The organism is Alkaliphilus flagellatus, assembly GCF_018919215.1.
Lineage (GTDB): Bacteria > Bacillota > Clostridia > Peptostreptococcales > Natronincolaceae > Alkaliphilus_B > Alkaliphilus_B flagellatus.
Genome location: NZ_JAHLQK010000004.1, coordinates 230686 through 288356 on the forward strand (window position 1 = coordinate 230686; position 57671 = coordinate 288356).

The following is a 57671-nucleotide window of genomic DNA, read 5'->3' on the forward strand; positions in this document are numbered from 1 at the left end:
TCTGGCAAAAATCACAATACTATAAGATAAGCTGGCTATTGCAACAGCAACAGAAACAGCATAATTTAAAATAATAAAATAATTATACCTTGAAAAATACCAATTATAAAACCAAGTATACCACCTAATACCTCAATATGCTTTAGTTCAGTTTTTGCTATATTAACAACTATTCTCTCTAGTTCTTCCATCTCAAACTCATTTACTTTATCTTCTATCATTTTACTAAGCTCTATGCTAGTAGTAGCCTTTTCAATCATTTTTTCTATAGCCTCTGTAATTATTTTATCGCCTTCTTCATCTATTACATCATTAATATATTTTGAAATCATTCCTTTAAAGGTAGATGGAATAATAGAAGGAAGATGATTTGCAACAATTACTGTTATCTTGTTTTTAAGCAATATTAAAATTTCATCTTTATTATTGCTTTTAACTAATTTATCGATAATTTCTTCTATTGATAATAACTCAGTTTCCACAGTTTGCCCTATACTTCTTGCTATTTCTGCTTTACGTTTTGGTATAAGTCCTTGTATCTTAAAATTAATCAAAGGAATACTAATAGGCTGAAAGGGTCTAAATAACATTTTAATTGCTAACAGATTTGTAATCCAACCTATAACGCCACCTATTATAGCTAATATTAGTAATTGTACGACCATAGTTTTATCTCTCCTATATATACCTTAAATATAAATATAAGTATATGAAAGCATTCTCTCTTATCCAACAAAATAGGATAAAAAAGGATACATTCCTATACTATAGAAAGAATTATATCACGATATAAATATGATGTCCATAATAGACGCAAAAAACCCCCTTTTTGGGGGGATAGGCGTTTATTCCTTATTAGCATTAATTTGCACAGTACACCATTCGCAACTATTACAACAATGTATCCTATCTGGAAATATTTTTTCTAGAGTTTTAATAATTCCACTAGTTTTAAGCACGGATATATTATGGATAAATATTTCCTTAGGTGCGAGAGTTATCAAAGCACTTATAAGTAAATCATCTTGGTTAATATTGCTTTCTGCAAGTTCTACTGCAATACTGCTTATATGGTCATTATTTAAAAGGCAACTATGTTTATCATAAAGTCTAAACTTAGCTTCCTCATCAAAAACCACATTAACTATATCAGATTTAGCTTCTTGAATATCTACAAAGTATTTTAATAGCTTAATAAACTCATTATATTCTTTGTCTACTATAAAATCTTCTACTGCTTTTTCAACAGTTTCATTTAACTCTAGTAAATAATCTTTTAATCTAAATAAGATAAAACCACTTAAATTAATTTGAGTATTACTATTTAAGTAATCAATTAAATGTTGTAGAATTTTAGATTTAGCATTAATAACTTCATCTTTTTGGAAAAATATATCTATATTTTCTTCATTTAATATATCTAAGGAATTTTTATATATTTCTAATCTTTCCTTTACATCGAAATAATAATAATCTGTACTTATTATATGACGGATTAAACTAGGTTCTTCAATATCTTTTATATACTCACAAAGAGCATTAGCTATACAAAATTTAAATATATTTATAAAATCATTAATTGGATAGTTTTTTATATTTTCAGTATCTACACTATAGTTTAAATAATAAAGAGGTTCTATATAGTATATTCTTTCTTCTACATCGATACCTTCGTTATAAAAGGATTCAAGTATCGGTTGTATTTTTTCTTGCACTTTATTTGCACTTCTTTCTGCCAAAATAGCCAGTAAATTCAATTGTCATCACTCCCTTCTGCTGTAATAGTAGTATATGCCTAATCTTTAATACTATTCTAGTGATACGTATTACATAATATTGAAATTAATCCGATAGCTAACAATTCTTATGCTTTTATATACCAAAAAAACAGAGTAAATTTATTCATTTACTCTAGATTCTCTGTAAGTCTCAAATTTTTTTTCAATATCTGGATTTTCTTTTAAAAAACTCAAATAGTTCACTATGCATTCCAATGTCTCTTTACTTATGGTATGCTCTATTTTTTCTGTTTCTTCTAATATTCCTTTAAATACACCTATTGATCTAAGAAAACTTTCTATTATATTGTGACGCATAAGTAACATATTACCTTTTAGTATGCCACTCTCTGTTAAAGTAATTTTCCCATATCTTTCATAATTAACCAGACTTATATCAGCTAATTTCTGCACCATTCGAGTAACCGAAGGAGGTTGTACATTTAATGACTCAGACAACTCATTTATCCTGGTATATCCATTATGCATTGATAATCTATATATCATTTCAACATAATCTTCCATAGAAGGAGTTAACAGACCTTGATCCTTTTTTATATATTCACTAAAAGTAAAGAAGTCTTCTCTCATTATTCCACCTCTTTAAGTAAAAATATTCTTGTAAAATATATGCTTAAATAAATATTTTATGCTAGACAAGTTGCATATATCTGTTAAAATTCATATTTTATATGGAGACCATTAAGTTAGCTTAAGGTAACTTTTTGTAGCTTAAACTAACTTTTGATTATAATTCAAAAGTTCTATAGAATATTCATTATTTATTTAGAGGAGGTTAACTATGAAAGAACAACATATGTACATACAATCTATTTCTCTTTCTAAAATGCCCGTAGGATCTAAAGTTCAGATTTTGAATCTTTTATCTACAGGGCTACCAAGAAGAAGAATGTTAGACTTAGGTCTTATTCCAGGAACAATTATAGAAATTATACGAAAAAGTCCTTTAGGTGATCCAATTGCTTATAATATCCGAGGTGCAATGATTGCCCTAAGAAAAGAAGAGTCAGATCAAATTTTAGTCAAATTAATTAGTTAATTTATTTATAGTAAAGAGTAAAGGAGGAAACATTATGGGATTAACTCATCAATCCTGTGGAAAAGCAGTGCTAAGCGAAAAATTTAATATTAAATTAGGTAGTGATGACGAATTAGTAATTGCATTGGCCGGCAACCCAAATGTGGGAAAAAGTACTGTATTTAACGCCTTAACTGGACTTAACCAACATACAGGCAACTGGCCTGGAAAAACAGTAGCAAATGCTAGGGGAAATTATACTCATAAGGATAAAAAATTTGTTCTTGTTGATCTGCCCGGTACTTATTCACTATTAGCTAATTCAGTAGAAGAGCAAGTTGCAAGGGATTTTATATGCTTTGGTCAACCCAATGCTACCATAGTTGTTACTGATGCCACTTGCCTTGAAAGAAACTTAAATCTAGTTATGCAAGTAATGGAACTAACAGATAAGGTTGTTTTGTGTGTAAATCTTATGGATGAGGCTAAAAGGAAGGGTATTTCAGTAAATATAAAAGGATTAGAAGAAAAACTCGGGATTCCTGTAATAGCTACTACCGCAAGAAATGGATCAGGCCTAAATGAACTAATGGATAGAACTTACAATATTGCCTTAGGAATTGAAAACATATTTCCTAAAACAATTGAATATCCCCAGGAAGTAGAAGAAGAAATCGACAAACTTTCTGAAAGATTGCAAAACATTTTAAAAGATAAATTAAATAGCAGATGGGTAGCATTAAGATTAATTGAAGGAGATACAACAATACTAGATTCAATTGGCAAATTTTTATTCGACTATAATACACAATCTATAGAAAAAGAGGAGGCTTGTATATATGAGTACTAATCAAGACCATAATCAATATAATGCATTAAAAACTTTGCAAAGTGAAATGTATAACGAAGAACAACATAAATTAAAAGATACTATTGTTAGCAGCATATATATACAAGCAGAAAGTATAGCTAACAATGTAATATCCAAGGAAAACCATAAAAAGATTGATTGGGATAAAAAGCTAGATGATATCCTTACTTCAAAGTATACAGGTTTCCCAATAATGTTCTTATTATTAGGGCTTGTATTTTGGTTAACAATAGTTGGCTCTAATTATCCTTCTAAAATGCTTTCAGATATGTTCTTTGGAATAGAAGTACACCTAACCAACTGGTTTATAGCAGCAAATGCCCCAGAATGGCTCCACGGAATATTAATATTGGGTATATATAGGACTCTGGCCTGGGTTATATCCGTAATGCTACCCCCAATGGCAATCTTTTTCCCTTGTTTTACACTGCTAGAAGATCTAGGCTATCTACCCCGTATAGCATTTAACCTAGACAGATTATTTAAAAAAGCTGGTGCCCATGGAAAGCAATCTCTCACTATGAGCATGGGGTTTGGATGTAACGCTGCAGGCGTAATTGCCTGTAGAATTATTGAGTCTCCTAGGGAAAGGCTCATTGCAATGCTTACGAATAATTTTGTTCCATGTAATGGTCGATTTCCAACGTTAATAGCTCTATCAACTATTATTGTTGGTGGCTTAGTTACCAGTCAATTTAGCACTTTAGCCGCATCCTTTTTTGTATCAGTTCTAGTTTTATTTGGTATTGCAATAACATTATTAGTATCTTGGTTACTTTCTAAAACTCTTTTAAAGGGTGTACCCTCTTCATTTACTTTAGAACTTCCACCCTATAGAAAACCACAATTGGGCAGAATAATATATCAATCTCTTATCGATAGAACAATATTTGTACTAGGTAGAGCAGTAGCGATTGCGGCTCCAGCAGGATTAGTAATTTGGTTACTAGCTAACATAAGTGTGGGAGAGCAAAGCATATTAAACCATAGTGCTACTTTTCTTGAGCCCTTCGCAAATTCAATTGGCTTAGATGGTTTTATAATAATGGCATTTATTTTAGGATTTCCAGCAAATGAAATAGTCCTCCCTATTTTAATCATGAGCTATATGGCAGAAGGAGCAATGCTCGAGCTAGATAGCATTCAAGCTATGAAGGAACTTTTCTTTGCCAATGGATGGACCTGGTTAACAGCATTAAACTTTATGCTATTTTCATTACTTCACTTTCCCTGCGGCACCACAGTTTGGACCATAAAAAAAGAAAGTGGTAGCATGAAATGGGCCTTATTTGGTACAGTAATGCCAACTGCTATTGCAATAATCCTTTTATTCGTAATAACCCAATCTACTAGATTGTTAGGATTAGTATAATACATAAAATGATGAGATTTCTAAATCTCATCATTTTTTATCATTATTAATTTTAAATTTAAATTTACCTTTAGTTAGTATACAAAAGGCTCTAACAATTTTTCCCCTATTATCTCCAACATATCAGTCAGGAGAAAAAAGCGATGATATAATATAAATAATCTACATATTTACATTATAATATCATAAAACAAAAGCCGTTATATTACTTTTGTAATATAACGGCTTTCGAGAAAATATTTGGAGGCGACACCCAGATTTGAACTGGGGAATAAAGGTTTTGCTACACGAGAAGAAGCTAAGAAGGCCATATTTGAATATATAGAACTGTTTTATAACAGAAAGAGAAGACATTCTTCACTTGGATATTTATCCCCTTTAGAATATGAAAAACTGAACCTGAGCAAATAGACTATTTATCGAGTCTACCTAATCGGGTTCAGTCCATCCAAAAGTTAGATTTTTTGTCTAACAATTGGGGTGCACTTTATAAGCCCTACCCCAATTCTGTTAACCTATCTTTTTAGAAGAAGAAACCTTCACGTCCACATCCACAAAATAGTACAACAAGTAATAGGAAGAAGAAAAGTAAACTATCTCCTGATCCTTTAAAAATACCACAGTTACAGAAAATTATCACCAATATCAAGAAGAAGAAAAGTAAACTACTTTGCTTTCCCCCAAATAAACCACTTAGACCTAGGTTACCTTCACTCATATATCACACCTCCCTTTTTTTATTTTAAGTACTGATAAATACACAACTTTTTTTCTGCTCTAAAACTATTAGTAGTTGTAATATATATAGTATGAAATGATCTATAAATTGTGATATATCTGTGTAAAAATAAAAAAATAGGGTAGCCGAAGCAGTCTTGCTGATAAGGATGTTTACAAACGAACTTCGTCTTGCAGGCTTTAAAAGCCTGCAAGACGGAGTTCGTTTGTAGATTATCTCAGTGATCTCGCAATCACGAGTCGTTTAGCAGCTATCAGTAAATTGCGCATAATCTTACATGAGTAATAGATTAAAAGCTATATTACACTCTCAATAGTATTTGAATTCCCATATCGTATTAAAAATTACTGGAAGATATTATAACATTTTCAATTGCATCAGCAGCTTTTGAAGCGCCACCGGCCTTTTTAAAGGTGTTGGCTAACTTTTCTGCATTTTGCTTATATAACTTATTATTGAACACCTCATAAACTGCTTCTTTTATAAGCTTTGATTTATTTCCATTAAGTTTAATACCTGCACCAAGCTCCTCTGCACGGGCAGCAACGAGTCCTTGTTCGGAATGTTGAGGAAAAAGCACCATTGGCACGCCACAGTATATGCTTTCATTAACACTATTCATTCCGCAGTGCGTAATAAAAACATCTGCATTCTTAAGAACTTGAATTTGATGTACTCTTGTTTTTATATCAAAATTATTTGGTATTATTCCCAACGATGATATATCTGTTTTATTACCTATCGACATAATGACATCGAAATTACAATCTTTCAGAGCTTTAATGCAATTTTTATAAAACAAGCTATTTTTATTCAAAACAGTTCCGAGAGAAATATAAATAAGCGGTTTTTGTTTTGGTGCAACCTCTACCTCAACATCTGCAATCGATGGTCCAACAAATGTATATTTGTCCGAAAATGTTTCTGACATAGGTTGGAATTCTTTCGATGTATAAACAATAGTATTCGTATCGTTATCATTTTGTATAATCTTTAAAAAATTATCTACATCATAACCATGTTCTTTTAGCATTCGCATTTTTGCATTGATTCTCGGCATTCCTATAAACATACGAAGCATCTCTTTCAAGCCAGATTTCATCATCTTTGCTGTATATTGATTAAAAGCAAAGGTAGTTGTTGAACAAACAAATGGAATCCGAAGCTTTATAGAGAAAAGTTTGCCCCAAAAACATACCGAATCTGAAACAATGCAGTCCGGACTGAATTCTTTTAGTGCTGAACAAACTGCTTTATCAAGACTAACTGTAGTATCAGCGACCATTTCGATCAGTGCTGCAAAATCTTTCCCAACCTTTTTATCAATATCTATGGGTGTTGGAGGAAGAAAAGGGTCACACGAAATATATTTAGCTCCTACTGATTCTATTTTTTCTCTAAATTCTTCAAATGAGTAGTACCATACCTCATGTCCCCTTAGTATCAATTCTCGAACCACCTCTATTGTGGGATTAGTATGTCCATGTGCAGGAATACAAAAAAACACGATCTTACTCATGGTTATCCTCCATTTCAGATAAATCTTCCTCAAAAACTGTTGCCGCCAGTTTTGCGAACATTGACTTTGGGGGAATGGCAATTCCTTTCTTTTTATCGGCAAGTACAATAATTGTATCACCTGGCTTGATATCAAAAATGTCACGAGCTTTCTTTGGTATAACAAATTGTCCTTTTTCCCCAATCTTGACAGTCCATGCATATTTATCATTGTGCTGTTTCATTTTCAACGTGCTCCTTTCAGTATGAAAAGTATGAATTGTATAACTATATTGTACTTGCGCTAAATATAAAAGTCAATTGAAAATAAAAAAGTTGCAAGTGCATATAATACTTGCAACGAACAAAATATAAAATTTATTCATTCTGTACAGCTCATCAACACACAGAAGATTGTTTTTTGATCTAGTATAACATACAGCTGTGAATTTTATCCTATTTCTACTAATCTTCTTGTCATGTTACCGCCAATTTTAATCTGTTCATGTACAAGTGAATTGTTCTTATCTTCAGTAATATTATTTGTAAAACCCAATTCTTCGGCTATTTCAAGTCTCATTTCATTTAATGCCTTTTTACAGATGATATTTATATCCACGTAAAAGAATATATAAAAAATCTACTGCCGATTTATTCAATCAAGCAGTAGAAAAGATAAAATAATACTTTTAAATGCACACTTTTTAAGATTTTTATATCTTAGGTAAGTCCTGTAACCCTGTATTTTTTTGGAGGCGACACCCAGATTTGAACTGGGGAATAAAGGTTTTGCAGACCTCTGCCTTACCACTTGGCTATGCCGCCTTATTTGGTGCCCAGAGGCGGAATCGAACCACCGACACGGGGATTTTCAGTCCCCTGCTCTACCGACTGAGCTATCTGGGCTGGTGGGCGCAACAGGACTTGAACCTGTGACCCCCTGCTTGTAAGGCAGGTGCTCTCCCAGCTGAGCTATGCGCCCAAACGTGATGACAAAATTAAGTATAACATATTTTGTCACTCACTACAAACCCGATAATAAATAAATTTCATTAATTTTAATAAAATACACTGAGTTTTCATATTCTTTCTTGTTTTTTTGCTGTTTTATAGTATTAATTTTTCTGTATCACTTCATCCAGTAACTTTCTTAGTTGTTCTTCGTTGAATTGATATTTTTTATTGCAAAAATGGCATACTAACTCTGCCTTCTTATCCTCTTCAGTTATTTCCCTTAAATCCTTTTCACCAATACTTATTAAAACCTGCTCTAATCTTTCTTCGTTGCAATCGCAGATAAAATCAACTTCATAGGATTCTAAAATAGTAGGCTCCATTTCTCCCAAAATATAATCTAACATTTCTTCTGGAGTTGACTTCTTTTCAATAATAGAAGTAATTGGTTCTAGAGATGCAAGTTTATCTTCTAGCTTTGTTAATGTTTCCTCATCTATACCAGGTAATACTTGAACTATATATCCACCAGCCGCTTTTATTGTATAGTCTACATCGATTAAAACTCCCAATGCTACACCTGATGGTTGTTGTTCTGAGAATGTAAAATATGCGGCAAAATCTTCAGCTATTTCCCCAGTAACTAGTGGATAGGATCCAACATACGGGTCCCTAAGTCCTAAATCTTTAATAACTGTAATACTTCCATCCCTCCCGACAGCACTTCCTACATCTAACTTTCCAGGATATAAATTAGTACTTTCTGTATTAGGATGTGAAACATAGCCTTTAACATTCCCTTTAGAATTTCCTACAACCACAATTGGCCCTAATGGACCTCCACCGTTAATATTAACGGTTATTTTTTCTTTTTCAGACTTTAACATAAGTCCCATAATTGAAGTAGCTGTTAAAGTTCTACCTAATGCGGCAATAGCTACTGGCGATGTTTCATGAAGTTTATGTACCTTATCTATCATTGCTGTTGTATTAGCTACAAAAACCCTTATTTTATTAGATGCAGCTGTTGCTCTTATTATTGTACTTTTCACAAATGTCACCTCTTTTTCAATTCTTATATCGTTATACTCTTTTTTATAGTATATCTATATACAATACAATTTATTATTTTATAAAAAAAACAAGTTGGTAATCCAACCTGTTTTTAGTATTTCACCATGGTATAAAAAGTACTAATCTAAAACTCTATGTAAACCCCTGGGTTTGCAACAACTGTAGATTACATACTCTATTTTAAGTTTGATGAAACAACTTTAATTATGCTCTTGATACGTTAGTAGCTTGAGGTCCTTTTTCTCCTTGAACAATTTCAAATTGAACTGCTTGACCTTCTTCTAATGTTTTGAATCCATCCATAGTAATAGCTGAGTAATGTACGAATACATCATCTCCGTTTTCTCTTGAAATGAATCCATATCCTTTTTCTGAGTTAAACCATTTAACTGTACCTTTTTCCATTAGAAAATTCCTCCTAAAACATTATTGAACCTAGGTTTATGTACCTTTATTCTTTTCCAGTCTATCATACAGCATATTCCATGTCAATATTTTATTATGTTGACTGAATGATACATATATAATATACTGCAACTGATATTGTTGACACTTTTTTATTCTTTATTCATATTTTACTTCTTTGCTACAAAAAATATACGTTCACTATTATCTTTTGGGGGATTAAATGTAAATCCATCATATTCTTTTATATCTTTAAAGTCTAATTGATTTAATATTTTTATAATTTCTTCGACTTTGTATGCTCTTTGAACATGATACTCTTCTTCTTTTCTATAATACTTTCCGTCTTGAATAAAAAAAGTTAAATCCATCTCTATAGTATTACTTCCTTCATCAAAGTAATTTTCCCATAAATAACATAGATCTTCTAAATTTTCACCAAATGTATTATTGCCTAAAATATTTTTAATTTTATAATGAGAGCTAATATCGAAAATAAAAACTCCCCCATCCTCTAGGGCGTTATATACTCCTTGGAATACTTTCATTAAATCATTTATATCAACAATGTAATTTATTCCATCACACATACTCAAAATACAATCAAACTTTTCTTCTAATTCTAAGTCAATCATATCTTGCTCAATAAAAAGTATATTTATATTATTCTCCAATGCCTTATTTTTTGCAATCATAAGCATATCCTTAGATATATCTAACCCTAATATATTGTAGCCTTTCTTTGCAAGTGGAATAGTAACATTTCCAGTTCCACACGCTATCTCTAATATTTTATGTGGTTTATTCCTATTTTGCGCCATAACTTTCTCAACATAATTAGCCCAATCTTCGTAGTCTACATCTTCCATCAATCTATCATAAAGATGAGCAAATCCACAGTACTGATCAACCATTACTTATTTCCCCTTTTTCTTTTGTTTTTTCCTTACTGTCATTAAACCACCAATTCTACCTGTTTCCTTAGCAGTAAGTCCACCCCATCCCAACCGCTTTACCTTATCTATTAGTCCAAGTTCTTCAGCAATTTCATATTTCATCATCATATCAGGGGTAAACTCATCTATATTTCTTGTTAACTTATTCTTTGTCATAAATATCCCTCCATATCCTTATTATGGAATCATCGAAAGAATATTATACAATTAGTCATAAATTCCAAAATATAATTACTAAAATTAAACAATCTATTTAATTAATCGTAATATTATATTTTTTTGTTGATTTTAATATTAATTAGTGGTAAATTAATTTGTGTTGTGATATCAATACTATTTTCCCACTCCCCCTTTTAATATATAAATATATATTAAATGGAGTAATGCAATCTTCCCCTAGATTGCTTACTCAATCGGAAATAAAAGAAGACATGATTTTTTCACGTCTTCTTTTTTTATGCTAAAAAATACTTAAATCTAGCTCCTTTGAAATATCTTTTAATACTCCTATACCCGCAATACTGTTTCCTTTTTCATCTAGAGAAGGTCCTACAACCCCTATGCCCATCCTTCCTGGTACTACAGCCATAATACCTCCACCAACACCACTCTTAGCTGGTATACCAACATTTATAGCAAATTCACCTGATGCATTGTACATACCGCATGTAACCATAAATGCTTTAGCAATTTTAGTATATTCTGGATTAATTAATTGTTCTCCTGTTTCTTTAAGAATACCATTATTACTTAAAAATAAACCTATCCTAGATATATCCTTACAAGTAACCTCTATAGAACACTGTCTAAAGTATACATCTAGATTTCCTTCCACATCTTCGTTAATGACTCCAACATCCTTCATAAAATATGCCATTGCCCTATTCCTATCTCCGGTTTTCTTCTCAGACATATATATTGATTTGTTTATTTCAAGAGTTGGATTTTGTGTAATGAGTTTAAAAAATTTCATAATACGATCTATCTTTTCTTCTGGCGAGTTCCCCTTTATCATAGAAGTAACTGCAATAGCTCCTGCATTAATCATTGGATTAAAAGGTTTAGAAGGTCTCACTATTTCTAATTTCATCATTGAATTAAAGGCATCCCCTGTAGGCTCCATACCTACCTTTTCAAAAATGTAGGCAGGTCCCCAGTCCTCTAATGCCATTATTAGTGTAATTACTTTAGATATACTCTGGATAGTAAATTTATATCCATAGTCTCCTGCTCCAAATTCTTTACCATCCGGCTGGCTAATATAAATTCCTAGGGCATCCTTATTAGCCTTTGTAAGCTCTGGAATATACGTAGGTAGATTTCCATATTGTATTTTATTTCTGTTTTTATCTAATATTTTTTCAAGTTGCGCCTGCATTACTTCACCTTCTATCAATAAGTTTATACAATAGCTTGCAAATTGAATATATAAGATTAAACAGATTTAGTCAACACTTTTTCTAATGAAAACTACCACCATCTATAAACTCTCTCAATATTGAAGTTTTAGGCACATCTTCTTCCTTTTCTAGATTAACAAAATAATTTAGAAACTTTAATAATCGTTTTGCCTCTGCATGATATGGACTGGTTGTGTCAACTTGCCGTAACAATGGTTCTGCATATTTTTTTAGTATGCTTAATTCATAGAATAGTGCCGAATTAAACATAACATCCGCTTCTTCTTGGAAAGGAAAAATATTTTTTTCTTCACCCCTTCTAACAGATTGCCATAGAAATAATGTTCTGTTAGCATCATTAGACCTAAACTTACTATCTCTAACTAACCTTCTAATAAGTCTCGTATCCGTGGTAGGAATACGATTGTGTTCATCAATATTTAACTGGGTCAAAGCACTTATGTATATTTTAAATTTCTTATTTCTAGGTATAGATTCCGTTAGCTTATCATTTAGACAATGGATTCCTTCTAATATTAAAGGTTGATCTTTATTAATTTTAATCTTATTTCCTTTATATTCTCTCTTGCCCAAATGAAAGTTAAATGTAGGAATTTCAACCTCTTCTCCAGCTAATATTCGCTTCAAATCCCTATTAAATAGTTCTAGATCAATAGCATTTAGAGCTTCAAAATCAAACTCACCCTTATCATCTAAAGGTGTATCTTCTCTATTTACAAAATAATCGTCTAGCGAAATAGAAACGGGTTTCAAGCCATTTACTTTTAGTTGAATCTCTAATCTCTTAGAAAATGTAGTTTTTCCAGAAGAAGATGGTCCTGCAATTAAAATCAACTTTTTTTCATCTATATGTTCTGTAATAGTATCTGCAATTTGTGCAATCTTCTTTTCATGTAATGCCTCTGCAATACGAATAAATTCTCCTTCTTTTCTTGTTACTATTAAATCATTTAACGTAGCAACATGATCAATTTCTAAAATTTCTCCCCACTTTTCTGTTTCTCTAAAAACTTTAAATAACTTTGGTTGCTCTTCAAAGTTAGGAATTTGACCATCTGCCTCTTTTATAGGTAATTGTATTATAATACCAGGGCTATAAAATTTTAATTCAAACTTTTTCATATACCTCGTAGAAGGTACCATATATCCATAAAAATAATTTTTTAACCACCCACATTGATATATATTTATATAAGGTTTTTCTCTATACTTCATTAAATTTACTTTTCCCATTTGTCCGTATTCTCTAAAAATATCTATAGCTTCATCTACAGGAATTCTATTTTTTGTTAAAGGAACATCTTCTTCAACAATTTCCTTCATACGATATTCTATACGCTGTGTGTCAGCTTCATCGATTTGCCTTTTATAATGAACCTCACAATATAGACCTTTACTTAACGAATGTTCTACAGAAACTCTACATCCAGAAAATAATTCCATACAAGCTCTTATAAAAATAAAGGACAAGCTTCTTTGGTAGATTCTAGCTCCTATAGGAGAACATTCATTTATAAATTTAATATCACAATCCTCATTCAAGCTATAACTTAATTCTCTTAATTGGTTATCAACAATAGCAGCTACTATCTGATATGGTTCATTTTTTTGAAAATCATAACTAATTTCTTCTAAGGAAATACCTTTTTCATATTGAAAAGAACCTTCATTTTCCAAAGTAACTTTAATAGTACATTGCTCTTTATCTTGAATCATTTATAATCCCCCCATTTTGCTTTTTATGTATTGTATTATAGTATATTAAATATATTATTATTTATATGTGCTAAAACATCCCATGAATACTGCTACCCACTTAACATTATAAATTAACATATTATTAAAGTATCATAATTTTCAATCTAAATCAAAACTCCTATGATATTATACAGAAAAATAGTCCCTGTTCTTAAACAGGGACTATCTGCTATATCATAGGTCTACTTGGGGTAGAGATATTGCTTAGTGCTTCCCCTGCCTCATTTTCATAAATATTTGTTACTGCTAAATCACCGATAGATACCATTCCTACAATTTTGCCATTTTCGATAACCGGTAGTCTTCTTACTTGATTTTCTCCCATTATTCTAGCAGCCTCATGCACATGAGTATCTGGAGTAACAGATACTATTCCTTTAGACATTATATCACTGACACTTGATGTATTATCTAATCCTTCAACTACTCCTCTTAATACGATATCTCTATCTGTAATAATACCTATAGGTTGATCTTGATTATCACATACTGGAATAGATCCTACATTCAATTCCTTCATTTTTTTTGCTACTTCAGTAATAGAAGCATTTGGTAAAGCAGCATAAATCTTATTAGTCATAACATCTCTTACATTCATATATACACCTCCACTTAATATACTTCATATATATGTTGCTCCAATTTCTATTTTTTTATTAGCACCAAAATTAATAACAAAAAAATTCCTAACTAATGTTAGGAATTTAAAATCATTATTTTAATAATCCGATTTTATTAAATGGGAATAATCGAACAAAAGCTTTACCCATAATTACATCAAAATCCACCAAACCTAAAATCTCATCACGACTATCCATACTATTTCCTCTATTATCTCCCATTACAAAAACCTTATTTTCTGGAACGATTATATCTATATCACCCTCAGTATATGTTTCTGGAATATAATCTTCCTCTAACATAGTACCATTAACATAAACTTGACCTTCTTTAATTATCATTTCGTCTCCTGGAACTGCTATAACACGTTTAATTAATAACTTATCCTTACCATTGTCTGTCTTTAAGTTAGATTGAAAAACAACTATATCTCCTCTTTTAGGTGCACTCCTTTTATATAGAAACCTATTGATAATTAAAAAATCATTCTCTTGTAGTGTTGGACTCATGGAATAATTTTTTACAATGGTTGGTTTTACAAAAGTCGTAATTATTAACGCAATAACTAGGGATAATATAATAGTTTTTATCCATTCGATTATTTCATTCTTCATCTTTTGTCCCCCTGTCTGCACTTTAAGAATAAACTTCTTTACCTATTTTATCACTGTGAACGATGGAAATCAACTTTAAAAGCAATTTCATCCACTGTCCACAGGGCAGACATTATATAGATATAAATTCTTCAACAACTTCTATTAAATTTTTTACATTTATATTATTATCAGTATCATCCCAAACTGCTTCTTCATCTATTACTAAAATTAATTGTGGAGCCTCATGAGTTACTTCAAGAACGTCTTCGACGGAGTCAGATACATCAATATCTTCTCTCACATATATTATGGTAAATATAATATCATCATCACTATCTTTAATAAAATTTAAATATTCATCATATGCATCTTCACTATTTTGACTAGACTCATCATGCTTAAAAATAAATACTGGTTTTTTATTTGATCTTCTTAATATTTTTTCTAATTCATCTACAGTAACAATTTTTTTCAATTTACGTGACATTAATTAATCCTCCCTAAATATATTGACTTTGTTATTAATTGTATATTACAGCTTTAATCATATTATAACTTGTAATATAGATATTATGTAATTTACTATTATTTCATTTTTAAATACTTTAATTTTAGATATATATTTACATTGTTTTATATATTACCAATTTTTTTATTATCATATCAATATTGATGATTTTATTTCTTTATGATATTCTAAGGTATATAGATTTTAATGAGGAGCTGATTCAGTTGGAGAGGATAAAAGATTTATTTCATGATTTTTCAGATGTTTTTTTTGCTATAGCTGTAGCCAGTGTAATGTTTGTTGTGCTTTCATGGAACTTAGGAAGTTGGTTTTCTGATTCTTCAAATACTGTATTAGCAGATGAACCAGTTAGTATTACCAAAGACAAAAATAATAATCCCATATCAGAAAATGATGATAAACAAGCTAATATAGAAGAAAATGAAGAAGTTGAAAAAAAAGATAGTGATAAAGATAAAAGTACAACTGAGGGAACAACCGATAATATAGAATCTAAGGAAAACGATATACAATCTGATAATATTATTACATCAGAACAAAAAACAGTGTCTATCCCTAATGGCACACCTGGATCAGGTATTGCAAAAATATTAAAAGAAAACGGATTGATAGATGATACAAAAGACTTTATACAAACGGCTGAAAACTTAAACCTTGCACATAGACTAAAATCTGGTTCATTTGAAATTCCTACTAATGCTACAATAGAAGATATGGTTAAAATTATAGCAGGACAGAAGAAATAAAATTTAGAAACATCTAGTTATTAATATTTTTATAATTCCATACATAACAAAAGGTAGCAGAATTTAAAATTCTACTACCCTTTTTATTTCTCTTCATCCTCTATTCTATTGTATCTATCTTTGCTATCTCGTGTATATTGGTTTAATTTTCTTAAATTGTTAATCCACAGATAAATAACATATGGAATAAAAAACACCATCAAAATTGGAATTCGTGCCATCAAAATAAAGTTAAATAGGCCATGTAAAATCACAGGCATTAATAATGATCTTTTATAATAATATGTTTTTAACCCTGTTTCTTGTGTATATTTACTTAAAGATAAATAGTAGCCCATAGTAACACCGAATAACATATGGGCAGGTACAGATAAGATTCCTCTCATAATTCCAACATAGTAATTTCCTGTATAACGAAAAACAACATACATAATATTCTCTACTGTAGCAAATCCTAAGGCAGCAAACACACTATAAACAATACCATCAAGCTTTTCATTAAAGTTTTTATTATTGTAGGCACCATACAAGACTGCAGATCTTTTGAAAAATTCTTCTGTTAGCCCAGCTACAATAAATGCAGTATAGACTATAGAAAATATCCCCGGAAAAATATTAATCGAAAGTAAAATTCTCTCTACAAACATTACTGGTATTACAGATAATGCCCCCAAGGCAAAAACACGAAATAACAGTGGCAATGGTTCTCTATCATATCTATCAGCCAAATATATACCTATAGCTAAGGCAATAGTCGGTGTAACTGCAATCATTACTAACCTTATAATCATCTAATTCTCCTTCCTGCTTATACTGCTTTTAAAGTGCATTAATTAAATAATCTATTTCATCTAGCATTATTTTTCTTTCTTCATCAGTTGTAGCGGGAATCTCATATAAATTTTTATATAGCATAGTGCTTATACCACAGAATCCTAATATTCCTTCCATCATCACTTTCTCCATGGCGGCAGATATACCTGACTGGTTCATATTCTCTTCACTAGAACCAGATGTAGTAAAAACCATAACTGTCTTATCTGATAATAATCCTTTTACTGTTCCATCTTCTTGTGGAGCATAAGCAAATCCTCGACTAAACACCCGATCAATCCATCCTTTAACAATAGCAGGTTGACCTGCCCACCATACAGGATATATAAATATAATATTTTTAGCCCACTCAATATCACTATGCTCTATTGCTATATCATCAGTTACAGTAGAATTTCTCATTCTTGCGAAATCATTCATAGTTAAAATAGGATTAAAATTTAATTGATATAAATTTTTAGAAATAAATTTATATTGTTTTTCTTTAAGCTTATTTTCTATAGCTTTTAATATAGCTCCATTAAAACTATCTGGATTTGGATGGCCAAAAATAATTAGCGTATTTGTATTTTTCATAAAAAACCTCCTAATTCTTATTTAGATTTAGTATGTTTCATTTTATTTAAAATTACCCATAAAAAAAGATGATCTTTTTTAGATCACCCTTATTTCTTTCTGTATACTTAACCCAAAGAGATGATTTCTTTTATTTGTACTATTGCTATAATAATAAATAAAATACCTGTAAAAATTAAAGGTGTAAATTCGACTCCTTTTACTTCTACCTTTGTCTCCTCACTACATACTTTTGAATTTAATTCAACACGATCTTTTTTTATAATCTTAACAAGTTGATAAGCAATTAGCACGGTTACTGCAGAAATAACTCCAAACACAATAGTACTGCTTAACATAGCTATAGACGTCGGTAGTTCCACAGCAGCTTCGCTAGCTGTATCCATCTCTGGAAGAAGCTCAGAAACTAAATTTAATATAAACCCTAAAGTAACAGCAAACCCATTATTAACTATATGTCCAATCATGCCAGCAAAAATAGAGTTTGTTTCTACAACTAAATACCCAAAAACTAAACCTAGTACTATTGGACCCATTAAATTATATAAGTTAAAATGAAAAAATCCAAATAAAACTGCTGATAAAATAATTGCTCTTTTCTTTCCCATTCTTTCGTAACCAGATAAAATAAATCCTCTAAAAAATACTTCTTCGCAAATACCTGCTGATATAGATATAACAAACATAAGTATTAAATATTCACTACTACTTGTAGCAGTAGGTAATTGTGGTATGTTTAGATTTCCTATTAGACTCATTATAGTCATTAGTAATGTATTTGCAAAAACTGCCGCTGGATAAGTTAAAATAGTGATACAAGCCACTAAGAATCCATGTTTAAAACTTATTTTATTTAGTTTAAGAGTTTCCTTTATGTTTAGTTTTTTTGCTTTGATGTAGATTATAGGCGGTAAAAGTATAATAACATATTGTGTAATTATTAATCCACTTTGCAGACTTCTTCTTTGAACATAAGCCCCTAAGGTCCAAAACAATATAGCCCCAATAAGATATAATAGATTTGCATCTAATACCTTTAACCTTTTTTTATTTAACATATCATTCATAATATTTTATTCTCTCCTTTATTTATTAATCTACTAATCCACCTATTTATTTTATTATATTACTAAATACTTGTACTCCATACATTAAAACTATTTTTTTACGATTAAAACATTTATGCATAGCATAAAGCACCTCTTTTTTAAGAAGTGCTTTATTTCATATTCTTCTATCTATCTTTATCAGTTACAACGAATACATAAGGAATATTGCGGTAATAATCTCCATAGTTTAATCCATAACCTACAACAAATTTATCTGGAATAGTAAATCCTACATAATCTGGATCAATTTCTACTTTCCTACGTTCTGGTTTGTCTAATAATACACAACATTTTACACTAACAGGATTTTTTGTTTTTAAATGGTCCATTACATATTTCATAGTTAAGCCTGAGTCTGTAATATCATCTACTACTAGTACATGGTAATCCTCTAAATTTTCTTTTATATCATTAACAATTTTTACTGAGCCACTGCTTTCTGTTCCATGACCATAACTAGATGTTGTCATAAAGTCTATTTTAACTGGAATATCAAATTTTCTTACTAAGTCTGCCGTAAAAACAAAACTACCTCTAAGTAATGAAACAACATATAATTTTTTATCCCTATAAGCATCAGAAATTTCTTGTCCTAATTCCTTAAGTCTATTTGAAATGTCTTCTTCTGAACAAAGTACTTCCCATACCTTTTTATCTATGTCCATTAACTTTCCCTCCAATAAAACCATATTATTAACATTTTAATGCAAATAAAAATCCTTGTCAAATATTCCTACAATAAGTATTAGATTTTTATATGTTAATTATTTTATAAAATTTTATTTGTTTTAACTTTAATTGATTATGCTTATTGTTTTTTTAGCTGGATTAATATTTCCTTAATCTCTTTTAATAAAACAATAACCTTATTTATAGAGTATTGTATAGATATTAATATAATAAATAAAATCAGGATTGGTACGATGTATTTAGTCATTTTAATACCTCCTTCCAAATGATTATATTATTTATTCTATTATTTGAAAAGTTTTTAATAAAAAATTCTTATTCTAATATAAAAACGAAGAAGAACACACCATCCTAAGGGATAGTGTGTTCTTCTTCATTTTCATTAACTTTTTCCATTTTAGAAATAGAAACCTCATATGCAATTTTATTTAGAACATTTCCATCTGAGAATTTCTTTTGATATTGCCTACTTTGTATCCGTCCCCAAATTCGAATTTGATCTCCAACATTTAACTTAGAAGAAAACCTTGCATTTCTTCCCCAAGCTATTGTTGGTATGTAGTCGGACTTATTATAAAGTCTATTTACCGCAATTAGCAGGTCTGTAATTTCCCTGCCAAAAGGTGTTTCTCTATAGACCGGAGCCTTGCAAATATATCCTTCTAAGAAAATCTCATTAGGATTCTTTAATTCTTCCTCACCTTCAAAAGGAATAATATCCCTAGCAAATATAGTTAATACTAGACGGTTACTACCATCTATAAATTTGTTATAGGACCTTAACTGTCCCTCTATCCTAATCATATCCCCATCTTCTAAGTCTAGCCCTACCAATAACCTTTCTGATACTGTTAAAGGTAGTTGATCTACTGCATCACTTAGTCGAGGTATTTCTATATTATATGTATAAAATCCCTCTCCATAAATCTCATGACTAAACTCTTTTTCTCCAACAACCTTTCCCACTATTGTTACAACATTCGTATCCATAAGATGATCAAGTGTCATCTTACCCCACTCTCCCTTCTATTCTTATGTTTATAATATTTTTGGACTAATCTATAAACATGTTTATTCAGAGTGGGACTAAATTATGTTTTCTTTAGTGAAAAATAATACTAAATTTTTAATGACTAAAAAATTAATGGTTATCAAAAATATTATCATATATTTTTGATTGTTGCTGAATTATATTAATACTTTCTTTTTCATTAATTAAGTCTAAAAATATACTCTTCCCCTTATCCATAGATTGTGCTCCTAACAATAAAAGTATATCATTAGGCTTTAATTCCTTAAGTATTTCTTTTATAGCATTTCTTAAAGATGCTTCATATTTAAACAAAAATAAACTATCTTTTAGTACTTCAAAATATGCTTGTCTTTCTTCGTTACTTACCCGATTAAGATTATCTACACAATCTACACTATCTGTAATAATAAGTTTTCTTACATTTAGTATTTCATACCATTGTTTTAAAACTTCAGCATTTCTACGATTAATATCTAATCCTCTATTTCCTCTAATACCATTTACAATATAAAGGTTATTATACTGAAGAGTTTGTATGGTATGAAATACAGCTTCATAACTAGCAGGATTATGACAATAATCATCTATAACAGTATATTTATCTTTGTAGATAATTTCCATCCTTCTTGTTACAGGGGGATAACTTTTTATAGCCTTCGCTATTTTTTCAATCGGAACATCTAGTAATAAGCATGTACTAATAGCTGATAGAGCATTGTAAATATTATGATTTCCTAATAGGTTAGAGTTAATTGGATATTCAAATACTTCTATTTCTACTCCAGATAATGTTGTAATACCTCTTTGTAGACAATAGTTAAAAGATGTTAAGAAATCCGTATCGATGCTAGAAGCAGTAACCGTAGATTTGGAGCTCAATCCATAACTAATAATTAATATTTCATTATTTCCTTCCAACATTTTTAGTCCATAATTATCATCATGATTTATTAAAGCAATTTTGCCTGCTGCTAAGCTATCAAATAATTTCTTTTTAGACTTAATATAATCAGTAATAGTTTTATGAAAGTTTAAATGATCCTGATTAATATTTGTATGTATTGCAATATCAAATTTAACTCCATAAACTCTGTCAGTTTTTAAACCATGGGAAGATACTTCTAATACCGCAACCCTTATGTTTTCCTCTACCATTCTATTTAAATAGTAGTAAATATCCTCTGTAATTGGAGTAGTTAATTTTGATGGGTATTGTTTTTTACCAATTTTAATATGTAAGGTCCCTATTATGCCAACAGCGATCCCAGCTTCCTTAAGAATATGATAAATTAAATTAGTAGTTGTTGTTTTACCATTTGTACCTGTAACTCCAATAACTAATAATTTTTCTGATGGATAACCATAAAATTCGTTGCACAGTTCAGCAAGTTTTTTTCTTCCATTATTAACCTTTTTTACGATGCAATCTTTTCTATAAATATCCTTTTCTGTATAAACAATAACCGCACCACTTTCTACCGCTTCATCAATAAATTTATTTCCATCTTTGTTTTCCCCTGTTAAAGCCACAAATACATAATCTTTTCTAACTTGTCTAGAATCCGAAGTTATTCCTTTAATTTTTATGCCATCTATCATCATTAGTGTATATCCTCCCACTATCCTAATCGGTTAGAGTTAATATTGTTTATGTTTTGTATTTCAAAGGCCAATTATACACAGTCAAAAAAATACCCTCGTTATACGAGGGATTTTAATTATTTTGTTGTCTTCCTGTATTATCAATTGTATAATTTTCTTTATAAATTAACTCTGAGACAGGAACTATTTCATATCCCTGTTCCTGCAATTTTTCAAGAACTAGAGGTAAAAATTCACTTACATATTTAGCATTATTATGAAACAATACTATAGAACCTTTTTTTACATTTCTAGTAACTCTATCTACTACCGGTTGTACTCCCATTTCCTTCCAATCTAAAGAATCTACATCCCACTGAATTGTATGATAGTTTAGCTCTTCCGCTGTTTCAATCAATAAATTGTTATAATCACCAAAAGGTGGTCTAAAAACTACAGGATCTTTCCCAGTTATTTTTGCAATTTTATCTCCAGTAGTCTTTAATTCATTAGCTATTTGTTCCTTAGTTAACTTAGACATATGAGGATGAGTAGTTGAATGATTACCTATTTCATGTCCTCTATCATAAATTTTCTTTACCATATCTGGATATTTGTCTACCCAAAATGCTACTAAAAAGAATGTTGTTTTAACATTATACTTGTCTAATGTATCTAGTATATCATCTGTAAATTCATCACCCCATGCTGCGTCAAAGCTTATGGCTATCTTTTTATCGTTGGTTTCTACACTATAAATAGGTAATCTCTTTTGATTTGAAAAAACCCCTATTATACCGTCCTCAGTAGTTCTCGAGTAAACCATCAATCCCCCTAAGACTAGCACAGTACATAGAAAAATTGATAGAATCCTTTTCTGTAAAATATATACCTTCATATTACTCCCCCTGTACTAAAGATTATATTAAAGTTTATTCCTTATAACTTGTTTTATGCATAATTACTGTATCAAAACCAGTGTTAGGTTAATAGAATAATTGGAAGGATTCTATTTCATTAAGATAACATTTATTTATTAATTAAAATAGTAAGGAGGAGACAGAATGAGCTTTTATGCCGACAAGATTTCAGAACGTCTTGGGGGTAAAATGTTTAGTAAAAAAACAGAGGTATATAAATTTGCAAGGATTAAAAAGGCAAAAGAAGATGCCATAAAGATGCACCCTCATCTATCTTTAATAGATCTTGGTATAGGCGAACCAGACAAACCAGCAGATATAGGAGTTGTAAATACACTGTCATTGGAAGCTGGCAAGCCAGAAAATCGCCTATATGCGGATAATGGTATTCCCGAATTTCAAGAAGCAGCTGCCAAATATCTAGAAAAAATCTATGGTCTAAAAAACATCAATCCTTCAACCGATATAATTCATGGAATAGGGTCTAAATCCATTTTATCAATACTACCTATGTGTTTTATTAATCATGGAGACATTACCCTCACAACAACTCCAGGTTATCCTATAATTTCAACCTATACTCGTTATCTTGGAGGTGATGTATATACCCTACCTCTATATAAAGAAAATAACTTCTATCCTAATTTTTCTACAATTCCTAAAGATATTTTAAAACGAGCTAAGCTATTATATATTAACTATCCTAATAATCCAACTGGACAAGTCGCAACTAAAGAATTTTATAAAGAAGTAGTAGAATTTGCATATAAAAACAATATCATTGTTGTGTCTGATGCCGCCTATGCGCCTATTACCTTTGATGGATGTGACCCTTTAAGCTTTTTATCTGTTGAAGGAGCTAAAGATGTTGGAGTGGAACTTCATGGTTTATCTAAGGGATATAATATGACAGGTTGGAGATTAGCTTTTATTGTAGGTGACCCATTAGCTATTAAGGCTTATGGAACAGTAAAAGATAATACAGATTCTGGCCAGTTTAGAGCTATACAGAAAGCAGCTATTTATGCATTAAATAATAATGAAATTAGCTTAAGAAACTGTGAAAGATATTCTAGACGCCTTGATCTATTAGTTAGTGCCTTAAACGAAGTAGGATTCTCTGCTAAAAAACCTAAAGGAACTTTCTATTGTTATGTCCCTATACCAAAAGGAACTAAATCCGGTATTATTTTTAAAACTGCGGAAGAAGTTTCAGATTATCTAATAAGAAGTTCATTAATATCTACAGTACCTTGGGATGATGCTGGAGCCTATTTACGACTATCTGTTACATTCAATGCGAATAGCCAGGCTGAAGAGATTGAAATAATAGAAGAACTTAAGCAAAGATTATTAAAGCTTCAACTAATTTTTTAATTATTGTTTTATATGTAAGCCCTCCTACGTATATTTAACCTGGGGGGTGTTTTTATTGTTTGAGATTATTTCTGCTACATCTATAGGTTTAGGATTGTTTTTATTAGGTATGAGATTTCTTACAGAAGGATTAAATCGATTTACATCTAGTAGATTTAGATATATGCTTATTAATCTAAAAATTAATCCATTATTAGGAGTTTTAATAGGCTGTATCATTACAGGGATTTTACAGTCCAGCAGCGGTATGACAGTTATCTTAGTTGGTCTTGTTCAGTCTAATCTACTCACACTTTACCAAGCTACACCAATTATTATGGGAGCCAATATAGGCACAACTGTAACATCCCAGTTAATAGCGTTTAATATGGGTAAATACTCATTTATTCCATTTATATTGGGTATTTTAATTAATTTGACATCTAAAAATAAAAAAATTTGTTATATAGGAGAAGTATTAATAGGTTTTTCTCTTATATTTATTGGTATTGATCTATTAACTCAAGGTCTCTCACCTCTAAAAGATATATTAGCATTTCAAAAAATTTTAGAAGAGTTTGGAAAAACGCCTATATTAGGTGCTTTAATAGGCTTTTCTGCTATATCCATACTGCAAAGCAGTAGTACAGGTGTAGCAATTCTACAAACATTAGCTAGCAATGGGTCAATATCCATGTATTCCGCTGTATCAATTATGCTTGGTATGAATGTTGGTACTTGTATAACATCTATAATATCAAGTTTATCTTTAAATAGAGCTGCTAAACAAACTGCTTTTGTCCATCTTTTTTTTAATATTATGGGTGTAGCTTTAATTTTCCCTTTTATCAATTTATTATGTGCAATATCAGTTTCTTTATCACCACTTAATCCATCAAGACAAATCGCTAATGCTCATACAATTTTTAATATTTTTAGTACCCTAATTCTTCTTCCCTTCACAGGCATTATTGTAAGCGCAGTACAATGGATTATAAAAAAATAATAATTTTAATATTACCAATAATTAATACACATTTTAAAAAATTTTAAGTTAAAACTAATTATGAATGACTTTATTCATTCTAATTACGAAAGGAGTGTATTTATGTCTATTCGTAAAAGCCAATGGACAAATGTGAATGGTCACCGTGTAGAAGCTAGTTCTCGTACTTTTAGATATGATGGTCGACATTTTAACAGAGAATTTAAGCCTAAACCAGGCCAATTAGAAAATATCTATGACCATGGTAAAGAAACGATTGTAGAATTACACTCCAAATAAAACCTCCACATAGGGTGGAAATTTATCCATCCTATGTTTTTATTGAAATTTGAAGCATTGGTATAATTAATTAATCTATGAAAAAACTTCTAACATATTCACTATCAAAAGTGGTTAAATTATATATACAACATCGAAAGATGTTGATAAAATATAATTCAGATGAGGAGGAGAAAATTATGGCTTCAAGAAATAAAGTTGTTGTTCCAGAAGCTCGTCAAGCTCTTAATCAAATGAAGTTAGAAATCGCTAGTGAGTTAGGTCTTTCTAATTATGATGGAGTAGACAAGGGTAATTTAACAGCTAGACAAAATGGATACGTTGGTGGATATATGACAAAACGTTTAGTTGAAATGGCTCAAAGACAAATGAGTGGAAAATAATAAAATTATAGTTTAATATAAAATATTTATCATAAAAAATGAGATGCTCTAGAGAGCATCTCATTTTTTAGTCTGCAAATTATATATATGCTGTCTAATACTTTTCAGCAGTGTATAAGACAAATGACTTGTTATTCCTAATAACAGTAAAAATATATAGAAATGATATTTTTAATAACAGAATTTCTTGTTTTTATACACACCAATCATTAAGAAAACGAGTGACACTAATAAAACTAACAAATATTTTGTGGTAATAGTTTTTAAAATTATTTTTTCACCATTCTCAAATATACTTATATAATTAGCGATCTCAGAATTTATAAAAATTGCAAACAATTCGTATATAAGTAAAATCATAAAACTAATAGTAGTTGACTTTAAAGTATAGATTAGCATATACAATAACGAAATAAAAAAGAAACATTGAATAATTGTTTTTAAGAACTCTAAAAATACATTATCCCAAAATATACTATACCCTAAAAAAAGTATACTAATATGTATAATATACCAGATGAATATTAAAAGTATTTGAAAAACCTTAACTTTGCCGGACTCGTCAATACAATATAAAATTTCATTTCCATCTCCTTCAATATATTTTTTAAATATAAAAGTAATCCACCACAAAGATAAAATAGGTATATACTTTTCCACTTCTCTAAATATCAGAAAATAAGAATTCTCTATACTACCTGACATATAAACTATTCCAACACTTAAAATAGGTAGAAAAACATATAAAATAAATAAAGGAATAAAATAATATATCTTTAAATTTTTGAAAGAAAAATATATGGGTTTTATGTTCATTATATTATATTCCTTTCAATATGCACATATATCCATCTTCGATAGTAGGTTCTAAACTTTTGTGTCCTTCTTTTTTGTTTGAAAGTACCCTTAAAAACTCTTCTCCATTTCTAAAAAAAGTTTTTTCAACATACCAATTAGAATCAATTCCTATTCCTTGTTTTACTTCAAAAACTTTTCCTCTTGCTATAGATATAATTTCTTCGCTATTTCCCATTTTAAATATTTTGCCATCATTCATGATTATCATTTTATTGCAACATGTTTCAACATCTTCTACAATATGGGTAGAAATTATAATTATCTTGTCCTCTTTTATAGAGGACAAAAGATTTTTAAATCTTATTCTTTCTTCTGGGTCAAGTCCAGCAGTTGGTTCATCAAAAATTATTATTTGAGGATTTCCTAATATTGCTTGTGCAATACCTAGTCTTCTAACCATCCCACCAGATAAAGTCGATACTTTATTATTAACTCTATCTTGTAAATTAACTTTTTTCAAACTCTCTTTAATACAAGTGTCCATAGATTCCTTAGATATTTTTTTTAGAACAGCAAAGTATTGAAGATTATCATATACCGTTAATTCTTTAAATAATCCGAATTTTTGTGGAAGATATCCTATGTTTTTTGAAAATGCATTATTATTAGTAACGTCTATTCCTTGAAATCTTATATTTCCTTTAGTGATATCATACAAGTTAACTATACACCTAATTAACGTTGTTTTGCCTGCTCCATTTGGACCTAAAAGTCCATATACTCCAGTTTTTAAACTTATAGAGATCTCTTTCAATACTTCTTTTTTTTTAAATGATTTATTTAAATCTAAAATCTCTAACACTTTAATGACCTCCTTTTGTTAAGTCCCTAATAAATGTAGTTGAATCTCTTGTATCATTTTTATTTCTTAAAAAGTCATAAGTATTTTTAAGAACATAATTTTCCCCTAATTCATTTATCTTTTTCAAAAATAAATTATGTAGTTCATAAGATTTATTATTTTCTAATTCTTCTTTTGGGATATTAAGAATTCTATTCTTATATAAAAGATAGTCAAAGAATATACTTTTAATCTCAATTTTTTTAATATCTTGCGGTATAGTAGATTGCAAGAAACCTTGTACTAAATTTTCTTTATCTAAACCATATATAAAAATATGGTCTTTAAAACTTACTAAACCATTATCCATTACACGACTAGTAAATGTAGCTGGAGATTGAAAAATTTTTTTACCAGTAATATTAAATTCCTCATTTTCTAGAAACATGTTTTTGTATGGTTCCAATATATTGTTAATATCTAATAAAGCATTGGTATTTAATTTTTCTAAAGTTAAACCATAAAAAATATTATTTCCAATATTCTTTTCTTCTACAAAACCTCCAATTAAGGTAACCGCTTGTGCTTCACCAAAGAAATTATTATTGTCTTTTTGCAAGTTTGAGTAAATATCTAAGTTAGATTTTGTGGATACATTAAATTTAATATTATCATCTCTTATTATTGGAATATATGAAGATTGTTCCTTCAAATATATTTTTTTATATCCTTCTATTGGATAGTAGGGAAAACAGCCTGGAAGTAAAACTCCCTGAGAATTGCTATAAAATACTGGACTATATCCACTATATAAAATTCTTATTTCTTCTAGTTTTTCATTAGTAGGGTTAAATACTTCTAGGTAATCGCCTTCTCTTCTGAATTCTAATATTTCATTTTTTTTACTAAGTATTTTTTCAACCTTATAATTTCTATATAGGGTAAATTTATAGCTATTTAAATATTCTTTTTCATCTAAGGAAATTTTTATATCACTATGTAATTGCCTGCCTATAGTAAGGTCCATACCATATGCTAAAATATTAAATTCTACATTTTCTTCTTTTTGAACATCCTTTATATAATACAATTCATCAAAGGCCACAAAACTGTTAGGGTTATAATCTTTCTTTACTATGCTACCTGGTTTAGTATATGAATACAAATTGATAAGTGAAAAAGATAGTAATATTATGGCTACAAAATTTAATAATTTAGATTTTTTAGTGCTTAATTTTAACAATACAAAGGAACTCAAAAAACATATCCAAAATATTAATAGGTTCCATCTATAAGACTCTATAGACAATCCATATAGTTCTTCTTCAACCCAATCTAAATTTGGAGGTAAAATATTAAATATTTCTCTAAGTGGATATATATTTACTTCAAAACCCATAAAGAGTATATAAGGTACGGATTCAAAAATAGGACTTATTAAAACTGTTGAGAATATCATTATAAGATATGCAGGAAACCTTTTTAAATATAAGGAAGTTACAGTCCCTATACAAACACCTAAAAATGATACTAAAAAAACATTTAAAAAATTATTTAAGAATATATGATACGCATAAGATAATGAGTTTACATTCATAACAAAATATGCAACATAATTATATATCATTATATTTAAAGTCATTATTACTATTATAATTACCAATACTGCTAATTTGGAAAAATACAATTTAAATTTTCCATTGTTTATCACTGAAAAACATTCTAATATGCTTTCATTTTTACTTTTTACTAAGTATTCATAGGATATAAATACAAAGAAAACAAAATAAATTATGCTAATTTTTTGACTATGAATTAGATAATATAGTGCATCTTTATGTATTGACAATTTATAAATACCTTCAATTAAATACACATTTACTACAATAGAAAATATAAAGAATCCTAATGCTAAATATATACTTTTAAAAAATAACTTAAAATTTTTTCTTATTAAGGTAATCATTTAAATTCCCCTTTAAATTGCAAATTTTATAAAATTATTAGATGGAGAATTTCTTCTCCATCTAATGATTATATGCTAGAAATAGTGAATAAGCATCTGTTTAATACCAAATTGAACCTACAGCTTCAGACCCTATAAGACCATATCCTTGTTTTATGTCCAAAAATACATTACCATATATTTGTATATTATTCAATGATAACCATATGATTTTGTAGAACATATTATGACACATGAAATAATTTCATTAAAATTATTAGTTTTATATAGAACCTTTTCTAATTCAGATCATCTAACTGTTCTATTAATATCCTAACGCTTAGCTTAAATATATATTGTAGAAGCCTAGTTTGTCTTCTTTTATAATGCCATTTACACCTTTATTACTTATAATAGATCCAATATATTAAAAAATAGTCTATTTAAAGAAGACACTGAAAGATTATGCTTTTCAGTGCCTTCTTTAAAATATCATCTCATTTTTCAGATTAAAAATTATATATTATAATTCATTTCAACAATTATACTTTAAAAATCACTATAAATAGATTAATATATTATATAAAGGTTAAACGTTTTTAGAAAGAGGTGTATTTATGTTTACCAATAACTCTCAACAGTTAGCAGAAAACAAACTGCTTCTTCTTCATATATTTGATCGTATTGAGTTTCCAATGTCAAACCCACAGATTACTCAGTTTGTTTTAGAAAATGATATTATGAATTATTTTATGCTTCAACAATTTTTAGGTGAGCTAAAGGATTCAAAGTTTATTATTGAAAAGCAAGAGGATAATGAACATATTTTCATAATTACAGAAAAGGGAAAAAGCACATTAAGCTATTTTGTCAATCGTATCCCAAAATCTCAAATTGATCGAATAGATCAATTGTTAAATGTTCAAAAAGAAAAGTTTATAAAGAACACACAAGTTAAGGCTGATTACATAAAGATAAAAGATGATGAATATTTAGTTAAGCTTGGAGTAATTGAGAAAGACATGCCTATTATTAATTTAAAATTAAGTGTAGCTAATAATAAACATGCAAAACAAATTTGTGAAAAATGGCGCGAAAGTGCTCCAAGCCTGTATGGTCAAATTATTAATCTATTAATTGAATAGTTTTTTGTTTAAAGTATTAGCTGGCATAATATCTACTATGTAGAAATATGCCAGCTATATGAATTGTATAGGTAATAACACTTTAAATAAAGGATTTTTTAATTATGCTAGTGGGCTCTTTACCTACTGATATACTTTGTATCACTTTTCTTGTATGTGTATCAACTATATCAACTGTATTTTTCTGTATACTAGTAACAAACAGTCTTCCTTTTTCACTATCTAATTCTATACCATGGGGCATAGAATTAACTTTAATCTCTCCAGAATATTTATTATTTTGTATATCATATATATGAACGCAGCTCATATCAGAATCTGTAATATATAAGTATTCATTTGTTTTATCACTAGTTGCTTCAACTGGCATTTTGCCAATAGTTATTGTTTTTATTTCTTTTAATGTTTTTGTTTCGTAAATAACTACCTTTCCTTTTCTGCTAAATTGATCACTATAATTAACTGCAAATAAAAACTCACCACTGGCATCGATTCTTAAATGCCATGGGTTACATTCCACCTTATGGTTTTTAAGTCTTTCGTTTGTTCTAGTTTCAATCTCAGTTATCTCGCCAGAACCATAATTACCTATAAAAATACGCTCCTGATCATTTGTCATAGCCATACCGTGAGGCATTTCTCCTGTAGGAAGCTGTATAATTAATTTCAGATTATCCATACTTAAAATTGAAAGACTATTAGAATCCGTATTTGCCACGTATATATGATTGTATTTGGGGCATAGGATAACTTGACTTGGACAACTTCCTACAAAGATAGTATCAATTATCTTCTCACTAGTTAAATCTACTACAGAAACACTGCTGTGCCAGCTATTAGGAACATACAAAAGTTTACTTCTTTCATCTAAAGCAATATGATGAGGCCCGAATTGTGAAGATGAAGAGCATTGTCCATTATAGCATAATTTAATTCTTTGAATTTCTCTTCCTCCGACTAAATCTATAACGGAAATAGAATCATCGGAGAAGTTAGAAATGATTAAAGTGTCATTGGATAAACACTTCATCCCATCACCTCTCAATCAAAAGTATACAAAATATATTTCCGACTACTCAACTATATTTATTATCTTATGATTGCATTTTATATATGTGACAGGGGATACGTGTTATATCTTTTCTTTATTAAAGTAATAATATTCCCTCTTATCATGATAAGAGATTTTAAATCTAATACCTAAATCTACGGTTTATTTAATTAATAATTTTCTTACTTCTCCTATCATATAAAGTGAACCTGCAAAAACAATCGCTTCATTTGCTTCTGTTTCTTCAATAGCCATGTTTATTGCTTCCTTAATATTTTCACTTACATAGGTTTCTTTTCCAAATACCTTTAACTTGTCTGCCAAATCTATGGCCTTCATAGCCCTTGGGTTAGCTGGCCTTGTAGCAATAACCTTATTCATTAAAGGTATAAGATCCTTAAGCACTCCTTCTACATCTTTGTCTTGAAGCATTCCTATAACAAAAGTAATTTTATAATCTTTTAGTAAAGCCTCTATACTTTTTCTAAGCGCTTCTGCACCATGTAGATTATGTGCTCCATCAATAATTACTACTGGACCTCTTTGTAAAACTTCGAAGCGACCTGGCCATTTTACATTACAAAGCCCACCTAATACTGCTTCATCGCTAATATTAATATTTCTATACTTACGCAAAACTTCAACTGCACCAATAGCTGTACAAGCATTATATATTTGGTGGATTCCAACTAATTGTATTTCTATATTATCATAAACATTACCTAATATATTTACTGAAAAAACTTGTTCTTCTATAGTACTTTTATGTATGGTTAACTCATCAAAGCTTGTTACAAAAAGTTTACTATTTCTTTCCGTGCATAAATTTCTAAATACCTCTATAACTTCCGCTTCTTGAGGATAAGATAATACAAAGCTATTTTCTTTAATTATACCGCCTTTTTCATATGCAATTTTATCTAGTGTATCTCCTAAATATTCTGTATGATCCAGTCCAATAGGTGTGATTACAGATAGAAGTGGATCTTCTACAACATTAGTCGCATCCAACCTGCCACCAAGCCCTACTTCTAATACAAGAAAATCTATATTTTCCTTAGCATAATAGTAAAATGCTATAGCTGTTACAACTTCAAACTCCGTAGGATGATTTTTCCCTTCCTTTACCATTCCCTCTATTTTCTCTTTAACAATAGCGGTTATATTAGCCAGTTTATCCTTTGGAATATTTTCATCATTTATCCTCATTCTTTCGGTAAATTCTTCAAGGTATGGTGAGGTATATAGTCCAACACGATATCCTGCTTCTTTTAATATGCTATGTATATATGAAGAGGTTGATCCTTTACCATTTGTTCCTGCTACATGGATAATCTTTAGTTCTTTATGTGGATTACCTAATAGGCTTAATAAATACTTTATATTTTCTAAACCTAATTTACTACCAAATTTATAAGTTCCATGAATGTAATCTAAGGCTTCTTGATAATTCATTTTTCCACTCCATTCTAAATGTTATAATATTTAGTCTTTTAATTATAATATCAAAGTTTGAATATATATTAAATCTTATTTTTTATTAAGTAAAAATAGCCTACATTAAATGCAGGCTACTGTTTATATTGTTTATCCTCTATTTTTTAATGATTCTAATCTTTCTAACACGCTATTTAGCATTTGCTCATACTTTGCCTGTTTTTGCTTTTCTTCCTCAATTAAATGAGTTGGTGCCTTACTAACAAATCCTTCGTTAGAAAGTTTACCCACTACTCTTTTAATTTCTCCCTCTAGTTTTGACTTTTCCTTTTCTAATCTTTCAATTTCCTTTTCAAAGTCAATTAAGTCATCTAAAGGTAAAAACAGCTCAGCTCCTTGAATAACTGTAGATACAGCATCAGAAGGTATTTGATCTTTACTTTTTGCCAACTCAATTTCTGAAACACTTGCTAAAGTCCTAAAGTATTCCTCGTTGTCTAATATTGTTTTAGCAATTGCATCCTTTGTAGTTAGAACAATAAGCTTTGCCTTTCGTGAAGGTATAACATTCATCTCTGCTCTAACATTACGAATGCTTTTAATTGCACTCATGATTAATTCCATTTGCTCTTCTGCTAAACTGCATATTTCATTTTCTTTGTACTTAGGCCACTCTGCTACAATTACACTATCTTTTACAGTAGGTAAATTTTGCCATATTTCTTCTGTTATAAATGGCATAAACGGATGTAAAAGTTTTAAAATATTTTCTAATATATAGGTTAGAGTATATTGTGCCGCTCTTTTCTTATTAATATCTTCACCATAAAGTCTTGGTTTTACTAACTCTATATACCAGTCACAATACTCATTCCATATAAAATCATAAAGTTTTTGTACAGCAAGACCTAACTCAAATTTATCCATGTTTTCTGTTATTTCTCTGGCTACTTTATTAAGTCTAGAAATTATCCATCTATCTACCACAGTAAGTTCAGACTCTACACTGTCCTTATCAATATAATCAACATCTAAGTTCATTAATACAAATCTTGTAGCATTCCATAACTTATTTGCAAAATTTCGACTAGATTCTAATTTTTCCATATGGAATCGCATGTCATTTCCCGGGGAATTTCCCGTAACTAGAGTAAATCTTAATGCGTCTGCTCCATATTGATCTATAATTTCAAGGGGATCAATACCATTCCCTAAGGATTTGCTCATTTTTCTACCTTCTGCATCTCTTACAAGTCCATGAATAAATACATGTTTAAATGGTACATCATTCATAAACTCTAGTCCTGAAAAAGCCATACGAACTACCCAGAAGAAAATAATATCATATCCTGTTACTAATACATCTGTTGGGTAGAAATATTCAAGTTCCTTAGTTCCTTCTGGCCAGCCTAATGTGGAGAATGGCCATAGAGCTGAACTAAACCAAGTATCTAATACATCCTCATCCTGTTTAAAGTTATTTGAATTACATTTTTCGCAAGTAGTTGGTGCTTCCTTTGAAACAACTAGGTGTCCACAACTAGAGCAATAATAAGCTGGAATACGATGACCCCACCATAATTGTCTAGAAATACACCAATCCCTAATATTTTCTAACCAATGTAAATAGGTTTTAGAGAAACGATCAGGAATAAATTTAATTCTTCCATCCTTAACAGCTTCAATAGCTGGTGCTGCAAGAGGCTCCATTTTTACAAACCATTGATCTGATGTTAAAGGTTCCACTACTGTATCACATCTATAGCATTGGCCTACATTATGACTATGCTCCTTAATTTTAACTAACAATCCTTGTTCCTCTAAATCCTTTACAATAGCCTTCCTTGCCTCGTATCTTGACATACCTGCATATTTGCCACCCTTTGCATTTATTGTAGCATCATCATTCATAACAATAATTTGAGGAAGATTATGTCTTAGTCCTACTTCAAAGTCGTTAGGATCATGGGCTGGAGTAATCTTTACAGCTCCTGTTCCAAATTCAGGATCTACATATTCATCGGCTACTATGATAATTTCTCTATTAACTAAAGGTAAAATTGCATATTTACCAATTAAGTGCTTATATCTTTCGTCTTCTGGATGTACTGCAATAGCTGTATCACCAAGCATAGTTTCTGGTCTTGTAGTTGCAATTTCTATTACTTCATCACTATCCTTAATTGGATAGTTTATATGCCAAAAATGTCCTGCCTTCTCATCATGTTCAACTTCTGCATCTGAAAGAGAAGTTTTACACTCTGGACACCAATTAATAATACGGTTTCCTCTATATATTAATCCCTTTTCATATAATTTGATAAATACCTCTGTTACTGCATTACTAAGTCCTTCGTCTAATGTAAATCGTTCTCTAGACCAGTCACAAGAGTCCCCCAATTTTTTCATTTGATCTACTATTCTTCCTCCATACTCCTCTTTCCACTTCCAGGCTCTTTCTAAAAACCCTTCTCTACCCACATCTAGCTTACTTAGTCCTTCTTCTTCCTTAATATTTTCAACTACCTTTACCTCTGTTGCTATACTTGCATGGTCTGTGCCTGGCTGCCATAGAGCTTCATAACCCTGCATCCTTTTCCAACGAATTAAAATATCTTGAAGTGTATGATCTAGTGCATGACCCATATGGAGTTGTCCTGTTATGTTTGGTGGCGGTAGAACAATGCTGAATGGTTCTTTTTCTGGATCTACTTTTGCTTTAAAATAATTAGCATCCATCCAATGTTTATAAATACGTTCTTCAAACGCCTGAGGATTATAATTCTTTTCTAAATTATTTTCCATTATCTATTCCTCCTTCAAATTTTATATTTTCTTAAATAAAAAAATCCTTCGTCCAAAATAAGGACGAAGGATATATTCGCGGTACCACCTTAATTTCTATTTACAAAAAATAATGTGAATAGACACTTAAATAAATATAACGGTTTACCCGTCTACACCTACTCTATTCAATGTAGAAACTCAGAAGCTACCTTCAATAGCCTTTGCCCTAAAAAACCTTTCAGCCTATGGGTTTTTATCTCTTAAGGGTGTACTATTTACTCCTCTTCATCATTGTTGATTTCTTAATAAAATTTAATATTATTATAACCATTTAACAGCATTTGTCAATAGGTTTCTCACATTTATTTTTTATTATATAATATAATGTTTAAGTATCATAACTATAATTATATTATAACACTAATTTTTACTCAGGTGTTCCAGAAATTGGCGGTTTTTTTATTTCCTGTATTCCTAAGAGTGCATATCTTACAAATGCATATAAAGTAAGTAATGCTGCAATTATAATCAAAGCTTTACCATATATAAAATCAAAAGCTATAGCTAAAATAGCGATATAAAAAACTATAGTGGCTATCTTTCCATAGGAATTTGCTGGGACTACTAATTTATCTTTCTTAGTATATAGAACAATTCCTCCCAGTATCATAGAAATTTCCTTTATTCCGTATATGCTTATAACCCATATTGGTATAAACTGCTTTGATGTAAAACAGATAAGTACTGTTAGCTGCATTAATTTATCTGCCAGCGGATCCATAGCTTGTCCCCACTTACTTATAGCATCATACTTTCTTGCAATATATCCATCTAAAACATCTGTAATTCCTGCAAGAATAAAGATTATAACAGAATATAATAAGCTTTTTTCTAAAGGTGAAAAAAATACTCCTACAAATAATGGTATAAGCACAAAACGCACGGTAGTCAATATGTTTGGTAAATTCATTAATACACCTCTTCTCAGAGCAATTTTTGTGACTATGTACTATACAATATAAATAATATCATATTCCATTAAATTTGCAAAACTTATACCGGAAATTATTTGATTTAAGCTTTATATTATTTTACTGCCTTAATAGAATATATCCTATCTAAATATCCAACTAAATCCATTATCATTTTTTCATAGGTTCTATTAAATACATCCCATTCTCTTTTATAATTAGCATAAATTAGTCTCTTTGTATAGTTTGACATAGGTATATCCTTATATAAGCATAATCTAGATACTCTACCTTTACCTATTTCTAGATTTTCAGGACTTATTCCAAATTCTACTTCATCCTTATGAACTAATGCAAACCAACTAAAATTATCAATTTCTCCTTTTATATAACCATATCTACTTTTAGTTCCGTAATTAACCTTTATATTGAACAATCTAATCCCCCCTCTAGCCCACTATACTAAGATTTTATGCCAGTTTTTTAATTCTTATTCATTTGATAGCAAACAGTTGTAAAACCCCTTCTAAACACCTATCTTTGTTTATCAGTGAAGTAACACAAATTTTACATAAGAATATAATAGATTATATAGTTTTCTATTTTTAAGTTGGAGGGGATTAAATTGATACACAAAAAGTATCTTAGCTTTTTAATTGTTTTTATAATGATTGCCACCATGTGCTTATCAGGATGCAGTGGTAAGACAGAACTTACTAAAATACAAGTAATGGAAGTAACCCATTCCGTATTTTATGCACCCCATTATATCGCAGTTACTGAAGGGTTCTTTGAGGAAGAGGGGTTAAAGGTCGAGATTATAGACGGTAAAGGTGCAGATAAAACCATGGCAGCTCTATTGAGTAATCAAGTGGAGATTGGCTTTATGGGTCCTGAAGCTTCAATCTATGTTTATAATCAAGGCAAGGAAGATTACGCTATTAACTTTGCCCAACTAACTCAACGTGATGGCTCATTTATAGTCGCTAGAGAGCCAAACCCTAATTTTAAATTAGAAGATCTTAGAGGAAAAGAGCTACTTGGTGGACGTAAGGGCGGAATGCCTAACATGACATTAGAGTATGTTTTAAAGAAAAATGGTTTAGTACCTGGTAAAGACTTAAATGTGCGTACTGACATTCAATTCGATGTAATGGCTGGTGCCTTTGCTGGTGGAGAAGGGGATTACACAACACTCTTCGAGCCAGTAGCATCTTTAATGGAAAAGGAAGGTAAAGGATTTGTAGTTGCTTCAGTCGGAGAAGAAAGTGGATATATTCCTTATACCGCATACAGTGCTAAAAAGAGCTATATAGAAAAGAATCCCGATATAATACAAAAGTTTAGTAATGCAATATATAAAGGAATGTTGTGGGTTGAAAAGCATAGTGCGGAAGAGATAGCAAAGTCGCTACAACCCCACTTTCCAGATGCTGATTTAGATGTATTAACCAATGTAGCAGACAGATACCGTTCTATAGGCGCTTGGGCTCCGGACCTTATAATGACAGAAGAAGGTCTAAATAGGCTTCAAGATGTCATGACAGAGGCGGGAGAGTTGAACCAGCGAGTGCCCTACGATAAAGTTGTTACTACAAAATTTGCAGAAGAGGCAATGAAAAATAAATAATATTATACTAAAACCCACTAAACATCAGTGGGTTTTCTATATTTCAAATTAACTTTATGCTTCCATTTGTCTCATAACTTTTAATATTACATGGTCTGTAAGGTTCATTCCTTCCTCCGATAATATACCTAGATTTCTAATAGTATCCTCAGCGGTATTTGCTATCATTCCATTTTTATTAGGAACAACTTGATCATTTAAAGCCAATAATGCTGACTGAATTGCTGCAGATGCAGAGGTTGCAAGTTTTAATGCACAACCTACTTTAGCTCCATCGCAAATCATACCACTTATATTTGCTAGCATATTTTTAACTACAGCATCTATTTGTTGTTCTTTAGCTCCCATTAACCATGCTATAGCCACACTTGCTCCCGTTGCAGCAGCTACTCCACAACCACATAAAGCTGATAATCTACCTATATAGTGCTTAATATAACTATTTAAAATATGACTAATAGCTATAGCCCTAGCTAATTTTTCGTTGTCGACAGAGAATTTCTTATGATAAGCCAGAATAGGTAAAATAGCAGTTAAACCATTATTTCCACTTCCATTGCTACTCATAACTGGCATATTAATACCAGACATCCTAGCATCAGCTCCTGCTGCCGTTAGCATCATAGCTCCATTCATTAAATCATCAGCTAAAATTCCTTTTTGTACATTTTCATAGATTGTTAATCCTACTGACATACCAGACTTTTTACTTAGTCCAGCCATTGCTATTTTCTCATTCATTTCTAGACCTTCCAACATGAAACTAAGCTTTTCATAATCTATTCTTTCAATTTCACTTATAATATCTTTTATATTTAATTCATATAAAGGATTTATTGATTTTATATTTTCATTATCAGTTTGTATTTTATTTAATATTATTTTTTTGTCTGTTTCTAGATAAACAAATTCATTATGTTTGTTCTGTATAATTACGATAGAATATCCTTTTTCAGTATACAATTTTACTTCTATATATATTTTTTCTGTTGTATCTTTAATATTTATAGAAATTCTATCGCTTTCGATTAATTTATTTGCCAATTCTATTTCCTTATCAGTAATCCCTTCTAGTACTTCAAGCCCCTTTTCACTCCGTCCACCCATTGCCCCTAGTGCTGACGCAATGTGTAATCCTACTTCATTGGTATTAGGTATTCCTACAGCTAATCCATTTTTATAAATATTTGGACTAAGCCAAATATCTAAACTTATTATTTCTTTATGATTAACTAACTCCATAGCCTTTGCGCATGCTAAAGCTACAGCTACTGGATCTGTACATCCCATTGCTGGTACTACTTCCTCTTTTAATGTTCTTAATATCAATTCTTCTAATTGCATGCTAATTAACCTCCTCTTAAGTCTATATTTCACTATATAGATTTAAAAAAGCAATTATCATGCCAACATAAAATCATTGAAAAATAGCCATTATTTTAATACTTTTTCTCAAAATGATAATAGTTTTATAAAAACAGTCTCAAAATGATATTTCGTATCATTTTGAGACTGTTTTTATTTATATTATCTTTATTTCATATTCTTTTATCTTTCTATATAGGGTTGCCCTACTCATACCCAGTGCCTTTGCTGCACAGTTAATAGACTGATTTCTATTTTGGAAATATAGAAGTGCCTTTTCAATTTCTTTTTTTTCTAATTCTTTAATAGGAGTTATGCCCTCAAAACAACTCTTATCTCCCATCCTATTTTGTCTTATTAACCTATTAGGCAAGTCTTTTTCTTCTATAATATTAGTAGTACACATATTAACAGCATATTCTATAGTATTTTCTAACTCTCTTACATTTCCTGGCCACTGATAATTCATAAAAATATTAAATACATTTTCATCAACTTGATTAATGTGTTTTCCTAACTTATCATTGCATTTTCCCAATAAATATTCGACCAATATAAATATATCGTCCAATCTATATCTAAGGGGTGGAATATTAATAGGTATAACATTAATTCTATAAAATAAATCTTGTCTAAATTCTCCGTCTAAAACCTTTTTTTCCAGATCCTTATTAGTTGCTGCGATTATTCTTACATCTATTGGTATAAGTTCTTTGCCCCCTACCTTTTCTATCACATGGTCTTGTAGTACCCTTAAAAGCTTAGTTTGTAAATGTAGAGGCATATCTCCTATCTCATCAAGAAAAATAGTTCCTTTATTGGCCAATTCAAATTTCCCGGCCTTACCTCCTCTTATAGCACCTGTAAATGCTCCTTCCTCATATCCAAAAAGTTCACTTTCCAAAAGTTGTTCTGGAATTGCAGCACAATTTATAGCAATAAATGGCCCATTATTCTGATAACTATGTAAATGTATTGCTCTTGCAAATAACTCTTTTCCAGTTCCGCTTTCACCTTGAATTAATATAGTAGAAGTTGATCTTGCAGCTCTTTCTGCCTTAAGCTTTACATTCTTAAATGACATACTATTTCCTATAATATCCTTAAAGTTAGTCATAATATTTCCAGTAGTAATATCGTTTACAATGTTTAATACTTCAGAAAGATTACTAAAGGTAAACAAGAAGCCAAAATTTTTATTTTCTAAATTAATAATATTAGCATCAAAAACACCTCTAAAACGATGTTTGGCTGTGTTATATATAAATTCAATATTCTTTACTCCTACACATTCATTTACTAGTAATGTAAAATCAAAATCTCCAATAAAATCACTAATATTCATTTTATCAGCAATATTTTCGTCAATTTTAAATAATTGAATTGCCTTTTTATTATAACGCAGTACCTGACCAATATTGTCAACAGCTATAATTCCTTTATCTACAGAATTTAGTACAATTTCTAACTCCCTTGCTAAGAGCTTAATTTTATCCGTATTTTCTTGTTCTAAAAGCTTAGATGAAATCAAGTCTGCCATCTTGTCTAAAAACTTAATTAGATTTTTCTGATTACTAACAATAGCACTTCTTTGATCTTCCTCAAATGCAATTAATCCAATAACACCAACTATATGATTTTCTATCTTAATAGGACAACAAACCTCTGCATACTCATTGCAATCTCTTATATTATCACACCTTAAACACGCACTATGCTTCCCTGGATTTTCTATAATAAAACTTTCTCCTTGCCTTAGTGCAAATCCAAAAACAGAGTTATTACTTACTGTCTCCCCAATTCTCCACTTATAACAGCCTGTACCAGCAATCCTATTGAGCTTATTGTCAACAACCGTTACATCTACTTTTATAACACTAGATATTGCTTCTGAAATATTTTGAACACTGGATACAATTTTTCTTAAATCCATTTTCAATCATCCTTTTTAATACATTAATCTGATATCTAATAATCCTAAGACCCAATGTGAACTGAGCCATTGTTTATATTGAATAAGATATAGGTATCCCTATATCTTATCCATATCAGTTATATTTTCTTCAGCAGTTTCATGTTTTCCCATTAACACTCCTGCTACTAATGCAGTTACTGGGATACATAAAATAAGTCCTATACTACCTGCAAATGCACGTATAATTTCTGTAGCTATAATATCTAGATTAATAATTTTAGTAAAGTCTTCTTCATAAGCAGTAAACAGTAGCAATAATGGGATAGAACTTCCTGTATAAGCTAATATAAGAGTATTAGCCATAGTACCCATAATATCCTTACCTACATTCATACCAGACATTATTAAAGTCTTTGTTGACATAGTAGGATCTGCATTTCTAATCTCCTCCATAGATGAAGAAATCGACATACCTACATCCATAACTGCCCCTAAAGCACCCATAATAATACCAGCAAATAATAGTCCTTTAAAATCAAACTTTATTCCTTGTGGTATATACATTAACATTACCGCTTCTTCGCTAGATAATCCTGTAAGCTTAACTTTCGAACCTATAACATAAGCAATTAAACCTGCTACAAAAACTCCGCCTAGCACTCCAATAATTGCCGCATAGCTTTTTCTATTCATACCACTAACAGTTAAAATTGTTACAACTGTAATAATAAGGGCTATACCAATTGTTAATAATATAGGATTATAGCCTGCTAGTAATCCTGGTAATAATCCCTTTAATACTAATAAAATAGTTAGTATTAGAGTAATTATTGTTTTTAAGCCCTTTACTCTACCAATAATTAATATTAGAGCAACAAATATTGCGGCGACAATGTAAACATATGTATCCCTTAAGTGTTCAGAAATATATACCTCTACACTACCATCCTCTATCTTTTCAACTGTAACTAATACTTTATCTCCTGGTTCTACATCAATGTCATATCCATAACTTCCAGTTAAATTATGAGGTATTTCAAATTGTTCTCCTTTATATTCACCGTTTAATATTTCAACTTTTACCATCATAAGCTTTGTAAAAATTGGATTATCAGGATCATTTTCTAATTGTTCAACATTTAAAATCTTTGCCTTTACCAGTTCTGACTGAACTTGCTCTGTAGTTCCTATTTCACCCTCTGCATAACTAAAGGTACTAGGACTTATAATTATCAATAATGCGACCAATATTAAAATAAATTTTTTCAATATATCGTCCCCTCCTTTATATTTATATGAATAATTATACTATAAACTAATAGGCCTTAAATTTCAATGCTTTGAAAAAAATAAAAAAGTTATTTTTGTAATATGGATTTACCTATTTTACTTTTTTGGGTAACTTAACTATAACTTTAGTTCCCCTATCCTTCTCACTTTCCACTTCAATTCTACCACCATGTTCCTCTATTAACGATTTAGTAATAGTAAGACCTATGCCCGTACCTCCAGTTTTTCTATTTCTAGAAATATCACTTCTATATAATCTTTCAAATAAATAAGGTATATCCTTTTTATCTACGCCAATACCATTATCATTAACTGTAATAACTACCTCATTTCCATTATCCTCTAATCCAACCTCCACTCTACCACCTGTATTAGTAAACTTTAATGCATTTGAGAGTAGATTAATAATTACTTGTTTAATTTTATCCCGATCTCCTACTAAAAAAACATCCTCCATTATATTACTATTTAAAGTAATTTCCTTTTCTATAAATTGTGACTTAAAACCTTCAACAACTTCTATTATTTCTCTAGACAAATTATAACTTTTATTTTCTAATATAATTTTACGATTATCTATATCAGTTAAATATTTAAGTTCTTCAACAAGTTTAATTAGACGTACAACCTCATTTTTACAAACATTTAACCTTTCTTCAGTAGGTTCCCACACGCCATCAATTATAGCTTCAATATGGCTTTGTAGTACGGTTAGAGGCGTTCTTAATTCATGCGAAATATCAGAAGTCAACCTTTTTCTTAATAATTCTTGTTCACCTAAGGACTTTGAAAGATGGTTTATAGATTTAGACAGTTCTCTTAACTCAATAATATTGTTATTCTCATCCACCTTAGTATCCAATTTACCATCACGTATATCATTTGCTACCTTAGTTATTTTTAGAATAGGCTTTGAAAAAACTTTTGATGAATAAAGTCCTAAAATAATAGAAGCTAAAATTGAAATAAGTGCTGCATAAAATATAGATCTATTGATTCCTTCTGTAAAGATAACATCACTTTCAGATACATAAAAAGGGCCTACATAGCCAATATCAACAGTTCCTATTTTATTATTATCCACATTTAATGTATAACTTGTCTTAACATAATCCTCATTTTTCGCTAACTCATCCATACTATTAGAATAATTTTTCCTCATCATCCCATGTCCCATTCTTTGCATCATTCGATTATGATGACTTATCATTGTATCATCTAAAACATCTTCAAAAATAATATTATCTTTACTATCCTTAATTACAATATCAAAGTCACTAGTTAAAGGAGATAAGTTAATATAGTGTAGAACATTATTTGACCAAGAACCATCTGCAATATATGCTTCATAGATCATATCAACTACTGCATCTATTTTTTTATCCTGTTTCGTAGCCATGTATATATCAAACTGATTAAATAGTGTAACGTTAGTAATAAAACTCACCAATACAATAGCAAATATTGATCCACCCATAATAAGCAAAATAAGTCTAGACTTAAGTTTATTAAACATTCCTATTCCTCCACAAATTTGTATCCTACACCATAAACAGTAACAATATATTTAATATCTTTGTCTTCAATTTTTTGTCTTATGTTCTTGATATGGGTATCTATTGTTCTATCATAGCCTTCATAATCATATCCAAGCACTTTCTCAATTAATGAATCTCTCGAGAAAACTACACCTACATTTTGAGCCAATAAACTTAAAAGTTTAAACTCTGTAGCTGTTAAGTCTACCAGCTTACCTTGTTTTTTCACTTCCATATTTGTAAAATTAATTGTTAGATCTCCCTTATGGAGTTCTACTATTTCAGTAGCTATTCTATCTCCAGCTGTTCTTCTTAAAATTGCCCTAACTCTAGCTACTAATTCCTTCGGACTAAATGGCTTAGGCATGTAATCATCTGCCCCGATATCTAATCCATATATCCTGTCACCTTCATCGACCTTAGCTGTTAGCATTAGGATAGGTACATTTGATTTTATTCTTATTTTCTTACACACCTCTTCTCCCGACAAATCAGGCAGCATTAAGTCTAATATAATAAAGTCAATTTCTTTCTCATCAAATATATTTAAAGCTTCTTGACCTTTATATGAAATTAATACAGTATAGCCTTCTTTCTCTAAATAGGCCTTTACAACGCTAACTATATTTTCCTCATCATCCACTACAAGAACAGTTTTAGTGCTATTAATCATTCTATCATCTCCGTTCTCATTTATTATACTACAAAATACCTCTATTCATTTCTGAATAGAGGTATTTTGTTATTTATTTAGTGAGCTTCATCGCTTTTTATTATTGTTTTTCTTATTAAGTCTACCGGTATAATCATTACTGAGAATATCAATACAATCAACCATTCGTTTAATGCAAGAGGAGTTGTTCTTAAAACCACACCGCCTATATATGTCATAACTACTTGAATAATTACAATAAGCCCCATAACCTTTAGGAAATCTTTATTTTGACCAATATGTTCGAATATATTCATGTTTGATGTTCTAGCATTAAAGCTGTTAAATACTGCAGTTAAAATAAAGAAGCTGAAAAACGCAGTCATATGGTGTAGTCCTTGACTTCCACCTATAAACATATCTCCAACAGTTTTAGAAGTTAAGAAGAATATACTAACTAATGCTGTAAAAATTCCCCCTACGCCTATTGAAGACCACATATATTTTGAAAGAATATTCTCGTCTCTTCTTTTTGGCTTTTCATTCATATATCGCTTAAGGGCTGGCTCTCCTCCAAAGGCAAGAGCAGCTAAAGTATCCATAACTAAATTAACCCAAAGCATTTGCGTAATAGTCAGAGCTTCATGGATACCAATAAATGGTCCTATAAAACTTATAAATACGGCTGAAACATTTATTGTTAATTGGAAAATAATAAACTTTCTAATACTCTTAAAAATTGTTCTTCCATATAACACTGCTCTAGCGATAGATTGGAAGTTATCATCTAAAATAACAATATCTCCGGCTTCTTTTGCCACCTCTGTTCCAGAACCCATAGCAAACCCAACATCAGCTTGCTTTAAAGCAGGAGAGTCATTAACTCCGTCTCCTGTCATACCAACTACAAGGTTAAGCTCTTGTGAAATCCTTACAAGTCTAGATTTATCAGTAGGCAATGCTCTTGCTATAACTCGAATATTTGGAAGCATTTTTTTTAAATCCTCATCTGATATTTTTTGTAGTTCATCAGAAGTTAATACTATTTGATTTTCATCCGTTAATAGACCTGAATCTCTTGCAATAGATACTGCAGTTTCTTTTCTATCGCCAGTAATCATAACAACCTGTATTCCTGCTTGTTGCACTTCACGAATAGCCTTAGTAGCCTCTGGTCTCACATCATCTCTTATACCTAGAATACCTACAAGAGTCAGATTATCAAATTCTCCATCTTCATCTAATGCTTCGTCAGAAGTTGCTATAGCTAATATTCTAATTGCCCTTGAAGCCATTTCATTCATTTGATTTTCTATTTCTTTATAATTTTTGAAAGTCTGCTTATCCCCATTTTCATCATAATAAAATTTACACTTAGAAATAATTTTTTCTGGTGCACCTTTTATTAGGGTTAAGTTATAATCACCATCAACTTGACTAGCTGAATACTTTTTATCAGAGCTAAAAGGCATAGTTTTTACTTTTTTTACATTATAAAGATCTTGTCTCTTGCTATGATTTATAAATCCAAGAACAGCTCTCTCTGTAGCATTACCTCCAATTATTTGATATGTGCCATTATCCTTCTCTGGCTCACTAATGAGAGCATTTGTATTTTCAGTTAATGATAAATGTAGTATTTTTTTTAAGTTATTTTGAATAGAGTCATAATTATTATACTTTTGAATATCTCCAGTTATAAATTCCACTACCTCAAGCTGGCCTTTAGTAATTGTACCAGTTTTATCTGAAAACAATATATTTAGACCTCCAGCAGTTTCTATACCAACTAGCTTTCTAACAAGAACGTTATCCTTAAGCATTTTTCTCATGTTTAATGAAAGCACCATAGCTATCATCATAGGTAATCCTTCTGGAACAGCAACAACTATAATAATTACACCAAGAATAATAGCTGTTACTAAATCATTAACGGGATTGGACCAATTGCTAAAATACGTAGCAATTTGTGCCATATCAAAGTTGTTGTCAATTACTGCTCTTTGAAAAAAGTATGCAATAGTTATTAATCCACCGCCGATATATCCAAACATCGAAATTTGTTCTGCTAATTTTTCAAGTTTGATTTTAAGTGGAGATTCCCTGTCTTCGATCTGCATCTCTTGGGCTAGTTTTCCATATTGTGTATTATCACCTACAGTTATAACCTCCATAACACCTTCACCACTTACTACAACAGTTCCCCTAAATAGTTTATACTCGTTGAAAAAGCTTTTTTTCTTTTCTTCTTCTGTCTCAATATAATCCTTAGGCATAACAAATTTCTTAGCTTCTTTAGACTCACCATTTAAAGTTGCCTGGTCCACTCTTAATTCCCCATCAATCAACTTTCCGTCTGCTGGAATTAAATCTCCTGACTGTAGGACAACTAAATCTCCTACAACAATGTCATCTATTAATACTTCTTCTATTTTACTATCTCTAAATACCTTAACCTTGATTTTGGATGCATCTTCTTGTAATTTCTGAAAAGCATTTTCATTACTATGTTCTGACCAAGTACCTACAAGTGTTGCAAGTAAAACTGCAACTGCAATACCTGCTGATTCATACCAATGAGCTTTACCCATAAATACAAATATAACATTGATGACCAGGGCAAAAATTAATATTTTTATAATTGGATCATTAAAATTCCCAATAAACTTTTGCCAAAAAGTCTCAGTTTCCAATTGTGTTAGAGAGTTAGACCCATTCTTTTGTCTTGATAACTCTACCTCATTTTGACTTAAGCCTTTAAAATGATTATTCACTATTATCTTCCTCTTCCTTTGTGATTTTTATTGTTTCCAATTTAACATACTTAGTATAGAAATTGGAAAATATATGTATGTCCCTTATAATGATAATTATATTACAAATCTTATGTTTTTCATAGTATTAAATGTATTTTTTTAAATAATTAATAAATATTTTTAATTTCATTAATATATATAGAAGTTATATTAATATTTTTAATATAACTTCTATATGCCTTTAGCTTCCTTTGCCCACTGACTTATATTATTTTCTTTACCATCTTGATTATACTTTATACCTATAAATTCTAATATTCCCTTAGAAATTCCTAAGGCAGTTTTATATATGAAATTTTGATCCCCTAGTAACCTCTCCCCATCTATATTACTAATAGGTATAAATTATAAACTCCTAGATTTTTTGCTAGGAGTTTATAATTCGAATTAATATGTAACTATCTACTAATCTACTTTTCTTCTCTCTTTATAAACAGTGCTTTTCCTATCTCATTAACTAAAATTATTGATAGCGAAATTCCTATAACAATAATCCAATCCATAAAAGTTAAAGGTGTAGTACTAAATATATTATTAAAGATTGGTATTTGTACTATCGCTGATTGAAGAACTATTCCTAGCACTATTGAATATATTAAAAACTTATTCCTAGATATACCTGTTTTAAAAATAGACTGTTTTAAATTTCTATTATTCATTGAGTGGAATAACTGAGATATACTGAGTACTAAAAATGCCATAGTCTGCCCATGAGTCAAGTTTCCATCCTTTAGTCCATATCTAAATGCTATTAATGTAATTATACCTATAAAGAACCCATTTAGAAGTAAATATATAAGCCCACCTTCTGCAAAAATACTTTCATCTTGACTCCGTGGTTTTTCTGTCATTACATCGGCAGTACCAGGATCTACTCCTAAAGATAAGGCAGGGAGTGTATCAGTAACTAAGTTTACCCATAAAATATGAATTGGTCTCAATGGAATAGACCAGTTTAATATTATAGCTATAAATAGCGCAAAAAGCTCCCCGAGGTTACAGGATAGTAAAAATAAAATAGTTTTTTTAATGTTGTTATATATATTTCTGCCTTCTTCTACTGCTTTAACAATAGTAGCAAAATTATCATCAGTCAAAATCATATCAGCGGCTTCTTTAGATACATCACTGCCCGTAATTCCCATTGCAACTCCAATATTAGCTGCTTTTAGTGATGGTGCATCATTTACTCCATCACCAGTCATAGAAACAACATAGCCTTTAGATTGTAAAGCTTTTACTATCATTACCTTATGCTCAGGCTGTACTCTTGCAAATACTCTATACTGATCTATAATTTCATTTAATTCTTCTTGTTGCATATTGGCTAGTGTTTGACCTTCCATTATTTGGTCTATATTTTGACTAATGCCTACTTCATTAGCTATGGCAAAAGCTGTATCCTTATGATCTCCAGTTATCATTACAGTTCTAATCCCTGCACTGTAACATTTTTCAACAGCTTCCTTTACTTCCTCCCTTGCAGGATCTATCATACCAACTAATCCAATAAACGTTAAATTGCTTTCATATTCTTCTCCATCTTTTTCCTTATAAGCTAAGGCTAATACTCTTAGAGCTTCCTTTGACATATTAGCAGCATTATTATGTATTTCATCTAGATAATTTTCAATAGGTTGCTTCTTATCATCTAATAATATATGAGTAGTCTTTTTAAGTACTAAGTCTAATGCGCCCTTAGTAAAGACTATATCCTTTCCATTATACTTATTTACAGTAGTCATCATCTTTCTATCAGAATCAAATGGTATTTCATCTATACGTGGAAAATTTTTATCTATACTGCTCTTCTTTAAAGAAAGAACACTTCCCATATCTAAAAGTGCTATTTCAGTTGGATCCCCAACAAGGTTACCTTCATTACCAGCATCATTACATAGCATAAAACCATCTACTAATAATCTATCCTTTTCTGTTAACTCCTCAACTGACTTTAAATTATTATTATAATATACTTTAGTTACTGTCATCTTGTTTTGAGTAATGGTTCCAGTTTTATCTGAGCATATAACGTTAACAGAACCTAAGGTCTCTACTGCCGGCAACTTTTTTACTATAGCATTGTGCTTTATCATTTTTTGTACGCCTAATGCTAACACAACAGTAATTACTGCTGGAAGTCCTTCTGGAATAATAGCAACTGCAAGAGATATAGATACTAGAAGCATTTCCATTAAATTCTTACCTTGCACAATAGCGATACCAAATATTAAAATACAAATTAAAAGTGCTCCTATTCCTAAGTATTTACTTAATTTTTCTAATCTCTTTTGCAATGGAGTTTTAATTTGTTCTGCCTTATCTATCATAGCTGCAATTTTCCCAATTTCAGTATTCATGCCTATTGATGTAACAACACCAATACCTCTGCCATAGGTGGCATAACTAGACATGAAGGCCATGTTTTTTAAATCTCCTAATGCCGTATTTTCTTCACTAACAATGCCATCTATTTTTTCTACCGGAACTGATTCTCCAGTTAAAATAGATTCATCTATTTTTAAATTCGCTACTTCCACAAGCCTTAAATCTGCAGGTATATAACGTCCTGCTTCAATATGTACAATATCTCCAGCTACTAATTCCTCCACATGAACTTCTTCTAAAACTCCATTTCGTTTTACTAAAGTTTTTGGTGTGGAGAGCTTTTTTAAAGCATCTAAGGATTTTTGTGCTCTATCTTCTTGTACGAGCCCAACCACTGCATTTAATACTATTACTATCATAATTATAACTGCATCACTTATCTCTTTCATAATAGCCGAAACAGCTGAAGCTACAATTAATATATATACCATAGGTTCATTTAATTGATCTAAAATTTTCATAAATAAAGATCTAGGTTTAGCAGCTGTTAGCTCATTTCTACCATTCTTTGCCCTTTCAACTACCTGCTCTTTTACAAGTCCATTTTCTAAATTTGTATCTAATTCCTTTAATATCACATCTTTTTCTTTATTGTACATATGATTACCACCTTCTTACTTTTTATAAATTATATTACTTATTTTAATATATCCATAATTTATATTCATAACACTATTATTTTAATTTATCTCTTATATTATTAGTTTAGTTGCGTAACAAAATAAACTACCTATATATTATTAGTAATCTATTTTATAATTTCTTCAAAAATGCAAAAATGAACCTAGTAGTGAAAACCACTAGATTCATAGCTAGAGCATATTTATTCCTATTACTTAATATATTACTATGCTTTTCAAATAAAATAAGTTGAATGTCTACATATGTATATATTTTATCAGTTTATTCTAATTCCAAATCGAGCATCCAGTATTTATCTACTTGTATTATGTCTTTCTCCTTCAATTTTAGAGCTTCTTTAAATATAGGTCCATCTATTACTACAGTATGAAATTCACCATTTTCCCCACAAGCATCTATGCCTAATTCCTCAAGCTCAGTTATTAGAGTTTTGTCAAATAATCTTCCTAAATATTCTTTAGAAAGTTTTTCACCATTTACAGTATTAATAATAGACTTAAAGCCTCTATCAACAAACTCTTCAATAATCGCTTTACGCTGCTCTCCCCAAAGAGGATGAAAAACTTCTATATCTGTATCTTTAAATGTTTCGAGTAGCCACTCCCTATGAGCTAGTATGTCTATGTCACCAAATATACCCATATTTATTCCCTTACTCTCTAGTATACTCATTTTTTCTTTAAATGCCTTCTCATATCCTCCCCATGTTGCCATTCCATGGATAAAATCTATATCCAAAAGCTCTGCATACTTTTTTATTATTTCTGGTTTTAATCCATGGCCCCTAGATCTTGAACCATCCTCATTAAGCATAGTAAATAAATATTCTACTTTAATTCCTTTTTCTAATGCTCTGTAAAGAGCAAGACAAGAATCTTTTCCACCACTCCAAGAACAAAAAGCTCTATATCTATTATTCATACAATCACTCCCAGTCTAATCAATTTTCCTTAACTAATTAATAGTATATATTATTTTTTTGTGTTTTTCATCCGTTAACATTTTTATCCCGGTATATAATATAAATACATTTGCCAAACCTGATAACAAGCATAAAAAAATAAGACTCAATATAGAGCCTTATTTTTTATATTTAATAAATTATTTTTCTTTTTCCATTTCGATAATAAGCAAGTGTGAATTTTCGTTAGCTGTTATCAAAATATCTTCTTCAGTAATCTCCATAGCATCTCTGGCATTTAATATATTATCTTTTATTTGTGAAGAGCCTTCTATTTGTACTAAATACGCTTGCCTACCTTTTTGAACTGAAAAATCTATTTTATTTTTCTCATCTAACTCTAAAACATAAAAATTTACATCTTGATTTATTTTTATTGGTGCATCCCCATCTTTGCTAGAAACTATATGCAACCACTTGTTTTTTCTCATTTCCCATTCAAATTCATAATCTCCATAGCTTGGAGTGTGTCCCTTTTTATCTGGAATAATCCATATCTGTAAAAGCCTTGTAGTTTCATGGCCAAAATTATGTTCACTATGATACACTCCTGTTCCAGCACTCATATACTGAACATGCCCGCGAGTAATGGTACCTTTATTACCCATACTGTCTCCATGGGTTAATTCACCATTTATAACATATGAAATAATCTCCATATCCCTATGAGGATGTGTATCAAACCCTTTGTTCGGTTCGATTAAATCATCATTTATAACTCTCAGTACTCCAAAATTCATATTTTTTGGGTTATAGTACTCTGCAAAAGAAAAATGAAATATACTTTTAAGCCAGCCTAAGTCACTTCTCCCCATATTACTATTTTCTAGTTTTCTTAACATAATATCACCTCACTTACTTTGTTTTGTATAAATCTAATACCCTTATTTCTTAATATTATTTAAAGACCTTTATTCTTTCTTCTAGTGGAATAAATTCCTTATCACCAGCAGGGGCTGTTGGTTTTCCGAAAGGCATCTGTGCAATTAGCTTCCAGTTATTTGGTATATCCCACTGTTTCTTTACATCCTCTTCAATAAGTTCATTATAATGCTGTAATGATACTCCCATTCCTTCGATTGATAGAGAAGTCCAAATTACATATTGATTCATACCAGAAGCTTGTTGTGACCAAATTGGAAAATTATCTTTATAAGCTGCAAATTGTTGTTGCAGTGATTCGATTACACTATTATCCTCAAAAAACAAAACTGTACCATATCCATTTTTGAATGAGTTAATTTTTTCTTCAGTAGGAGCAAAATTATTTTCTGGAACAACCTTTCTTAGAGCCTCTTTTGTTATATCCCATAATTTATCATGGTTTTCATTAAATAAAACGACAACTCTTGCACTCTGAGAGTTAAATGCTGAAGGAGTATACTTTACAGAATCGTTTATTATTTCCTGAATTCTTTCATCTGAAATAGTTGTTTCTTTACTAATCCCATAAATTGTTCTTCTTTCTTTTACAGCAGTATAAAAATCTTTTGTCATTTAAATCTTCCTCTCTTTTTTAAAATTAATTATGAATAGTATCTGTATTCCTAAAAATTTAATGCAACTGTCTTGTTATTCTATTAGACTATTACTACTCACCTGCATTTTAAAATTTGTCTTTATGTTTTAAATAATTATTGTTATACTAAAATTATATACCATATTGTTAAATATAGAAGTATGCACTTTTAAGTAAGGTACTATACGAAAGGATAGTGATATTTATTATGAAAAACTCAAAAGAATTACACTCTAATTGTCCGATTCAGTATACATTAGATATGATAGGCGGAAAGTGGAAGCTTGTTATATTATGGCATCTGACAAATGATAAAGTAATGAGATATGGTGAAATAAAGAGGAGCCTTACTGGAATTACTCATAAAATGTTAAGTCAGCAATTAAAAGAACTCGAAGCTAATGGATTAATACATCGTGAAGAATATCCTCAAGTTCCTCCAAAGGTTGAGTATTCTTTAACAGAACTAGGGAAATCTCTATTACCAGTTTTACAGAGCATGAGTGAGTGGGGAGAGAAAAGTCTTTTATAATTGTATTTTAAAAACAGTAAGACTCCAGTTGTATAGAGTCTTATATTTTTTCTATTTATTTACCTATGTATCCAGCTTTCTCAACTACTTTGTCCTTCATCCGATTAATGAATAGTACTCTACTTTCTCCCATAGCGGCTTCACCATCTTCTATCAAATTATCATAAACTTATAATTATATATTTCTTCTTTTTGCCAATAATATCTTTTATATTTTATGAAATTTTACATAAAGTAGTGAGTTAAAACAAGAAAGTATTGTGATAGTAATAAATTAGACTTTTATTGCCTTTATAATAGTTTTCTACGAATTACTACTTCTAAGCTGCCTAACATATACCCTCTTCCATATCTCTAAATAATCTAGCACAAATTAATGTCTCTTTAGGTATTTCTCCATGATCTTCATAGCTCCACAATGCTGATAATACTGAATGAGCTACTCCCCAACTAATTAGCCGCTGCTTATCATATCCTAATTCCTTTGAAAAAACATGTATCCGGCGAGCTAAAGTCTCCTTTGGATTATTGGTTCTCAGTAGATAATTTCTCATATAATTTACTGGTTCAAATACTGGATCTCCAACTACTCCTTTGGGATCTATTGCTTTCCAACTCGTATTTGTAGATAATATATTGTCATGGTGCAAATCTCCATGTAATAACATATTCTCTTCCGTTGAGTCTACCAAATAATAATAATTTATTTCTGCTCTCTCCAATAAGTCCTCAGAAAATGGCTCCATTCCATTACCAAAATGCTTCCTTAAATTTTCTAAATCCTTAGCCCAGTACATCAAGCTTTTAAATTTATGTTCTTTTGGCTCCTTAATCTTAATTCTAGACATTAACTTAGCTGCAACTAATGTTGCTTGATCATCATCTTTTAAAGTTGACAATAAACTTCCAGGAGTCAAACGTTCTAGAAGCATGGCCCCTAAATTTTTATCATAATCCAGTAATCTAACACATCCTTGCCCAGCATATAATTTTAATGCTTCAACCTCTGATAAAAACTCCTTTGATTGTATCCCTATCTTTAACACTACTTCTTGATTAGTTCCGCTTATAGCCCTAGCTACATAATTATATGATAAGTTATCAAACTCATTAATCTCAGTTAATGACCACTTAGAAGCACAACTTTTTAATAGTTCTGGTAACCTATATAAAAACTTTTTTCCCTCTTTTCCATATACATCTATTACTGTATCTTGAAATTGGCTTATCATAAATGTTATCCCCTTTATATTGACAGCGATTTCTTAGCTACTTAATAATTATTAGGAACTCATAATTCACATGTTTTATATAACTCAATTTTTTTATATACTCTCTCTTGAGAATTGACATAATTATTCCATCCTCCAGTTTTCCCTTTATCAAATCCCCTTCTCTAACTATTCCTTCTTGAATTAAATGATATTACTGGGTAAAAATAATCGAATTTTGCTACTTCAGCATCACTTAGCATTTCATATAATTGTTCTACATCTTTATCTCAACTTGTCGAAGAATTAATCTTTCTGTTTCTAATTTAGGGAATGGAACAAAACATTTATTTACCATCAAAATCACACTCCTACAATTGATATAAACTATATCCCTAATTTGTTGTTCTAACATTCTTTCTAGCTCTAATCCGATAAAAAAATCTAGATGCACTATCGTTCAACTGTCTTTTATATTGTAATTGTAAAAACTTACTTAGAAATGACATATACCGTCTCTGTGTTTGCAAGGACCATGAACCTAACCTAATGCAAAAGGCATGACGGCTGAAAGTTAGGACGGAGGCGTTAGTCGGAGCCATAAATCGACTTGTTAGATGATATACCACAGACCTCCTATCATTGAATTACAAGGGCTTTCTAAAACTTAAGCAGTACATTAAATCTTTGCAGATATTTCTAAGTTCAATTTCCATCATGCCAGACGGGATTAAGTCAACTGGTGCCGAAGTTGTAGCTTCTTTAAAATAATTACTAACAACGGGTGTCTTCTTATATGTCGTTTCTATTAGTTTCTCTGTTTCGTCAACTATAATAATCTTACTCCCTGGCTTTGCAATTCTGGTCATTTCCCTTATTGCCTTTTCTTTATCATTGAAAAAATTTATACCTCCGACGTGATATACAACGTCAAATGCCTCATCTTTAAAAGGAAGTTCCTCCGCATTACCATAAAATAATTCTGCATCTAACCTCCACTTTTTCAAGTTTCTTTTACATGACTTCAACATTCTCTTAGAAATATCTAACCCAAATAGTTGAATTCCTTCTGGCAAAAATGGAAAGTTATCACCAGTTCCACAAGAAATCTCTACAACTCTGTCGCCTCTTTTGATTTCTAGTTCCTCAAGAAATTGATTTCTATATTTTGCTTCTCCACCGAATTTAAAGTAAAAATAAACTTTATTACTAAAATTATATAGAGGTGCAATTCTGTCATAAAGCTTTTGGTATTTTAGATTAGAGCCTATAATATCTTTTTCTTCCAAAAACCAAGGAATTCCTTCTTTAATAAGATAGGTTCTTTCTGATTGCTCAAGCATCAAAACTCCTTTCTCCAAAGTACCTTCAAAAAGTTTTAAACGTCCTTTAGTTTTAGGATCGCAAAGTATATTTAATGTTGACTCCTTCATGCACAGCACATCTCCTTTATAATTAAGTGGTATTCCATTTAACGTTTTTGTATTTGCTACGTCTCTGAACCGAACCCTAATAGATTAGCTTCATTTTCAAAGTATACAATTAACAATAATCTAAATATAACTACTAGATTAATTTAATAAAATTCTTTTGATCTTTTCTATTTATATAGCCATGTTTTTCATAAAATTTGTGAGCGTGTATTCTATTGTAACCAGAAACTAACCTTATCCCCATAAAAGCCTTTTCTTTAGCTATATTTTCTAATTCAGTAATTAGTAGATGACCAATGCCACTTCTTCTAACTTTCTCTTTAATCACAAGGCCTAAAACATTCATTAAAGAATCAGAATAAAGTAGTTCATATGGACTTCCATGTATGTAACCAACTACTTCACCGCCTGATTCTGCTACTAAAATAACATCCTCTGTATTCTCCAAAATATAACGTATCCGCTGCTCAGTCTTTTCTTTTGGGTATTCATATCCCAAATCGCAATTAAGTTCAAAAATATCCTTAAAATCTGATTGTTTAATTTTTCTTATTTTTATATCACTCATTTTTATAAACCCCTTATTTTCTAATCAAAATAATTATATACTCCATTTGTTGGGTAGTTTATGTTATTTATAAAAGCGGAACATTGTTTTCTGTTTTTGAATATAAGAACTTT

General features: G+C 30.3%; 55 protein-coding genes, 3 tRNA genes, 1 pseudogene and 1 other annotated feature. Of the genes and pseudogenes, 12 read left to right on the forward strand and 47 right to left on the reverse strand.

Annotated features, from left to right (window positions below; all coding sequences use genetic code 11):
• Positions 1-65: 65 nt before the first annotated feature.
• From KQI88_RS11390 to KQI88_RS11400, 3 genes are all read right to left on the reverse strand, one after another.
• Entirely contained in the window at positions 66-665 is a 600-nt protein-coding gene (locus tag KQI88_RS11390; RefSeq protein WP_216417414.1) for a DUF445 domain-containing protein, read from the reverse strand.
• A 180-nt stretch (positions 666-845) separates the two neighbouring features.
• Positions 846-1757: a putative sporulation protein YtxC gene (gene ytxC / locus KQI88_RS11395; protein ID WP_216417415.1), complete on the reverse strand. Its 912-nt coding sequence runs from the start codon at positions 1755-1757 to the stop codon at positions 846-848.
• Between the two features lie 141 nt (positions 1758-1898).
• Positions 1899-2369, reverse strand: a complete 471-nt coding sequence (locus KQI88_RS11400; protein WP_246579265.1) for a metal-dependent transcriptional regulator — start codon at positions 2367-2369, stop codon at positions 1899-1901.
• 211 nt (positions 2370-2580) lie between these two features.
• Here KQI88_RS11400 and KQI88_RS11405 point away from each other — a divergent pair, with 211 nt between their 5' ends.
• The 4 genes and pseudogenes from KQI88_RS11405 to KQI88_RS11420 form a co-directional block, all read left to right on the forward strand.
• Entirely contained in the window at positions 2581-2838 is a 258-nt protein-coding gene (locus tag KQI88_RS11405) for a FeoA family protein (protein WP_246579266.1), read from the forward strand.
• 34 nt (positions 2839-2872) lie between these two features.
• Positions 2873-3667 (forward strand): FeoB small GTPase domain-containing protein, encoded by a 795-nt coding sequence (locus KQI88_RS11410; RefSeq protein ID WP_216417416.1) that lies wholly within the window; start codon positions 2873-2875, stop codon positions 3665-3667.
• Positions 3657-5060 carry a nucleoside recognition domain-containing protein gene (locus KQI88_RS11415; RefSeq protein WP_216417417.1) on the forward strand — a complete coding sequence of 468 codons (1404 nt, stop codon included), beginning with the start codon at positions 3657-3659 and terminating at the stop codon, positions 5058-5060. The genes KQI88_RS11410 and KQI88_RS11415 overlap by 11 nt, the downstream gene beginning before the upstream one ends.
• Before the next feature lie 279 nt (positions 5061-5339).
• Positions 5340-5471: pseudogene (locus tag KQI88_RS11420) on the forward strand (IS3 family transposase); the annotation flags it as partial.
• A gap of 112 nt (positions 5472-5583) precedes the next feature.
• On the opposite strand, the gene KQI88_RS11425 reads toward KQI88_RS11420, so the two are convergent.
• The 16 genes from KQI88_RS11425 to KQI88_RS11500 all read right to left on the reverse strand — a co-directional run bounded on the left by KQI88_RS11425 (position 5584) and on the right by KQI88_RS11500 (position 15568).
• Positions 5584-5778, reverse strand: coding sequence for a hypothetical protein (locus tag KQI88_RS11425; RefSeq protein WP_216417418.1), 195 nt, complete (start codon positions 5776-5778; stop codon positions 5584-5586).
• A 358-nt stretch (positions 5779-6136) separates the two neighbouring features.
• A complete protein-coding gene (locus KQI88_RS11430) occupies positions 6137-7318 on the reverse strand; it encodes a macrolide family glycosyltransferase (protein ID WP_216417419.1) in 1182 nt (393 codons plus the stop codon).
• Positions 7311-7541, reverse strand: a complete 231-nt coding sequence (locus KQI88_RS11435) for an AbrB/MazE/SpoVT family DNA-binding domain-containing protein (protein ID WP_216417420.1) — start codon at positions 7539-7541, stop codon at positions 7311-7313. Before KQI88_RS11435 ends, KQI88_RS11430 begins: the two co-directional genes overlap by 8 nt.
• A gap of 206 nt (positions 7542-7747) precedes the next feature.
• Entirely contained in the window at positions 7748-7915 is a 168-nt protein-coding gene (locus KQI88_RS18595; RefSeq protein WP_334300606.1) for a small, acid-soluble spore protein, alpha/beta type, read from the reverse strand.
• A gap of 131 nt (positions 7916-8046) precedes the next feature.
• A tRNA-Cys gene (locus KQI88_RS11445) sits at positions 8047-8121 on the reverse strand.
• Between the two features lie 5 nt (positions 8122-8126).
• Positions 8127-8202, reverse strand: a tRNA-Phe gene (locus tag KQI88_RS11450).
• Positions 8203-8278 (reverse strand) — tRNA-Val (locus KQI88_RS11455).
• Between the two features lie 133 nt (positions 8279-8411).
• The gene (hslO, locus tag KQI88_RS11460; RefSeq protein WP_216417425.1) at positions 8412-9302 is read right to left on the reverse strand and encodes an Hsp33 family molecular chaperone HslO; all 891 of its coding nucleotides are present in this window, start codon (positions 9300-9302) and stop codon (positions 8412-8414) included.
• A 226-nt stretch (positions 9303-9528) separates the two neighbouring features.
• Positions 9529-9729, reverse strand: coding sequence for a cold-shock protein (locus tag KQI88_RS11465; protein ID WP_216417426.1), 201 nt, complete (start codon positions 9727-9729; stop codon positions 9529-9531).
• A gap of 170 nt (positions 9730-9899) precedes the next feature.
• On the reverse strand, positions 9900-10643 hold the full coding sequence (locus KQI88_RS11470; protein WP_216417427.1) for a class I SAM-dependent DNA methyltransferase: 744 nt from the start codon (positions 10641-10643) through the stop codon (positions 9900-9902).
• A 3-nt stretch (positions 10644-10646) separates the two neighbouring features.
• Complete coding sequence (locus KQI88_RS11475) at positions 10647-10841, reverse strand: small, acid-soluble spore protein, alpha/beta type (protein WP_212376642.1); 195 nt, start codon at positions 10839-10841, stop codon at positions 10647-10649.
• A 304-nt stretch (positions 10842-11145) separates the two neighbouring features.
• Positions 11146-12063, reverse strand: coding sequence for a glutaminase A (glsA, locus tag KQI88_RS11480; protein WP_216417429.1), 918 nt, complete (start codon positions 12061-12063; stop codon positions 11146-11148).
• 82 nt (positions 12064-12145) lie between these two features.
• On the reverse strand, positions 12146-13822 hold the full coding sequence (locus tag KQI88_RS11485; protein ID WP_216417430.1) for a nucleoside kinase: 1677 nt from the start codon (positions 13820-13822) through the stop codon (positions 12146-12148).
• Positions 13823-14033: 211 nt separating this feature from the next.
• Positions 14034-14462 carry a CBS domain-containing protein gene (locus KQI88_RS11490; protein ID WP_216417432.1) on the reverse strand — a complete coding sequence of 143 codons (429 nt, stop codon included), beginning with the start codon at positions 14460-14462 and terminating at the stop codon, positions 14034-14036.
• A 115-nt stretch (positions 14463-14577) separates the two neighbouring features.
• On the reverse strand, positions 14578-15099 hold the full coding sequence (gene lepB / locus KQI88_RS11495) for a signal peptidase I (RefSeq protein WP_216417434.1): 522 nt from the start codon (positions 15097-15099) through the stop codon (positions 14578-14580).
• A gap of 112 nt (positions 15100-15211) precedes the next feature.
• A complete protein-coding gene (locus tag KQI88_RS11500; protein ID WP_216417437.1) occupies positions 15212-15568 on the reverse strand; it encodes a monothiol bacilliredoxin BrxC family protein in 357 nt (118 codons plus the stop codon).
• 245 nt (positions 15569-15813) lie between these two features.
• Here KQI88_RS11500 and KQI88_RS11505 point away from each other — a divergent pair, with 245 nt between their 5' ends.
• Positions 15814-16356: a hypothetical protein gene (locus KQI88_RS11505; RefSeq protein WP_216417438.1), complete on the forward strand. Its 543-nt coding sequence runs from the start codon at positions 15814-15816 to the stop codon at positions 16354-16356.
• Positions 16357-16439: 83 nt separating this feature from the next.
• On the opposite strand, the gene KQI88_RS11510 is transcribed toward KQI88_RS11505, so the two are convergent.
• From KQI88_RS11510 to pdaB, 8 genes are all read right to left on the reverse strand, one after another.
• Entirely contained in the window at positions 16440-17147 is a 708-nt protein-coding gene (locus KQI88_RS11510) for a PrsW family intramembrane metalloprotease (RefSeq protein ID WP_216417441.1), read from the reverse strand.
• Between the two features lie 28 nt (positions 17148-17175).
• On the reverse strand, positions 17176-17766 hold the full coding sequence (locus KQI88_RS11515) for an NAD(P)H-dependent oxidoreductase (protein WP_216417442.1): 591 nt from the start codon (positions 17764-17766) through the stop codon (positions 17176-17178).
• Between the two features lie 107 nt (positions 17767-17873).
• Positions 17874-18833, reverse strand: coding sequence for a type II CAAX endopeptidase family protein (locus KQI88_RS11520; RefSeq protein WP_246579267.1), 960 nt, complete (start codon positions 18831-18833; stop codon positions 17874-17876).
• 167 nt (positions 18834-19000) lie between these two features.
• Positions 19001-19540, reverse strand: coding sequence for a hypoxanthine phosphoribosyltransferase (gene hpt, locus KQI88_RS11525; RefSeq protein ID WP_216417444.1), 540 nt, complete (start codon positions 19538-19540; stop codon positions 19001-19003).
• A gap of 143 nt (positions 19541-19683) precedes the next feature.
• A complete protein-coding gene (locus tag KQI88_RS18350; RefSeq protein ID WP_281417562.1) occupies positions 19684-19812 on the reverse strand; it encodes a hypothetical protein in 129 nt (42 codons plus the stop codon).
• Positions 19813-19916: 104 nt separating this feature from the next.
• Positions 19917-20573 (reverse strand): single-stranded DNA-binding protein, encoded by a 657-nt coding sequence (locus tag KQI88_RS11530; protein WP_216417446.1) that lies wholly within the window; start codon positions 20571-20573, stop codon positions 19917-19919.
• Between the two features lie 133 nt (positions 20574-20706).
• Positions 20707-22200, reverse strand: coding sequence for a Mur ligase family protein (locus KQI88_RS11535; protein ID WP_216417448.1), 1494 nt, complete (start codon positions 22198-22200; stop codon positions 20707-20709).
• A gap of 112 nt (positions 22201-22312) precedes the next feature.
• Positions 22313-23077, reverse strand: a complete 765-nt coding sequence (gene pdaB, locus KQI88_RS11540) for a polysaccharide deacetylase family sporulation protein PdaB (RefSeq protein WP_216417450.1) — start codon at positions 23075-23077, stop codon at positions 22313-22315.
• Positions 23078-23243: 166 nt separating this feature from the next.
• On the opposite strand from pdaB, the gene KQI88_RS11545 reads away from it, so the two are divergent.
• From KQI88_RS11545 to KQI88_RS11560, 4 genes are all read left to right on the forward strand, one after another.
• Positions 23244-24476: an LL-diaminopimelate aminotransferase gene (locus KQI88_RS11545; protein ID WP_216417452.1), complete on the forward strand. Its 1233-nt coding sequence runs from the start codon at positions 23244-23246 to the stop codon at positions 24474-24476.
• 46 nt (positions 24477-24522) lie between these two features.
• Positions 24523-25461, forward strand: a complete 939-nt coding sequence (locus KQI88_RS11550) for a Na/Pi cotransporter family protein (protein ID WP_408629724.1) — start codon at positions 24523-24525, stop codon at positions 25459-25461.
• Positions 25462-25563: 102 nt separating this feature from the next.
• A complete protein-coding gene (locus tag KQI88_RS11555; protein ID WP_216417457.1) occupies positions 25564-25740 on the forward strand; it encodes a hypothetical protein in 177 nt (58 codons plus the stop codon).
• Between the two features lie 179 nt (positions 25741-25919).
• On the forward strand, positions 25920-26123 hold the full coding sequence (locus KQI88_RS11560) for an alpha/beta-type small acid-soluble spore protein (RefSeq protein ID WP_216417459.1): 204 nt from the start codon (positions 25920-25922) through the stop codon (positions 26121-26123).
• Between the two features lie 820 nt (positions 26124-26943).
• Here KQI88_RS11560 and KQI88_RS11565 read toward each other — a convergent pair.
• Together KQI88_RS11565 and KQI88_RS11570 are read right to left on the reverse strand one after the other, a co-directional pair.
• Entirely contained in the window at positions 26944-27783 is an 840-nt protein-coding gene (locus tag KQI88_RS11565; RefSeq protein WP_216417461.1) for an ATP-binding cassette domain-containing protein, read from the reverse strand.
• A gap of 1 nt (position 27784) precedes the next feature.
• On the reverse strand, positions 27785-29728 hold the full coding sequence (locus KQI88_RS11570; RefSeq protein WP_216417463.1) for an ABC transporter permease: 1944 nt from the start codon (positions 29726-29728) through the stop codon (positions 27785-27787).
• Between the two features lie 596 nt (positions 29729-30324).
• On the opposite strand from KQI88_RS11570, the gene KQI88_RS11575 reads away from it, so the two are divergent.
• Positions 30325-30852, forward strand: a complete 528-nt coding sequence (locus KQI88_RS11575; protein WP_216417465.1) for a DUF4364 family protein — start codon at positions 30325-30327, stop codon at positions 30850-30852.
• 82 nt (positions 30853-30934) lie between these two features.
• Here KQI88_RS11575 and KQI88_RS11580 read toward each other — a convergent pair whose 3' ends face one another.
• The 5 genes from KQI88_RS11580 to KQI88_RS11600 form a co-directional block, all read right to left on the reverse strand.
• A complete protein-coding gene (locus KQI88_RS11580; protein ID WP_216417467.1) occupies positions 30935-31882 on the reverse strand; it encodes a YncE family protein in 948 nt (315 codons plus the stop codon).
• Between the two features lie 183 nt (positions 31883-32065).
• A complete protein-coding gene (locus tag KQI88_RS11585; RefSeq protein WP_216417469.1) occupies positions 32066-33358 on the reverse strand; it encodes a bifunctional folylpolyglutamate synthase/dihydrofolate synthase in 1293 nt (430 codons plus the stop codon).
• Between the two features lie 132 nt (positions 33359-33490).
• Positions 33491-36145, reverse strand: coding sequence for a valine--tRNA ligase (locus KQI88_RS11590; RefSeq protein ID WP_216417471.1), 2655 nt, complete (start codon positions 36143-36145; stop codon positions 33491-33493).
• Positions 36146-36201: 56 nt separating this feature from the next.
• Positions 36202-36428 (reverse strand) — a binding site (T-box leader).
• 126 nt (positions 36429-36554) lie between these two features.
• Positions 36555-37097: a CDP-diacylglycerol--glycerol-3-phosphate 3-phosphatidyltransferase gene (gene pgsA, locus KQI88_RS11595; protein ID WP_216417473.1), complete on the reverse strand. Its 543-nt coding sequence runs from the start codon at positions 37095-37097 to the stop codon at positions 36555-36557.
• 116 nt (positions 37098-37213) lie between these two features.
• Positions 37214-37534 (reverse strand): hypothetical protein, encoded by a 321-nt coding sequence (locus tag KQI88_RS11600; protein ID WP_216417475.1) that lies wholly within the window; start codon positions 37532-37534, stop codon positions 37214-37216.
• 189 nt (positions 37535-37723) lie between these two features.
• Between KQI88_RS11600 and KQI88_RS11605 the strand changes: the two genes are divergently transcribed.
• Entirely contained in the window at positions 37724-38728 is a 1005-nt protein-coding gene (locus tag KQI88_RS11605) for an ABC transporter substrate-binding protein (protein ID WP_246579268.1), read from the forward strand.
• Between the two features lie 54 nt (positions 38729-38782).
• Here KQI88_RS11605 and KQI88_RS11610 read toward each other — a convergent pair whose 3' ends face one another.
• From KQI88_RS11610 to KQI88_RS11655, 10 genes are all read right to left on the reverse strand, one after another.
• Complete coding sequence (locus KQI88_RS11610; RefSeq protein WP_216417477.1) at positions 38783-40072, reverse strand: L-cysteine desulfidase family protein; 1290 nt, start codon at positions 40070-40072, stop codon at positions 38783-38785.
• Positions 40073-40250: 178 nt separating this feature from the next.
• Positions 40251-42026: a sigma-54-dependent Fis family transcriptional regulator gene (locus KQI88_RS11615; RefSeq protein ID WP_216417478.1), complete on the reverse strand. Its 1776-nt coding sequence runs from the start codon at positions 42024-42026 to the stop codon at positions 40251-40253.
• A 99-nt stretch (positions 42027-42125) separates the two neighbouring features.
• The gene (locus KQI88_RS11620) at positions 42126-43277 is read right to left on the reverse strand and encodes a YibE/F family protein (RefSeq protein WP_216417480.1); all 1152 of its coding nucleotides are present in this window, start codon (positions 43275-43277) and stop codon (positions 42126-42128) included.
• Between the two features lie 112 nt (positions 43278-43389).
• Positions 43390-44814: a sensor histidine kinase gene (locus tag KQI88_RS11625; protein WP_216417482.1), complete on the reverse strand. Its 1425-nt coding sequence runs from the start codon at positions 44812-44814 to the stop codon at positions 43390-43392.
• A gap of 2 nt (positions 44815-44816) precedes the next feature.
• Positions 44817-45509, reverse strand: coding sequence for a response regulator transcription factor (locus KQI88_RS11630; RefSeq protein ID WP_216417484.1), 693 nt, complete (start codon positions 45507-45509; stop codon positions 44817-44819).
• A gap of 77 nt (positions 45510-45586) precedes the next feature.
• Entirely contained in the window at positions 45587-48262 is a 2676-nt protein-coding gene (locus KQI88_RS11635) for a calcium-translocating P-type ATPase, PMCA-type (protein ID WP_216417486.1), read from the reverse strand.
• Positions 48263-48714: 452 nt separating this feature from the next.
• The gene (locus tag KQI88_RS11640) at positions 48715-51291 is read right to left on the reverse strand and encodes a calcium-translocating P-type ATPase, PMCA-type (protein WP_216417488.1); all 2577 of its coding nucleotides are present in this window, start codon (positions 51289-51291) and stop codon (positions 48715-48717) included.
• Positions 51292-51595: 304 nt separating this feature from the next.
• Positions 51596-52255: a Dph6-related ATP pyrophosphatase gene (locus KQI88_RS11645; protein ID WP_216417490.1), complete on the reverse strand. Its 660-nt coding sequence runs from the start codon at positions 52253-52255 to the stop codon at positions 51596-51598.
• A gap of 180 nt (positions 52256-52435) precedes the next feature.
• The gene (locus tag KQI88_RS11650) at positions 52436-53137 is read right to left on the reverse strand and encodes a pirin family protein (RefSeq protein ID WP_216417492.1); all 702 of its coding nucleotides are present in this window, start codon (positions 53135-53137) and stop codon (positions 52436-52438) included.
• 55 nt (positions 53138-53192) lie between these two features.
• The gene (locus KQI88_RS11655; RefSeq protein WP_216417494.1) at positions 53193-53792 is read right to left on the reverse strand and encodes a nitroreductase family protein; all 600 of its coding nucleotides are present in this window, start codon (positions 53790-53792) and stop codon (positions 53193-53195) included.
• Between the two features lie 230 nt (positions 53793-54022).
• Between KQI88_RS11655 and KQI88_RS11660 the strand changes: the two genes are divergently transcribed.
• Positions 54023-54346 (forward strand): winged helix-turn-helix transcriptional regulator, encoded by a 324-nt coding sequence (locus tag KQI88_RS11660; protein ID WP_216417497.1) that lies wholly within the window; start codon positions 54023-54025, stop codon positions 54344-54346.
• Between the two features lie 329 nt (positions 54347-54675).
• On the opposite strand, the gene KQI88_RS11665 is transcribed toward KQI88_RS11660, so the two are convergent.
• The 3 genes from KQI88_RS11665 to KQI88_RS11675 form a co-directional block, all read right to left on the reverse strand.
• The gene (locus KQI88_RS11665) at positions 54676-55578 is read right to left on the reverse strand and encodes an aminoglycoside phosphotransferase family protein (RefSeq protein ID WP_216417499.1); all 903 of its coding nucleotides are present in this window, start codon (positions 55576-55578) and stop codon (positions 54676-54678) included.
• Positions 55579-56204: 626 nt separating this feature from the next.
• On the reverse strand, positions 56205-56990 hold the full coding sequence (locus KQI88_RS11670; RefSeq protein WP_216417501.1) for a methyltransferase domain-containing protein: 786 nt from the start codon (positions 56988-56990) through the stop codon (positions 56205-56207).
• A 133-nt stretch (positions 56991-57123) separates the two neighbouring features.
• Positions 57124-57558 (reverse strand): GNAT family N-acetyltransferase, encoded by a 435-nt coding sequence (locus tag KQI88_RS11675; protein WP_216417503.1) that lies wholly within the window; start codon positions 57556-57558, stop codon positions 57124-57126.
• Positions 57559-57671 lie beyond the last annotated feature (113 nt).

Bases quoted from the DNA above. Each gene is read 5' to 3' on its own strand.
- KQI88_RS11390 (WP_216417414.1), bottom strand. From the start codon at position 665: ATGGTCGTACAATTACTAATATTAGCTATAATAGGTGGCGTTATAGGT.
- KQI88_RS11400 (WP_246579265.1), bottom strand. From the start codon at position 2,369: ATGAGAGAAGACTTCTTTACTTTTAGTGAATATATAAAAAAGGATCAA.
- KQI88_RS11405 (WP_246579266.1), top strand. From the start codon at position 2,581: ATGAAAGAACAACATATGTACATACAATCTATTTCTCTTTCTAAAATG.
- KQI88_RS11410 (WP_216417416.1), top strand. From the start codon at position 2,873: ATGGGATTAACTCATCAATCCTGTGGAAAAGCAGTGCTAAGCGAAAAA.
- KQI88_RS11415 (WP_216417417.1), top strand. From the start codon at position 3,657: ATGAGTACTAATCAAGACCATAATCAATATAATGCATTAAAAACTTTG.
- KQI88_RS11425 (WP_216417418.1), bottom strand. From the start codon at position 5,778: ATGAGTGAAGGTAACCTAGGTCTAAGTGGTTTATTTGGGGGAAAGCAA.
- KQI88_RS11430 (WP_216417419.1), bottom strand. From the start codon at position 7,318: ATGAGTAAGATCGTGTTTTTTTGTATTCCTGCACATGGACATACTAAT.
- KQI88_RS11435 (WP_216417420.1), bottom strand. From the start codon at position 7,541: ATGAAACAGCACAATGATAAATATGCATGGACTGTCAAGATTGGGGAA.
- KQI88_RS11465 (WP_216417426.1), bottom strand. From the start codon at position 9,729: ATGGAAAAAGGTACAGTTAAATGGTTTAACTCAGAAAAAGGATATGGA.
- KQI88_RS11470 (WP_216417427.1), bottom strand. From the start codon at position 10,643: ATGGTTGATCAGTACTGTGGATTTGCTCATCTTTATGATAGATTGATG.
- KQI88_RS11475 (WP_212376642.1), bottom strand. From the start codon at position 10,841: ATGACAAAGAATAAGTTAACAAGAAATATAGATGAGTTTACCCCTGAT.
- glsA (WP_216417429.1), bottom strand. From the start codon at position 12,063: ATGCAGGCGCAACTTGAAAAAATATTAGATAAAAACAGAAATAAAATA.
- KQI88_RS11485 (WP_216417430.1), bottom strand. From the start codon at position 13,822: ATGATTCAAGATAAAGAGCAATGTACTATTAAAGTTACTTTGGAAAAT.
- KQI88_RS11490 (WP_216417432.1), bottom strand. From the start codon at position 14,462: ATGAATGTAAGAGATGTTATGACTAATAAGATTTATGCTGCTTTACCA.
- lepB (WP_216417434.1), bottom strand. From the start codon at position 15,099: ATGAAGAATGAAATAATCGAATGGATAAAAACTATTATATTATCCCTA.
- KQI88_RS11500 (WP_216417437.1), bottom strand. From the start codon at position 15,568: ATGTCACGTAAATTGAAAAAAATTGTTACTGTAGATGAATTAGAAAAA.
- KQI88_RS11510 (WP_216417441.1), bottom strand. From the start codon at position 17,147: ATGATTATAAGGTTAGTAATGATTGCAGTTACACCGACTATTGCCTTA.
- KQI88_RS11515 (WP_216417442.1), bottom strand. From the start codon at position 17,766: ATGAAAAATACAAATACGCTAATTATTTTTGGCCATCCAAATCCAGAT.
- KQI88_RS11520 (WP_246579267.1), bottom strand. From the start codon at position 18,833: ATGAATGATATGTTAAATAAAAAAAGGTTAAAGGTATTAGATGCAAAT.
- hpt (WP_216417444.1), bottom strand. From the start codon at position 19,540: ATGGACATAGATAAAAAGGTATGGGAAGTACTTTGTTCAGAAGAAGAC.
- KQI88_RS18350 (WP_281417562.1), bottom strand. From the start codon at position 19,812: ATGACTAAATACATCGTACCAATCCTGATTTTATTTATTATATTAATA.
- KQI88_RS11530 (WP_216417446.1), bottom strand. From the start codon at position 20,573: ATGACACTTGATCATCTTATGGATACGAATGTTGTAACAATAGTGGGA.
- KQI88_RS11535 (WP_216417448.1), bottom strand. From the start codon at position 22,200: ATGATGATAGATGGCATAAAAATTAAAGGAATAACTTCGGATTCTAGA.
- pdaB (WP_216417450.1), bottom strand. From the start codon at position 23,077: ATGAAGGTATATATTTTACAGAAAAGGATTCTATCAATTTTTCTATGT.
- KQI88_RS11545 (WP_216417452.1), top strand. From the start codon at position 23,244: ATGAGCTTTTATGCCGACAAGATTTCAGAACGTCTTGGGGGTAAAATG.
- KQI88_RS11555 (WP_216417457.1), top strand. From the start codon at position 25,564: ATGTCTATTCGTAAAAGCCAATGGACAAATGTGAATGGTCACCGTGTA.
- KQI88_RS11560 (WP_216417459.1), top strand. From the start codon at position 25,920: ATGGCTTCAAGAAATAAAGTTGTTGTTCCAGAAGCTCGTCAAGCTCTT.
- KQI88_RS11570 (WP_216417463.1), bottom strand. From the start codon at position 29,728: ATGATTACCTTAATAAGAAAAAATTTTAAGTTATTTTTTAAAAGTATA.
- KQI88_RS11575 (WP_216417465.1), top strand. From the start codon at position 30,325: ATGTTTACCAATAACTCTCAACAGTTAGCAGAAAACAAACTGCTTCTT.
- KQI88_RS11580 (WP_216417467.1), bottom strand. From the start codon at position 31,882: ATGAAGTGTTTATCCAATGACACTTTAATCATTTCTAACTTCTCCGAT.
- KQI88_RS11585 (WP_216417469.1), bottom strand. From the start codon at position 33,358: ATGAATTATCAAGAAGCCTTAGATTACATTCATGGAACTTATAAATTT.
- KQI88_RS11590 (WP_216417471.1), bottom strand. From the start codon at position 36,145: ATGGAAAATAATTTAGAAAAGAATTATAATCCTCAGGCGTTTGAAGAA.
- pgsA (WP_216417473.1), bottom strand. From the start codon at position 37,097: ATGAATTTACCAAACATATTGACTACCGTGCGTTTTGTGCTTATACCA.
- KQI88_RS11610 (WP_216417477.1), bottom strand. From the start codon at position 40,072: ATGCAATTAGAAGAATTGATATTAAGAACATTAAAAGAGGAAGTAGTA.
- KQI88_RS11615 (WP_216417478.1), bottom strand. From the start codon at position 42,026: ATGGATTTAAGAAAAATTGTATCCAGTGTTCAAAATATTTCAGAAGCA.
- KQI88_RS11625 (WP_216417482.1), bottom strand. From the start codon at position 44,814: ATGTTTAATAAACTTAAGTCTAGACTTATTTTGCTTATTATGGGTGGA.
- KQI88_RS11630 (WP_216417484.1), bottom strand. From the start codon at position 45,509: ATGATTAATAGCACTAAAACTGTTCTTGTAGTGGATGATGAGGAAAAT.
- KQI88_RS11640 (WP_216417488.1), bottom strand. From the start codon at position 51,291: ATGTACAATAAAGAAAAAGATGTGATATTAAAGGAATTAGATACAAAT.
- KQI88_RS11645 (WP_216417490.1), bottom strand. From the start codon at position 52,255: ATGAATAATAGATATAGAGCTTTTTGTTCTTGGAGTGGTGGAAAAGAT.
- KQI88_RS11650 (WP_216417492.1), bottom strand. From the start codon at position 53,137: ATGTTAAGAAAACTAGAAAATAGTAATATGGGGAGAAGTGACTTAGGC.
- KQI88_RS11655 (WP_216417494.1), bottom strand. From the start codon at position 53,792: ATGACAAAAGATTTTTATACTGCTGTAAAAGAAAGAAGAACAATTTAT.
- KQI88_RS11660 (WP_216417497.1), top strand. From the start codon at position 54,023: ATGAAAAACTCAAAAGAATTACACTCTAATTGTCCGATTCAGTATACA.
- KQI88_RS11665 (WP_216417499.1), bottom strand. From the start codon at position 55,578: ATGATAAGCCAATTTCAAGATACAGTAATAGATGTATATGGAAAAGAG.
- KQI88_RS11670 (WP_216417501.1), bottom strand. From the start codon at position 56,990: ATGAAGGAGTCAACATTAAATATACTTTGCGATCCTAAAACTAAAGGA.
- KQI88_RS11675 (WP_216417503.1), bottom strand. From the start codon at position 57,558: ATGAGTGATATAAAAATAAGAAAAATTAAACAATCAGATTTTAAGGAT.